Source organism: Natrinema hispanicum, assembly GCF_900111485.1.
In the GTDB taxonomy this organism is placed as follows: Archaea; Halobacteriota; Halobacteria; order Halobacteriales; family Natrialbaceae; genus Natrinema; species Natrinema hispanicum_A.
In genome coordinates, this window is record NZ_FOIC01000011.1 from 56,752 (window position 1) to 104,932 (window position 48,181).

General features: G+C 63.6%; 58 protein-coding genes and 1 tRNA gene (1 of these 59 cut by a window edge). 23 read left to right on the forward strand and 36 right to left on the reverse strand.

Annotated elements, in window-relative coordinates; all coding sequences use genetic code 11:
- The 10 genes from argF to BSG09_RS11670 all read right to left on the reverse strand — a co-directional run.
- On the reverse strand, window positions 1-109 hold the 5' portion of the coding sequence (gene argF, locus BSG09_RS11625) for an ornithine carbamoyltransferase (RefSeq protein ID WP_092933278.1). It extends 821 nt beyond the left edge of the window; only the first 109 of its 930 coding nucleotides appear in the window; its start codon is at window positions 107-109; its stop codon lies beyond the left edge, outside the window.
- Window positions 110-141: 32 nt separating this feature from the next.
- Window positions 142-1,212: a [LysW]-lysine hydrolase gene (locus BSG09_RS11630; RefSeq protein WP_092933280.1), complete on the reverse strand. Its 1,071-nt coding sequence runs from the start codon at window positions 1,210-1,212 to the stop codon at window positions 142-144.
- On the reverse strand, window positions 1,209-2,357 hold the full coding sequence (locus tag BSG09_RS11635) for an aspartate aminotransferase family protein (protein ID WP_092933282.1): 1,149 nt from the start codon (window positions 2,355-2,357) through the stop codon (window positions 1,209-1,211). The genes BSG09_RS11630 and BSG09_RS11635 overlap by 4 nt, the downstream gene beginning before the upstream one ends.
- Window positions 2,354-3,220, reverse strand: a complete 867-nt coding sequence (locus BSG09_RS11640) for an acetylglutamate/acetylaminoadipate kinase (protein ID WP_092933284.1) — start codon at window positions 3,218-3,220, stop codon at window positions 2,354-2,356. The genes BSG09_RS11635 and BSG09_RS11640 overlap by 4 nt, the downstream gene beginning before the upstream one ends.
- Window positions 3,221-4,267, reverse strand: a complete 1,047-nt coding sequence (argC, locus tag BSG09_RS11645) for an N-acetyl-gamma-glutamyl-phosphate reductase (RefSeq protein ID WP_092933286.1) — start codon at window positions 4,265-4,267, stop codon at window positions 3,221-3,223. It lies immediately after the preceding gene.
- Window positions 4,267-5,142, reverse strand: coding sequence for a lysine biosynthesis protein LysX (gene lysX, locus BSG09_RS11650; RefSeq protein WP_092933288.1), 876 nt, complete (start codon window positions 5,140-5,142; stop codon window positions 4,267-4,269). Before lysX ends, argC begins: the two co-directional genes overlap by 1 nt.
- Before the next feature lie 91 nt (window positions 5,143-5,233).
- On the reverse strand, window positions 5,234-5,398 hold the full coding sequence (lysW, locus tag BSG09_RS11655; RefSeq protein WP_008013846.1) for a lysine biosynthesis protein LysW: 165 nt from the start codon (window positions 5,396-5,398) through the stop codon (window positions 5,234-5,236).
- A gap of 210 nt (window positions 5,399-5,608) precedes the next feature.
- On the reverse strand, window positions 5,609-7,159 hold the full coding sequence (gene argH, locus BSG09_RS11660; RefSeq protein WP_092933290.1) for an argininosuccinate lyase: 1,551 nt from the start codon (window positions 7,157-7,159) through the stop codon (window positions 5,609-5,611).
- A 2-nt stretch (window positions 7,160-7,161) separates the two neighbouring features.
- A complete protein-coding gene (locus BSG09_RS11665; RefSeq protein ID WP_092933292.1) occupies window positions 7,162-8,364 on the reverse strand; it encodes an argininosuccinate synthase in 1,203 nt (400 codons plus the stop codon).
- Between the two features lie 300 nt (window positions 8,365-8,664).
- Window positions 8,665-9,792: a helix-turn-helix transcriptional regulator gene (locus BSG09_RS11670; protein WP_092933294.1), complete on the reverse strand. Its 1,128-nt coding sequence runs from the start codon at window positions 9,790-9,792 to the stop codon at window positions 8,665-8,667.
- A gap of 87 nt (window positions 9,793-9,879) precedes the next feature.
- Here BSG09_RS11670 and BSG09_RS11675 point away from each other — a divergent pair, with 87 nt between their 5' ends.
- The 5 genes from BSG09_RS11675 to BSG09_RS11695 all read left to right on the forward strand — a co-directional run bounded on the left by BSG09_RS11675 (window position 9,880) and on the right by BSG09_RS11695 (window position 12,696).
- Window positions 9,880-10,074: a DUF7554 family protein gene (locus tag BSG09_RS11675; protein ID WP_092933296.1), complete on the forward strand. Its 195-nt coding sequence runs from the start codon at window positions 9,880-9,882 to the stop codon at window positions 10,072-10,074.
- Window positions 10,075-10,147: 73 nt separating this feature from the next.
- Window positions 10,148-10,648 carry a 2'-5' RNA ligase family protein gene (locus tag BSG09_RS11680; protein WP_092933298.1) on the forward strand — a complete coding sequence of 167 codons (501 nt, stop codon included), beginning with the start codon at window positions 10,148-10,150 and terminating at the stop codon, window positions 10,646-10,648.
- A gap of 222 nt (window positions 10,649-10,870) precedes the next feature.
- Complete coding sequence (locus BSG09_RS11685) at window positions 10,871-12,043, forward strand: YeeE/YedE family protein (protein ID WP_092933300.1); 1,173 nt, start codon at window positions 10,871-10,873, stop codon at window positions 12,041-12,043.
- A gap of 42 nt (window positions 12,044-12,085) precedes the next feature.
- On the forward strand, window positions 12,086-12,382 hold the full coding sequence (locus tag BSG09_RS11690; RefSeq protein ID WP_092933302.1) for a sulfurtransferase TusA family protein: 297 nt from the start codon (window positions 12,086-12,088) through the stop codon (window positions 12,380-12,382).
- The gene (locus BSG09_RS11695) at window positions 12,379-12,696 is read left to right on the forward strand and encodes a rhodanese-like domain-containing protein (protein WP_092933304.1); all 318 of its coding nucleotides are present in this window, start codon (window positions 12,379-12,381) and stop codon (window positions 12,694-12,696) included. The genes BSG09_RS11690 and BSG09_RS11695 overlap by 4 nt, the downstream gene beginning before the upstream one ends.
- 38 nt (window positions 12,697-12,734) lie before the next feature.
- Here the strand turns inward: BSG09_RS11695 and BSG09_RS11700 are convergent, their stop codons facing one another.
- Window positions 12,735-14,903, reverse strand: a complete 2,169-nt coding sequence (locus tag BSG09_RS11700) for an ATP-dependent DNA helicase (RefSeq protein ID WP_223174712.1) — start codon at window positions 14,901-14,903, stop codon at window positions 12,735-12,737.
- A gap of 144 nt (window positions 14,904-15,047) precedes the next feature.
- Here BSG09_RS11700 and BSG09_RS11705 point away from each other — a divergent pair, with 144 nt between their 5' ends.
- On the forward strand, window positions 15,048-15,458 hold the full coding sequence (locus tag BSG09_RS11705) for a hypothetical protein (RefSeq protein WP_092933306.1): 411 nt from the start codon (window positions 15,048-15,050) through the stop codon (window positions 15,456-15,458).
- A 15-nt stretch (window positions 15,459-15,473) separates the two neighbouring features.
- Here the strand turns inward: BSG09_RS11705 and BSG09_RS11710 are convergent, their stop codons facing one another.
- Complete coding sequence (locus BSG09_RS11710; RefSeq protein WP_092933308.1) at window positions 15,474-16,418, reverse strand: cation diffusion facilitator family transporter; 945 nt, start codon at window positions 16,416-16,418, stop codon at window positions 15,474-15,476.
- A 151-nt stretch (window positions 16,419-16,569) separates the two neighbouring features.
- Here BSG09_RS11710 and BSG09_RS11715 point away from each other — a divergent pair, with 151 nt between their 5' ends.
- The 4 genes from BSG09_RS11715 (at window position 16,570) to BSG09_RS11725 (ending at window position 19,338) form a co-directional block, all read left to right on the forward strand.
- Window positions 16,570-17,085, forward strand: a complete 516-nt coding sequence (locus BSG09_RS11715; protein ID WP_092933310.1) for a metallophosphoesterase — start codon at window positions 16,570-16,572, stop codon at window positions 17,083-17,085.
- A gap of 357 nt (window positions 17,086-17,442) precedes the next feature.
- Entirely contained in the window at window positions 17,443-17,589 is a 147-nt protein-coding gene (locus BSG09_RS20835) for a DUF7859 family protein (protein WP_008013832.1), read from the forward strand.
- Between the two features lie 79 nt (window positions 17,590-17,668).
- Window positions 17,669-18,763: an aminopeptidase gene (locus tag BSG09_RS11720; protein ID WP_092933312.1), complete on the forward strand. Its 1,095-nt coding sequence runs from the start codon at window positions 17,669-17,671 to the stop codon at window positions 18,761-18,763.
- A gap of 158 nt (window positions 18,764-18,921) precedes the next feature.
- Window positions 18,922-19,338: a universal stress protein gene (locus BSG09_RS11725; protein WP_092933314.1), complete on the forward strand. Its 417-nt coding sequence runs from the start codon at window positions 18,922-18,924 to the stop codon at window positions 19,336-19,338.
- A 26-nt stretch (window positions 19,339-19,364) separates the two neighbouring features.
- On the opposite strand, the gene BSG09_RS11730 is transcribed toward BSG09_RS11725, so the two are convergent.
- From BSG09_RS11730 to BSG09_RS11745, 4 genes are all read right to left on the reverse strand, one after another.
- A complete protein-coding gene (locus BSG09_RS11730) occupies window positions 19,365-20,021 on the reverse strand; it encodes an alpha/beta hydrolase (protein WP_092933316.1) in 657 nt (218 codons plus the stop codon).
- A complete protein-coding gene (locus BSG09_RS11735) occupies window positions 20,018-20,638 on the reverse strand; it encodes a VOC family protein (protein ID WP_092933383.1) in 621 nt (206 codons plus the stop codon). The genes BSG09_RS11730 and BSG09_RS11735 overlap by 4 nt, the downstream gene beginning before the upstream one ends.
- A 53-nt stretch (window positions 20,639-20,691) precedes the next feature.
- On the reverse strand, window positions 20,692-21,300 hold the full coding sequence (locus tag BSG09_RS11740; RefSeq protein WP_092933318.1) for an NAD(P)/FAD-dependent oxidoreductase: 609 nt from the start codon (window positions 21,298-21,300) through the stop codon (window positions 20,692-20,694).
- Between the two features lie 80 nt (window positions 21,301-21,380).
- Window positions 21,381-22,046: a YIP1 family protein gene (locus BSG09_RS11745; RefSeq protein WP_092933320.1), complete on the reverse strand. Its 666-nt coding sequence runs from the start codon at window positions 22,044-22,046 to the stop codon at window positions 21,381-21,383.
- Window positions 22,047-22,262: 216 nt separating this feature from the next.
- Here BSG09_RS11745 and BSG09_RS11750 point away from each other — a divergent pair, with 216 nt between their 5' ends.
- Window positions 22,263-23,162 carry a ZIP family metal transporter gene (locus BSG09_RS11750; RefSeq protein ID WP_092933322.1) on the forward strand — a complete coding sequence of 300 codons (900 nt, stop codon included), beginning with the start codon at window positions 22,263-22,265 and terminating at the stop codon, window positions 23,160-23,162.
- Window positions 23,163-23,571: 409 nt separating this feature from the next.
- Here the strand turns inward: BSG09_RS11750 and BSG09_RS11755 are convergent, their stop codons facing one another.
- The 3 genes from BSG09_RS11755 to BSG09_RS11765 form a co-directional block, all read right to left on the reverse strand.
- The gene (locus BSG09_RS11755) at window positions 23,572-24,306 is read right to left on the reverse strand and encodes a DUF2321 domain-containing protein (RefSeq protein ID WP_175542194.1); all 735 of its coding nucleotides are present in this window, start codon (window positions 24,304-24,306) and stop codon (window positions 23,572-23,574) included.
- Between the two features lie 399 nt (window positions 24,307-24,705).
- Window positions 24,706-24,780 (reverse strand) — tRNA-Arg (locus BSG09_RS11760).
- Window positions 24,781-24,900: 120 nt separating this feature from the next.
- Window positions 24,901-25,221 (reverse strand): hypothetical protein, encoded by a 321-nt coding sequence (locus BSG09_RS11765; protein ID WP_223174711.1) that lies wholly within the window; start codon window positions 25,219-25,221, stop codon window positions 24,901-24,903.
- Window positions 25,222-25,567: 346 nt separating this feature from the next.
- On the opposite strand from BSG09_RS11765, the gene BSG09_RS11770 reads away from it, so the two are divergent.
- From BSG09_RS11770 to BSG09_RS11780, 3 genes are all read left to right on the forward strand, one after another.
- Window positions 25,568-26,149, forward strand: a complete 582-nt coding sequence (locus BSG09_RS11770) for an AAA family ATPase (RefSeq protein WP_092933326.1) — start codon at window positions 25,568-25,570, stop codon at window positions 26,147-26,149.
- Window positions 26,146-26,559, forward strand: a complete 414-nt coding sequence (locus BSG09_RS11775; RefSeq protein ID WP_092933328.1) for an RNA-binding domain-containing protein — start codon at window positions 26,146-26,148, stop codon at window positions 26,557-26,559. Before BSG09_RS11770 ends, BSG09_RS11775 begins: the two co-directional genes overlap by 4 nt.
- A gap of 266 nt (window positions 26,560-26,825) precedes the next feature.
- Window positions 26,826-27,770 carry a CBS domain-containing protein gene (locus BSG09_RS11780; RefSeq protein WP_092933330.1) on the forward strand — a complete coding sequence of 315 codons (945 nt, stop codon included), beginning with the start codon at window positions 26,826-26,828 and terminating at the stop codon, window positions 27,768-27,770.
- On the opposite strand, the gene BSG09_RS11785 is transcribed toward BSG09_RS11780, so the two are convergent.
- Both BSG09_RS11785 and BSG09_RS11790 read right to left on the reverse strand, forming a co-directional pair.
- Window positions 27,767-28,759: a hypothetical protein gene (locus tag BSG09_RS11785; protein ID WP_092933332.1), complete on the reverse strand. Its 993-nt coding sequence runs from the start codon at window positions 28,757-28,759 to the stop codon at window positions 27,767-27,769. The two genes, BSG09_RS11780 and BSG09_RS11785, sit on opposite strands and share 4 nt — an antisense overlap.
- Before the next feature lie 107 nt (window positions 28,760-28,866).
- Window positions 28,867-30,258, reverse strand: a complete 1,392-nt coding sequence (locus BSG09_RS11790; protein WP_092933334.1) for a signal recognition particle protein Srp54 — start codon at window positions 30,256-30,258, stop codon at window positions 28,867-28,869.
- 127 nt (window positions 30,259-30,385) lie between these two features.
- On the opposite strand from BSG09_RS11790, the gene BSG09_RS11795 reads away from it, so the two are divergent.
- On the forward strand, window positions 30,386-30,607 hold the full coding sequence (locus BSG09_RS11795) for a type II toxin-antitoxin system HicB family antitoxin (protein WP_092933336.1): 222 nt from the start codon (window positions 30,386-30,388) through the stop codon (window positions 30,605-30,607).
- A gap of 54 nt (window positions 30,608-30,661) precedes the next feature.
- Here BSG09_RS11795 and BSG09_RS11800 read toward each other — a convergent pair whose 3' ends face one another.
- Window positions 30,662-31,462 (reverse strand): sulfurtransferase, encoded by an 801-nt coding sequence (locus BSG09_RS11800; RefSeq protein ID WP_092933338.1) that lies wholly within the window; start codon window positions 31,460-31,462, stop codon window positions 30,662-30,664.
- Between the two features lie 280 nt (window positions 31,463-31,742).
- Between BSG09_RS11800 and BSG09_RS11805 the strand changes: the two genes are divergently transcribed.
- Window positions 31,743-32,600 (forward strand): sulfurtransferase, encoded by an 858-nt coding sequence (locus BSG09_RS11805; RefSeq protein WP_092933340.1) that lies wholly within the window; start codon window positions 31,743-31,745, stop codon window positions 32,598-32,600.
- Window positions 32,601-32,795: 195 nt separating this feature from the next.
- The gene (locus BSG09_RS11810) at window positions 32,796-33,431 is read left to right on the forward strand and encodes a rubrerythrin family protein (protein ID WP_092933342.1); all 636 of its coding nucleotides are present in this window, start codon (window positions 32,796-32,798) and stop codon (window positions 33,429-33,431) included.
- A 79-nt stretch (window positions 33,432-33,510) separates the two neighbouring features.
- Here the strand turns inward: BSG09_RS11810 and BSG09_RS11815 are convergent, their stop codons facing one another.
- The 3 genes from BSG09_RS11815 to thiE form a co-directional block, all read right to left on the reverse strand.
- Window positions 33,511-33,783 carry a DUF7553 family protein gene (locus tag BSG09_RS11815; RefSeq protein ID WP_092933344.1) on the reverse strand — a complete coding sequence of 91 codons (273 nt, stop codon included), beginning with the start codon at window positions 33,781-33,783 and terminating at the stop codon, window positions 33,511-33,513.
- 92 nt (window positions 33,784-33,875) lie between these two features.
- Entirely contained in the window at window positions 33,876-34,706 is an 831-nt protein-coding gene (thiM, locus tag BSG09_RS11820) for a hydroxyethylthiazole kinase (RefSeq protein ID WP_092933346.1), read from the reverse strand.
- Window positions 34,703-35,368, reverse strand: coding sequence for a thiamine phosphate synthase (gene thiE, locus BSG09_RS11825; protein WP_092933348.1), 666 nt, complete (start codon window positions 35,366-35,368; stop codon window positions 34,703-34,705). Before thiE ends, thiM begins: the two co-directional genes overlap by 4 nt.
- A 125-nt stretch (window positions 35,369-35,493) precedes the next feature.
- On the opposite strand from thiE, the gene BSG09_RS11830 reads away from it, so the two are divergent.
- The gene (locus BSG09_RS11830) at window positions 35,494-36,180 is read left to right on the forward strand and encodes a haloacid dehalogenase type II (RefSeq protein WP_092933350.1); all 687 of its coding nucleotides are present in this window, start codon (window positions 35,494-35,496) and stop codon (window positions 36,178-36,180) included.
- A 285-nt stretch (window positions 36,181-36,465) separates the two neighbouring features.
- Here BSG09_RS11830 and BSG09_RS11835 read toward each other — a convergent pair whose 3' ends face one another.
- Window positions 36,466-36,993: a hypothetical protein gene (locus BSG09_RS11835; protein WP_092933352.1), complete on the reverse strand. Its 528-nt coding sequence runs from the start codon at window positions 36,991-36,993 to the stop codon at window positions 36,466-36,468.
- A gap of 276 nt (window positions 36,994-37,269) precedes the next feature.
- Here BSG09_RS11835 and BSG09_RS11840 point away from each other — a divergent pair, with 276 nt between their 5' ends.
- The gene (locus BSG09_RS11840; RefSeq protein ID WP_092933354.1) at window positions 37,270-38,229 is read left to right on the forward strand and encodes an AEC family transporter; all 960 of its coding nucleotides are present in this window, start codon (window positions 37,270-37,272) and stop codon (window positions 38,227-38,229) included.
- Window positions 38,230-38,243: 14 nt separating this feature from the next.
- Here BSG09_RS11840 and BSG09_RS11845 read toward each other — a convergent pair whose 3' ends face one another.
- From BSG09_RS11845 to rpl18a, 4 genes are all read right to left on the reverse strand, one after another.
- Window positions 38,244-38,870 (reverse strand): hypothetical protein, encoded by a 627-nt coding sequence (locus tag BSG09_RS11845; RefSeq protein ID WP_092933356.1) that lies wholly within the window; start codon window positions 38,868-38,870, stop codon window positions 38,244-38,246.
- An 80-nt stretch (window positions 38,871-38,950) separates the two neighbouring features.
- Window positions 38,951-40,537 carry a signal recognition particle-docking protein FtsY gene (gene ftsY, locus BSG09_RS11850; protein WP_092933358.1) on the reverse strand — a complete coding sequence of 529 codons (1,587 nt, stop codon included), beginning with the start codon at window positions 40,535-40,537 and terminating at the stop codon, window positions 38,951-38,953.
- A 24-nt stretch (window positions 40,538-40,561) separates the two neighbouring features.
- Window positions 40,562-41,011, reverse strand: coding sequence for a prefoldin subunit alpha (gene pfdA, locus BSG09_RS11855; protein WP_092933360.1), 450 nt, complete (start codon window positions 41,009-41,011; stop codon window positions 40,562-40,564).
- Window positions 41,008-41,184, reverse strand: coding sequence for a 50S ribosomal protein L18Ae (rpl18a, locus tag BSG09_RS11860; RefSeq protein ID WP_092933362.1), 177 nt, complete (start codon window positions 41,182-41,184; stop codon window positions 41,008-41,010). Before rpl18a ends, pfdA begins: the two co-directional genes overlap by 4 nt.
- Before the next feature lie 150 nt (window positions 41,185-41,334).
- Here rpl18a and BSG09_RS11865 point away from each other — a divergent pair, with 150 nt between their 5' ends.
- A complete protein-coding gene (locus tag BSG09_RS11865) occupies window positions 41,335-41,646 on the forward strand; it encodes an ASCH domain-containing protein (protein ID WP_092933364.1) in 312 nt (103 codons plus the stop codon).
- A gap of 52 nt (window positions 41,647-41,698) precedes the next feature.
- Here the strand turns inward: BSG09_RS11865 and BSG09_RS11870 are convergent, their stop codons facing one another.
- The 5 genes from BSG09_RS11870 to thpR all read right to left on the reverse strand — a co-directional run bounded on the left by BSG09_RS11870 (window position 41,699) and on the right by thpR (window position 44,611).
- Window positions 41,699-42,364, reverse strand: a complete 666-nt coding sequence (locus tag BSG09_RS11870; protein ID WP_092933366.1) for a translation initiation factor IF-6 — start codon at window positions 42,362-42,364, stop codon at window positions 41,699-41,701.
- Window positions 42,365-42,366: 2 nt separating this feature from the next.
- Complete coding sequence (locus BSG09_RS11875) at window positions 42,367-42,645, reverse strand: 50S ribosomal protein L31e (protein ID WP_092933368.1); 279 nt, start codon at window positions 42,643-42,645, stop codon at window positions 42,367-42,369.
- 2 nt (window positions 42,646-42,647) lie between these two features.
- Entirely contained in the window at window positions 42,648-42,800 is a 153-nt protein-coding gene (locus BSG09_RS11880; RefSeq protein WP_008013763.1) for a 50S ribosomal protein L39e, read from the reverse strand.
- A 148-nt stretch (window positions 42,801-42,948) separates the two neighbouring features.
- Window positions 42,949-43,920: a hypothetical protein gene (locus tag BSG09_RS11885; RefSeq protein ID WP_092933370.1), complete on the reverse strand. Its 972-nt coding sequence runs from the start codon at window positions 43,918-43,920 to the stop codon at window positions 42,949-42,951.
- Between the two features lie 133 nt (window positions 43,921-44,053).
- Complete coding sequence (gene thpR / locus BSG09_RS11890) at window positions 44,054-44,611, reverse strand: RNA 2',3'-cyclic phosphodiesterase (protein ID WP_092933372.1); 558 nt, start codon at window positions 44,609-44,611, stop codon at window positions 44,054-44,056.
- Between the two features lie 97 nt (window positions 44,612-44,708).
- Between thpR and BSG09_RS11895 the strand changes: the two genes are divergently transcribed.
- Genes BSG09_RS11895 through BSG09_RS11905 form a run of 3 tightly spaced genes read left to right on the forward strand, consistent with a single transcriptional unit; the run spans window position 44,709 to window position 47,694 of the window.
- On the forward strand, window positions 44,709-46,412 hold the full coding sequence (locus tag BSG09_RS11895) for a hydroxysqualene dehydroxylase (protein ID WP_092933374.1): 1,704 nt from the start codon (window positions 44,709-44,711) through the stop codon (window positions 46,410-46,412).
- A gap of 43 nt (window positions 46,413-46,455) precedes the next feature.
- Complete coding sequence (locus tag BSG09_RS11900; protein ID WP_092933376.1) at window positions 46,456-47,400, forward strand: tetratricopeptide repeat protein; 945 nt, start codon at window positions 46,456-46,458, stop codon at window positions 47,398-47,400.
- A gap of 3 nt (window positions 47,401-47,403) precedes the next feature.
- Complete coding sequence (locus BSG09_RS11905; RefSeq protein ID WP_092933377.1) at window positions 47,404-47,694, forward strand: DUF424 domain-containing protein; 291 nt, start codon at window positions 47,404-47,406, stop codon at window positions 47,692-47,694.
- Window positions 47,695-47,751: 57 nt separating this feature from the next.
- Here the strand turns inward: BSG09_RS11905 and BSG09_RS20200 are convergent, their stop codons facing one another.
- Window positions 47,752-47,856 (reverse strand): ABC transporter permease subunit, encoded by a 105-nt coding sequence (locus BSG09_RS20200; RefSeq protein WP_394328123.1) that lies wholly within the window; start codon window positions 47,854-47,856, stop codon window positions 47,752-47,754.
- Window positions 47,857-48,181 lie beyond the last annotated feature (325 nt).

A 48,181-nucleotide genomic window follows, 5' to 3' on the forward strand; every position in this document is an offset into this window, starting at 1 on the left:
CGCGTTTGTATTCATCGGCTCTGTCGAGAACTGCGAACAGTTCCGCCTCGGAGAGGTCATCAACGTCGAGGAAATGTCTCGGCTGTGTATCGTCCGTATTTGTCGTCATGATATGATAGCTCGTCTGCGAATACTTATTGGTCAGTCTTCACTGAGCGTCCGCGCGACGCGCTCTAAGATCGCGACCGACTGATCGAACTCCGACAGCGGGAGCCGTTCGTCGGGTGCGTGATCGAGATCGGAGTTGCCGGGACCGTAGGTGACCATCGGACAGTCCCAGGCTCCAGCGTAGATGTTCATGTCGCTGGTGCCGGTCTTTCGCACCAGACGCGGATCAGCGCCTTCCTTGCGGATAGCGACGCGGAACGCCCGAGCGACCTCCGTTCGCGGGCTCATCATCACCGGCGGCACCTTGTCCTTCCAGGTGACGGTCCCGACCTCGAGTTCGGCTTCCGCTGCTTCGCGGACGGTCTCGACGTCGAGTGCCGGCGGCACGCGCAACTGGACGTCCATCGTCGCCTCGACGGAGAGGCCGTCCTCGCTGACGCCGCCTTCGATGTCGACCGGCTTGGTCGTTACCTGCTCGAAGATCGGTTCGTACTCGTCGCCCTCGAAGCGCTCCTCGACGGCCGACCACCAGCGAACGGCGTGTTGGATCGCGTTCGGGTCCGGCCGTGAGGTATGGCCGGACTCGCTTGTCGCGACGTACGTGCCGGCGATCAGGCCGCGATAGCCGAGCGTGATCCCGTCGGCCCCGGAGGGCTCGCCGTTGACGACGGCGTCCGGAGACTCGTCTCGGTCGTCGACCAGATAGCGCGACCCCTTCGAGTCGACTTCTTCGCCGACGACACCAACGAAGGAAACGCCGGTGCGGACGGCCGCAGCCGCCATCGCGGCGAGCGGGCCGGTCGCGTCAACGCTGCCACGACCCCAGAGGATCTCGTCGTCGCCAGTATCTTCGACCTCGACGGGGATGTCTCCCGGTACGGTGTCGATGTGTGAGGTCAACAACACGGCGTCGTCCGCTGGCGCGCGAACGTTCCCGACCGCGTCGATCCAGACCTCGCGATCGTGGGCCTCGAAGAAGTCCACGAGGCGTTTGGCCGCCTCGCGTTCCTCGCGGGTCGGGGAAGGGATCGAGACGAGATCGACCAGCAGGTCTCGAGCCTCCTCGAGCGAGACGTCCGTCGGGTCGCCCGTGCTCGCGTTCATGATTCGGAGTCGGGTGCAATGACCGCGCCCAGCGCGTCCACGAGTTGGTCCGCCCCGTCTTTGTCGATCACCAGCGGCGGCAGCAGACGCAGGACGGTTCGACCCGCCGGCAGCGCCAGCACCTGGTGGTTCATCGCGAGGTCACGGGCGACGCGGTTCGCCCCCCGCTTCAACTCGATGCCGACGAGCAGTCCCTCACCGCGGACCTCACGCACCTCGTCACCGAGCGTTGCCTCGAGTTCCGTTGTGAGATAGTCGCCCATCGCAGCGGCGTGGGCAGGCCACTCCTCTTCGACCAGCGTCGAGATCGTCGCGTGGACCGCTGCGGTGACGACGGGGCCACCGCTGAAGGTCGAATTGTGCGAGGCCGCGCCGTCGGCGATCCAGTCCCGAACCGCGACGCCGCCGATCGGGAGGCCGTTGCCGAGGCCTTTTGCGGTCGTGAGGATATCGGGGGTGACGCCCGCGTTCTGGCAGGCCCACATCGACCCCGTCCGTCCCATTCCGGTCTGGACCTCGTCGAAGACGAGCGCCGCGCCGGCCTCGTCGGTACATTCGCGGGCGGTCTCGAGGTAGCCCGCAGGCGGAACGTTGATTCCACCTTCGCCCTGGATCGGTTCCAAGATGACGGCCGCGGTCTCGTCGTCGACAGCGGCCGCGAGCTCCTCGCCGTCACCGTAGGGGACGAACTCCACGTCGCCGGCAAGGGGCTCGAACGGCTTCTTATACTTGTCCTTCCAGGTCGCCGCGAGCGACCCCATCGTCCGGCCGTGGAACGAGCGGGTCGCAGCGACGATCTTCGATTCGCCGGTTGCCGACCGGGCAAACTTCAGTGCGGCCTCGTTGGCCTCAGTGCCGGAGTTACAGAACCAGGCTTGATCGAGGCCGTCCGGTGTCGACGCGACGAGGGCCGCGTAGGCGTCCTCGCGCGACTGGACGGGATAGGACGAGTCGACGAACGTCAGGTCGGCGACCTGTTCGGTGACCGCGTCGACGACTGCGGGGTGAGAGTGGCCGAGCGGCGTACAGGCGTAGCTCGCGCCGGCGTCGATGTACTCCGTCCCGTCGGAGGTGTAGAGGTATGGCCCCTCACCGCGCTCGATGCCGATCGGCTTACTGCCGGAGACGAAATCGAGGTCGCTCATTCTGCGGCCTCCGTTTCAGCGTCGTCTTCGTCCGCGAGCACGCCGGGCTCGAGCGTTGTCCCCTCGCCCGCGAGCGCGCTCGAGATTGGTTCGTCCGCGTTCGCGTCCGCAACGACGACCGAGGACGCGCCGCCTGCGAGTGCCTCCTCGGCGGCCATGACCTTCTTCGTCATGAAGCCCTCGGCAGCGTCTTTGACACCCTCGAATTCTGCGGGTGTGGTGGCCGACTCGATCTTGGTCGCCTCGTCGTCGGGGTCCTCGTAGACGCCCGAGACGTCGGTGAGCAAGACGAGATCGGCCTCGAGTGCGCCGGCGATCGCCGCTGCAGCGCGGTCGGCATCGGCGTTGACCGCGGTGTAGCCGCCCGACTTCTCCTTGCCCAGGATCGGGACCGAGACGACGGGCGTGTAGCCACCCGCAAGAGTCGTCTCGAGCAAGTCGGCGTTGACCGACTCGATTTTCCCCGAGTGGTCGCCGCGTTTGATCTTCTTTTTGCCGTCTTCTTTGACGCGGACGGCTGACTTGCGTTTGCCAGAAAGCAGTTTGCCGTCGGTACCCGAGAGACCGACTGCGTCGACGCCCTCGTTGTGCAGGCTCTCGACCAGATCGGTGTTGAGCTTGCCGGGCATCACCATCTTGAAGACGTCCATGGTGCGCTCGTCGGTAAAGCGCCCAACCACTCCGCCTGGCGTCTCGACGTAGGTGGGCTCCTCGCCGAGTTCTTCTAAGGTCTCGTCGACGGCGGTCGAGCCGCCGTGTGTGAGGACGACGTCTTCGCCGTCCTCGACGAGACTCGCAACGTCGGCGAGTGCGCCTTCGGGATCGACAGCACGTGCGCCGCCGATCTTGACAACAGTTGTCATCTACGGTGCCCCCACGGGGTGGAGTCCCGTAAACTCGAGTCCAGCCGTCTCCTCGAAGCCCAGCGCGATGTTGGCGGCATGAACCGCCTGGCCCGCGGAGCCTTTCATCATGTTGTCGATGGCAGAGAAGACGACGATGCGTTTGTTCGACGGGTCGAGTTCGAAGCCGACCTCGGCGACGTTGGTCCCCGCAACCGACTTCGGTTCGGGGTAGCGGTAGACGCCGGAGCCGCCGGCGGCCATGCGGACGAACGGCTCGTCCTCGTAGCAGCCGCGATACGCTTGCCAGAGGTCGCCCTTCGAGACGGGGCCCGACGGGAAGACGTGACTCGTCGCACTCGCACCGCGGATCATGTCCACGGCGTGGCAGGTAAAGGACACCGAGGTGCCGAGGAACTGCTCGATCTCGGCCTCGTGGCGGTGGCCCGTCGGCGCGTACGGGCGAACGACGCCCGAGCGCTCGGGGTGGCTCGAGGCCTCGCCGCCGCCGGCTCCCCCTTCCGAGGAACCGACTTTCACGTCGACGACGACCTGTTCGCCGCCCTCTAAGATGCCGTGTTCGAACAGCGGATAGAGCCCGAGGATCGTCGCGGTGGCGTTACAGCCGCCACCCGCGATGAGGTCTGCACCCGCGAGGTTGTCGCGGTTGATCTCGGGAAGCGCGTACTCGGCCTTTTCCAAGTACTCGGGGGCTTCGTGGCCATCGTACCACTCGTCGTACTGATCCTCGGTCTCGAGGCGGAAGTCAGCCGAGAGGTCGACGACCGTATCCGCGATCTCGAAGAACTCGTCGATCTGGCCCATGGAGACGCCGTGTGGCGTCGCCGCAAAGAGCACGTCGACGGACTCGAGATCGTCGGGTTCGGTAAAGCGCAGGTCCGTGCTGCGAAGCGGTGGGTGGACGGAGCCGACGCTCTTGCCGGCTTTCGACCGGCTCGTGACCTCCGCGAGTTCGACGTTCGGGTGGCCCTCGAGCAGGCGTAGGAGTTCGCCGCCGGTAAAGCCGGAGCCACCGATGACGGTCGCGGTGACGGTATCGGCTGCCATCAGGCGCTCACCTCGAGTTCCGGATCGGCCGCTTTGGCCTTTTCCTCGAGCCAGTCGACGACGGTGCCGGCGACGTCGGTCTCGACGGCCTCGTCGAGCGCTTTGAACTCGACGGTGTGGTTGACCTCGTGGACGGTGTAGGAATTACCGGTCTCCATGAGGTCGACGCCGAGTAAGCCGCCGCCGACGGCGTCGCTGGCCTTCTGGACGAGGTCCAGCGCTTCGTCGTCGAGGTCGAAGACGTCCGTCTCCGCACCCTTGGCGGCGTTGGTAATCCAGTGGTCCGACGAGCGAACCATCGCGGCGATCGGCTCGCCGTCGACCGCGAGCACGCGAATGTCGCGACCCGGTTTCTCGACGAACTCCTGGACGTAGAACACCTTATGCTCGTAGTGGCCCAGCGTCGCCTTGTGCTCCAAGATGGCTTCGGCGGCCGACTTGGAGTCGATCTTGGCCATTAGACGGCCCCACGAACCCACGACGGGTTTGAGGACGCATGGATAGCCAAAGTCTTCGATGGCCTCCATCGCGGTCTCTTTCGTGAATGCGACTTTCGTCGCTGGCGTGGGCACGCCCGCTTGCTCGAGCGCGAGGCTGTTTTTCACCTTATCGGCGCAGATATCCGCCGTCTCGTGGCTGTTGACCACGGGAATCCCGTACGCCTCGAAGAACTGCGTGGCGTACAGGCTGCGACTCGTGGCGAGACAGCGGTCGACGACGATATCGAGGTCGGCGAACGCCTCGGGAGCCTCCGAAATGTCGAAGGTCTGCTTGCGAACGTCGATCTTCGTGACCTCGTGGTCACGCTCGCGAAGCTCGTTCAGCAGGAGCTTCTCGTCTTTTCGAATCCGTGAATAGAGTATGCCTACGTTCACGCGAGCCACCTCTGAATGGCTGTGAGGAACTCGCTACGAGCCCCTCGAGTCGTGTGCGCAGCGCGGGCCGGTATCGCGCCCGTCTGCAAGGTCACTCACCCCAGTCCTCTTCGAGCTCGGGGGCTCGCTCGAGGACTGGCGGCTCGGTGTCGACGACTTCCAGCTCGGCACCACAGGTCGTACAGTCAACGATCTCTCCGACTTCCAGATCGTCGTGCAGGGACAGTTCAGCCCCACACTCGACGCATTCGGTCATTGTACTCGCACGTGGGGGCCGCGATCCCTTAAAGCCTTCGAACCTAACAGCAAAATTATACTAACTGCACCCGTCTCTAACGGACCGTAGACGCCATCACACCGCAAGTTTACTTTGACATATCATGAAGCGAGTAATTCATCCCCGGACGGGGATCGTCGTCGGAGTGGTCGGTCACCACTCCGAGTCCTCGGCTGTCGACCCCTGCCCTCAGACATAGCCGTTCACCTCCGACCGGAGCGTCTCGTGGGCCGTCTCGAGGGCTGCAGTCAACTCGGCATGTGCGTCGTCGTCAGTTGCAAGCGCCTCGCGAGCCGTCTCGAGCTGGGCGTCGACCGCCTCGGGAGCGGGGCCGCCCTGTGAGTCGCGGCTTGCGACGCTTTCGGCCGGGTCGAGTGCATCCTCGACGGCATCGGGATCGACGTGGGCCTCGAGCGACTCGCCGAGAACCTCTTGGGATGCAGCCTCGAGTGCGTCGTAGTCCGCACCGGTTTCCGCGGCGATCGCGACCAGTTCGTGTGCCGTCCGGAACGGCAACCCGTTCGCAGCCAGCAGGTCTGCGACGCCGGTCGCCGTCGAGAAGCCCTCGCCGGCTTCCGCGGCGAGCGTCTCCTCGTTCCAGTCGGCCGTTGCGACCGCACCTGCAGCGACTTCGCTTGCCTCCGTTACGGCGTCGACGGTCTCCCAGGCGTGGGTTGTCGCCCGCTGGAGGTCGCGGTTGTACGCACGTGGCAGGCCCTTGAGCGTCGTCGTCAGCCCCTGGACGCTGCCGGCCGCATCGCCTGCAACCGCGCGGACGAGTTCCAGCGTGTCCGGGTTCTTCTTCTGGGGCATGATCGACGACGTCGAGGAGTAGTCGTCCGACAACTCGACGAAGCCGCGGTTCGCGAAGATGATCACGTCCTCTGCGAGTCCCGACAGCGTCGTCGCGTGCGTCGACAGCGCCTGAACCGTCTCGAGCAGGAAATCCCGGCTCGAGGAGGCGTCCATCGAATTTTCGACGACGCCGTCGAAGCCAAGCAGATCGGCAGTACGCTCGCGGTCGATGTCGAACGTCGTGCCCGCGAATGCCGCGCCACCCAGTGGCGACTCGTTGATCCGTTCGTAGGCAGCACACAGGCGTTCGGTGTCGCGGCGAACGGCCCCCTCGTAGGCCAGCGCCCAGTGAGCCACCGTGGTGGGTTGGGCAGGCTGGAGATGCGTGTAGCCGGGCATGATCGTCTCCCGGTGTTCGTCGGCCACGTCGACGAGCGACTCGCGCAGCGCGAGCGTCGTCTCGATCGCCTCGAGAACGTCCTCGCGTAAGCGATAGCGGATGCAGGCCGCGACCTCGTCGTTGCGCGAGCGTGCGGTGTGCATCTTCCCGCCGTCCGCGCCGATGCGTTCGATGACGGCCGTCTCGATGGCTTCGTGGACGTCCTCGCCGTCGGGCAGCGAGTCGTGGCCGTCGACTTCGATCGCGTCGAGGGCGGTCAGAATCTCGCCGGCGACGTCGTCGGCAATGATCCCTTGCTCGGCGAGCATGACCGTGTGCGCGCGGTCGACCGCGAGATCAGCCTCGAAAATGCGTTCGTCTGCTGCGAGCGAGGAGAGGAAGCTCCGGGCGGGGCCGCCACTGAAGCGGTCCCGACGGACGACCCCCTCGTCGTCGGTGCCCCCATCAGTGATGACGGGACAGGACTCGCCACCAGCGGCTCGGCGATCCGACGAGGACTGCGGTCCAGTGAACCACTCGTCGCCGTGAGCGCTCTCCTCGGTCATGGTTACTCGTCGTCCTCGTCGTCGGCGTTCGCAGCGATCGCCTCGTTTGCGAGACGACGCTGGAAGCCGTGATACTTCGCGACGCCGGTGGCGTCTTCCTGCGTGATCTTGCCGACCGTCTCGGTGTCGAACGACGCATGTTCAGCCGAATAGGCCGCGAAGTCGCTCTCGCGAGCGACCGGACGGGCCTGGCCACCCTCGAAGCGGATCGTCACCGTGCCCGTGACGCGCTTTTGGGTTTCGGCGATGAAGCCCTCGAGTGCGCTCACGAGCGGTGCGTCGATCAGGCCTTCGTAGGCTTTCTGGGACCACTGCTGGTCGATCTGGGTTTTGAACTGGCGCTCTTCCTGCGTGAGGACGAAGCCCTCGAGTGCCTCGTGGGCGGCGAGCAGCGTCGTCGCGCCGGGGTGTTCGTAGTTCTCGCGGACCTTCAGCCCGAGAATGCGGTCTTCCATCATGTCGGTGCGGCCAACACCGTAGCTGCCAGCGAGGTCGTTGAGATACTCGATGAGTTCGACCGGTTCGTACTCCTCGCCGTCGACGGCGACGGGGTAGCCGTTCTCGAACGTGATGTCGATTTCCTCGGTCTCGCTGCCGGGCTCGTCGGTCCACGCGTAGATGTCACGCGGCGGGACATAGCTCGGATCCTCTAAGTCGTCGCCCTCGACCGAGCGGCTCCAGATGTTGGTGTCGATCGACCAGTCACCGCCGCTGCCACCCTCGACGGGGAGGTCTTTCTCGGCGGCGTACTCCTGTTCCCACTCGCGGGTGAGTCCGAGTTCGCGCACGGGGGCGATGACCTCGAGATCGGAGTCACGCCAGACAGCCTCGAAACGAAGTTGGTCGTTGCCCTTGCCCGTACAGCCGTGAGCGATGCCGGTACAGCCCTCTTCCTCTGCGACCTCGAGGATCGCCTCTGCGATCACCGGGCGAGCCAGCGCCGTTCCCAGCGGGTAGCCCTGGTAAGTCGCGTTCGCGCGAACGCTGTCAAGACAGAGATCGGCGAACTCCTCTCGGGCGTCGACGACGTAGTGGTCGAGGCCGAGCGCTTCGGCGGTTTCCTCGGCCTCGTCGAACTCGGAGGCCGGCTGGCCGACGTCGACGGTGACGCCGATGACGTCGTCGTATCCGTATTCTTCCTCGAGCAGCGGGACACAGACAGTCGTGTCCAGGCCGCCCGAAAACGCAAGTGCCACGCGGGTCATATCGTACTCGAGTGAACTCACAGGACGGACTTAAGCTCATTGGTTTCAATCCCGCAAAATATCGGTAGAGCGACTGCTAACCGAAAATACTGCAGTTTCGGGAACGTTGAAACGAACCGGATCGGGGAAGGAGTAGAGTACGGGCTCAAAGGCCCGGTCGGAATCGCCGCGGTCGTCGCCGAGCGACGGTCCCGTCGGTACCGGAAAGGGCGAGTGTGGTGCCGACGGTCTGGCTCATTGTCTGAGTACTGCGAACCCACAGTATTAAAACCTGCTACATCGCCGTCACAGGGCGGGAACTTACTCGTTGTCGGGCAGTGACAAGACGTTCTCCCGACCGATGCGGAAGACCTCGATTTCGTCGTCCTCGCGGAGGTCGCCGACGACTTGACTCGTTTTCGCCTCGGTCCAGTCCAGTTCCGAGACGACATCCTGCTGTTTGACCCGCCCGCCGCGTTGCTCGAGCAGCCGTAATACCCGTTCTTCGTTGCTCAACAGTTCCGGCGGCGTCTCAGTCATGCTCGAGTCGGCTGCACTCGAGCCGTCTGCTCGCCATGCGACGTCGGTCTCGCCGTCGGTTTCACCACTACGGGGTCGATTGCGACTCCGGAACCAGCCTGCGATGCCAACGGTCGCCAACAGGGCCAGCGCGAGAAAGACGATCACCCACGGCATTGGCGGGCCACCGTCGGTCGGCGTCTGCGCCGTCGTTGAGTCGCCGTTTTTGATCAGAACGACTCGTGGCTGATCGTCGGGGAAGGTTTTCTCACCGGTCCACTTTACCAGTCCCTCGGATCGTTCGTCCGGCGCTGGGTCGACGTACGGTTCGCCTTCGTTCTCATAGATCGTGTATGCCTCCGGCCAGCGAAACTGCAGCGTCGTCTCGTTGCTGAGCGTAAACCCGGACAGGGCAGCACCCGCCTCGATCCGGTTTAGCTCGACGTGGGCAAAATCCGACCACTGAAAGGTGACTTTGGCATGCCCGATCTCCTCGGGCTGGGAGTCTTCTTCCGTCGTAACTGATAGGTTTGAAATGTTCATTTCCCGCTCGGTCGTGTTTTCACCCTTCGCAACCGTCTCGTTCCACTGGCGTCGTTCCGTCGCGACGTACGAGTCGGTGTTCGCCGAGATATTGGACCGCAGCGACTCCCACCGCGCCATCGACCCGTTTTCGTCGGGGTAGAACTGATAGTCCGTGGTTACCTGCGCAGAACCGTTCTCGGCGATGAAGACGTCGATGTGGATTCGATCGGCATCCTCGAGTTGCACAGAGTCGTTCATCGCCGCACCACCATTGTCCGCTTGGACCTGTCGCAGCACTGTCTGCGTCCCAGCATCCGCTGTCACAGGCACCGCCGGGGCGTACGCACCCGAACATGCAACCACCACGAGCAGGCAGACCAGGGCTCGCAGCCCCCTCACCTCCATTACGGACATATGCCGTGGCCATCTAAATAGGTCTTTCCGACACAGTAACGGTATATTTTTCATACATTCGCAATGATATGAGCATATATGTCTGACATTCGCGGCGAACTTGAGGTCGAGACGCTGCTCAAACTCGTCCTCGGACTGATCGCCATCTTGCTCGTCCTCGAGGTCCTCGAGGCGGTCATCAGCGGGCTCGCCTGGCTGCTCGGCCCCTTCTTCGTGATCGTCCAGCTCGCGATCGCCGTCCTGATCGTGCTCTGGTTGCTCGACCGCATCTGAACTGGCCGTTGACAGCGGCGTCGAGCCCCGAAACCACCAGACTGATACCCGCCTCGACCCAATATCGGCCGAAGTGTACAGCGTCAACGTCCCAGTCCCCGGTCGCGTTCGCCAGCTCGCGGATCGCCTCTATCCCGAGCTGGTCGGCTTCGAGACCGTCCGCGAGGACCACTCGTGTCTGCTCAAGCGACTCGGCGAGGCCGACCACGTCGCACAACTCCAACACCGCGCCCACCGCGCGCTCGAGGGCGCACCCGCCGTCGAAGCCGAAATTACAGGCATCGACTACTTCGCGGACCCGCCGCTGGGATCAGCTCCCGTCGTCTACCTAGCCGTCGAGAGTCCCGGCCTCGAGGCTATTCACGCTGACCTCACCGAGGCCTTCGACGTCGTCGAGGGCCTCGAGGGGACAGACTACGTCCCCCATGTGACGCTGGCCCGTGGGGGCGACATCGAGACCGCAAAGCGGCTGGCCGACCGCGAGATCGAGCCCGTCCGCTGGACGGTCAGCGAACTCGAGTTCTGGGACGGGACGTACAAGTTACCGGTGAGTCGCGTCTCCTTGCCGTCGTAGGGCCCCTCACGCGCGCTGTCGGCCAAAACGCGTGATATAGCGCGTCCGAGGTCCCCGCAAATATCGCTGCTACCGCCGTCATCGACCACGGCGGCCCGTCACCGGCCGCGACCGGTCTGAACGGGAGAGATTCCGGAATTCGACACAGAGAGAGGCGTCAAGAGTCGGGGTAGCGTCAGCCGGCTCGCTGCGGATTAAGTCCATCTGGCTACTGGTTCCGGTGTGGTCGCAACGCTACTCGTCGCAGCGGTCGTCGGACTCGCCCTCGGAGCCTTCCTCCAGAAGGGGCGATTCTGCTTCGTCAACGCCTTCCGGGACTTCTTCGCATACAAGGACTCGCGGGTCACGAAAGGCGTCCTCGCAGCGACGTTTCTGACGATGATCTTCTGGGGTATCGCGTACCAATTCGGGTATTATCAAGGGTTCTGGACGCCCAACTGGGGGCTGACAGGGCTCGTCGGCGGCTTCATCTTCGGGGTCGGAATGACCTACGCCGGTGGCTGTGCCAGTGGCACACTCTACCGCGCCGGTGAGGGCTATCTGCAGTTCTGGCTCACGTTGCTGTTCATGGGCGTCGGCTACGCCGGCTTCACTGTCGCCTTCCCGACGCTCGAGCGCACGTACTTCGAGCCGCTGACGGTCGGTGAAGGCGCGAGCCTGTTTACCGTTACGTCCGTTCCGGCAGGTCTGGTCGGCCTCGCAGTCGCACTCGCTGGACTTCTCGTCTACGCGACGCTGACCGGTCGTGCGTCGACTGCCACCGACTTCGGCGAACGCGCCGACGTGGCCCAGCTCACCCCGGCTGCGTTCCTCGCGCCGGTCGCGGGCCTGCGCGGGTTCGCACGCGGAACGAACGCCTATTTCCGCGGGCTCGTTCGCGCGTGGCGACACCCAATCGCCGCGAGCAAGCAACCGTGGGACCCACGCACTGCGGCGCTCGGAATCACCGCCGCCGCCGTGCTCTGGTTCACCCAGGTCTCGATCGTCGGCGTCACCGGCCCCGAGGCCCGCTGGACGGGCTATCTCCTCTCGCAGGTCGGCGTCGACGCCGGCTCGTTCGAGTACTGGGGGTCAATCCTCTTTCAGGGCCAGGGCGTCGGCGTGACCGTCGACATGGTGATGATCGCGTTCGTCATCGTCGGCGCGTTCCTCGCCGCCCTCTGGAGCGGCGACTTCGCCCTCCGGGTCCCGAAGCGCCGACGGCTCCCCAACGCCGTCGTTGGCGGCCTCATGATGGGCGCGGGCTCGCGGCTCGCCCCTGGCTGCAACATCGGGAACATCTACTCCGGCATCGCGGAGCTGTCGATCCACTCGTTTATCGCAGCCGTCGGCATCGTCGCCGGCGTCTACGTGATGACCCACTGGATCTACCGCGAAGTCGGCTGTGCGATCTGAATCGCTCGCTCACTGCCACTCACAACACGATACACGATTACAATGCCATCCATCGACGACGTCACGAACACGCCAGACGAATTGACCGACGACGACGCCGAAGCGCTGCTCGAGGAGGCCGACCTCGTCCAAGATATGACCGGCGAGGTCTGTCCCTATCCGCAGGTCGAGGCCAAGAAAGGCCTGCAGGAACTCGAGGCGGGCGAGTTGCTCGTCCAAGAGACCGATCACGTCCCCTGTACGGAAAACGTGCCCCGCGCCGTCGGCGACGACGCCGAGGCACAGGTCTGGCGCAGCGGCGACGCGACCTACCGCATCTACCTCCGAAAGCGAGCATGATCGAGGAAGTCTCCACCGAGACGGTTCGCGAACGCCTCGAGCGCGGCGACGAGTTCGACCTGATCGACATCCGTGAGGACGAAGACTACGCCGACGGCCACCTCCCCGAGGCTGACCACGTCACTATCGAGGAACTCGAGGAGACCGTCGTCGACCGCGACTGGGCTGACGAGGTCGTCGTCTACTGTTACCGGGGCAACTCGTCGATTCAAGCCGCCCGGCTTATCACGGAGTACGGCGACGCCGAGCGCGTCGTGAGTATGGCCGGTGGCTACCAGGACTGGGAGCCGCTCGAGGCAGTGGCTGCTGACTGAGTCAGCGCACAGCAGCCAGCGGCTTACCGCGAGCAAGCCTACGGTGCCGGCGGCTCGCCGTCGTACGCGTCGTGGTCGCCGTAGAAGTTGCGCATCGCGAACTTGAGTTTTCCCGGGTCGATATCGATCAGTTCCTCGCGTTCTGCGTGGGGAAACGTGCCGTTGACGCTGTACTTTCCCAGCTCCGACTTGGCCGACCGCGAATAGCGCCGGTCGAGCAGCGCGCGGACACCGACCTCGTCGGGCGACCGGAGGACCCGACCCAGCGCCTGTCTGGTCTTACGGACCGTCGGAATTTCGACTGCATAGCGCCAGCCGGTGTCGGTGCCGTCGAAGGCGGCGTCGTAGGCCTCCTGGACGGCCTCGGCTCGGTCATCTAGATGCGGGTAAGGTACGCCGACGACCAACACAGTGTGCGCGTCGTCGCCGTCGAAACTCACTCCTTCCGCGAGGGTGCCCCACAGCGAGGTACATAACACTGCATCGTCGTCCGCGACGAACTCCTGACGAAGGTCTTCGACGGCCTCACCCGGCTCGTCCAGATAGACCGGCCGGTCGCTTCTGTTCTCGAGGCGCTTTGCGTACCGGCTGGCCTCGCCGTAGTTGGGGAAGAAAGCGAGCGTGTTACCGGGCGTCATCCGGACGGCGTCGTGGATCGTTTCGGTCACCTCGTTCTGGACCACGGGATCATCACGATCCGATGAGAACAGCGGCGGCGTCTCGACGGCGTACGTCCGGCGGTTTTCCTCGGGGAAGCCGAGTCCGTAGGCCATCGTCACAGCGTTCTCGAGTCCCAGCACGTCTTCGGTGACCTCGAACGGCTGGATGGTCGCGCTCATCAGGACTGTGGCATGAACCTCCTCGAAGAGCCGCCCGGTCACCTGCCGCGGGAGGCAGGTGTAGAGTTCCGCGCGCCCATAGACCTCGTCGGTGCCGGCGTCGCGTGTAACGGAGACGACCGGGTAGAGCCCGTCGTTGGACCCTTCGTTCATCCACGCGCTGACAAAGGCCGCGGCCTGTAGGGTCTGACACTCCGTGCGCGTGGCCGTCTCGCCCTCGCGATACGCTTCTTCGTACTCCTCGTCTAACTCCTGGCCGAGTTGCATCGCAGCCTCGAGGTCCTCACCGATCCCCTGCCCGGAGTAGCGCTGGAGAAACTCGAGGGTCAGATCGTCCTTGCGGTCGTCGTTTTCGATCGGGACGTCCTCCCAATTTTCGCTGATCTGCTCGCGTTCGCCGAAGCCAAAGGAGTCCTCGTAGGTTTCGACCAGTGCGCGGTGAAAGGCCGAGAGGACGTTCGCGGCGTCGTCCGCGCGTGGATCGTCCGTGTCGGCGAGTTCGTCCAGCGCCGAGTCGAACGTCCGCTCCGAACAGGTCCGGGTGGCGTGCTCTCGAGCGGCGTCTTCGACGTTGTGAGCCTCGTCGAAGACGGCGATGACGTCCTCGGGGTCGCGGCCGAGCCAGCGAAAAAACTGTTCGCGGATCGTCGAATCGAGCAGGTGGTGGTAGTTGCAGACGACGAGATCGACGCCTTCGATGCCTTCCTTTAAGAGTTCGTACCCGCACAACTGCTGTCGGTCGGCGTACTCGTAGATCTCGTCGGGCGTGCGAACGTCCTCGAAGAGCCACGCGAAGAAGTCATCCGTGTCTCCAGTCAGGTTGTTCCGATAGTAGTCACAGACGTTTTGCTCCTCGAGATCCTCGAGTCGCTCTTCGATTGTCTCGAGTTCGTCCATCACCGCCGACCGGGCGTCAGCGGCCGCACCGTCGCCGTCTTGACTTTCGGCCAGCAGTTCGCGCTGGCGGCGCTCGAGTTGCGTCTGATCACGTTCGGCGTCGACGAGGGCGCGAGTGTTGTCCCGCAGGGCCTGACACTCCTCGTAGCCGACATCGATATGACACATCGAGGACTTGCCTTTGAAGACGACCGCACGAATCTGTTCTTCGCGTGTGATCGCGCGGGCCTCGGCGACGAACTGCCGCATCTGCTGGTGGACGTTCGTCGTGATGACGACCGTTTTGTCCTGCTCGCGGGCGACTTCAAGCGCCGGCACCAGCGACGAGAGGGTCTTGCCGGTCCCACAGGCACCCTCGAAGAGGACGTTCTGGCCCCGCGTGAGGGCGTTGTGGATGCGGTCCATCGCCTCGCGCTGATTCTCGTACGGCCGGTCGTACGGGAAAAAGCGCAGATACCCGGTCTCGGACACAGTCCGTGAGTGGTTCGCGCTGCGATAAAAACGTTCGTCTCGATTCGATCGTCGTTCCCCGATCGGCCGGGAGTGTCGCCGTCCAGCCGACCGGCCGGCAACCGCGCGGTCTAGGTCCATATATCTCGAGACGCTGCCTCCGGTATGGCAATCCCTGGATACGATGCCAGTACCGTCGCGGAATACAGCCTCGAGCAGGTGGGTGCCCGGGTCGCCGTCGTGGCGAACGTGGTCCCGGCGGCGTTCGGGCTCGCCGGAAGCGACACCGAGGTGCCGACGGCTGCGCTGAGTGCGCCCGTCGACTGCATCGCGTGCGACGAGCTTCGAGCGGTCGAGGCGATCCGGATCACACTCGATTACGATCCGACAGCGCTGCCACCCGGTGCGAGTCCGACAGACGTCGCGGTCGCCGTCGAAACCGGAGCGGGGTGGCAGCGATTTCACTCGACAGTTGATCTCGAGGAAACGACGGTCACGGCAGTGCTGAACGACCAGCCGCCGGGATCGACGGTGGTCGCCGTCTACGACGATCGAAACGAGGAAACCGGCGAGTAGGTAGTGCGGGCGTCGCTACGCTTCGGGTTCGATGTAGACGCGCTGGACCTGGTCGTTGTGGGCTTTCAGGGCACGCTCGAGATCAGTAATGCGGTCGTCGATCGTCTCGGCGTCGAGGGCGGGCTCAAAGGCGACATCGGCGGTGACGAGCAGTTCTTCGGCCCCGAAGTAGACCGTCCGGAAGTCGACGAGGTCGGTGACGCCGTCCCACTCCCTGACGATATCCCGGAGATCATCCTCGGCGGCTTTCGGGAGGCTTTCGCCGAGGATGAGCCGCTTGTTCTCCCAGGCGAGTGCGACGGCAAAGCCCATGAGCATAATCCCGATAATGAGCGCCGCGCCGGCGTCGTACATCGGATTTTCAGTGACTCGCGTGAGATAGATCCCGAAGAGGGCGATCCCCGCGCCGGCGAGTGCAATAGTGTCCTCAGTCAGCGCGGTCAGCGTCGTCACGTCGCTGGTCTTGTGAAACGCTTCGCGGAAGGTCGTCCAGCCGTACTCGTCCATCTGCCGGCTGATCCCTTGGTAGGCCTTCCAGAACGCATAGGATTCGAAGACGATCGCACCGAGCAACACGGCATAGTTGACGTAGACCGGATCGAACGTCTGTCCGAGTAGCGTGACGTCCTCACTGGCGCGGTGGACGCCACCCGCTCGCAACGCGCTGATCCCGTGGCGGGCGCTCTCCCAGCCGGCGATGCCAAAGAGCATAACGCTGACGAGTAAGCTATAGAAGAACTGGGCCTTGCCGTGGCCGAACGGGTGGCTGCGGGTGGCTTCCTGTGCGCCGTACTTGATTCCGATCAGCAGGAAGACCTGATTGCCCGTGTCCGAAATCGAGTGATACGTCTCCGACAACATGGCGGGACTCCCCGTGAGCAGAAAGCCGCCGAACTTCAGCGCCGCGATCGCGCCGTTTGCGAACAGCGCGGCGAGGACAACGGAGGTACTACTGGCCATCAGCGACGACTACGAACGGCCCTCCCAAAAGTGTAAGCCGGTCTAGAGCCAACTGGCTCGAGTTCGATCCAACTAGCACGCCTCCAGCCCCGCGCCGACGGGCAGCAATCGCATCCGAAAGGAACCTGTCACTGCCGGGGCAACTGCGACCATGATCGCGATTTTCTCGGATACACACAGTCGCCACGGCAACGAACTCGAGGGCGAAGCGCTGACCGCCGCCCGCGAGGCTGACATCGTCGTTCACGCAGGCGATTTCACAAGCGAAGCAGCACTCGAGGCCTTCCAGGCGGAGTGTGACCGTTTCTTTGCGGTCCACGGAAACGCCGACAGCGCCGCAGTTCGAGAGCGCCTGCCGGCGGCCCGTGTTGTCGAGGGGGATGGCGTCCGAATCGCCGTTACCCACCGGCAGGACGGCGGCGAGACCGGACTCGCGATGTTCGGCCGCTCGCGCGGTGCCGACCTCGTCGTCTTCGGACACAGCCACCGGCCGACAGTCGTCGAGACTGACGATGTCACTCTTCTGAATCCCGGCAGTCACGCCGATCCGCGCGGGAACCGGCCTGGATTTGCCGTCCTCGAAAAACGCGACGACGGCGGGTTCGACGGAACGATCCGGCAACCAGATGAGATGCCTATCGAGTCGTTCGAGGTTCGGCCGGCGTGACGCGAGGCACAGAAACGGACGTCGAACGCAGACATGACGGCACGCGATTCGGACTGGGGGACGACGCCAGCGGGGAGCGACGCGAGGGCGATGTCAGAGGGTGCCGGCCGTCACGACGAACCTGGGGGGCAGGCAGCCGTCGCACGGCCGGTGTGTCGCAGGGAGGGCGACAGGCCTCGAGCACGAGGTCGCTACGGAGGGCGTGCCAGCCGACTCGAGGCCTACGTGGACGAACGGGACGCGCCACGTTATAGTCGGCGCAAGCTGAAATTCCGATTTTAGTTACAGCGGTACTGAGACGGATACAACCGACCGAGGTCGAAACGGTTAACCACAGTGACAGTGTAGCGGCCGCGTATGCTGGATACCATCATCGGCCTCCTCCCCGACGACCCCGTCATCATCGCGGTCGTCGCCATTTTGCTGTCGCTGGTCTTTTTCGCGTATCTCCTCTTGCGACGAACCGTCCTCGAGTTCCGCGATGGGATGCGCGGTGAGCGCTGACGACAGCAGGGCAGACGCCTCGTGTCGGCGACGCTCCGCATCACGAACCGTTTTTTCCCTCCCCTTCTAATACCGGGACATGGATCCACGCATTCGGGAACACGCCGAGATCATTGCCAACCACTCGGTCGATCTGGAGGAGGGTGACAACGTTATCATCGACGCCCATCCGGTCGCCGAGGACCTGGTCGTCGCGCTCCACGAAGTGATCGGCGATCAGGGGGCAAACCCCGTCACCACGAGCCAGCGAACCGGCAAGCGAAGTCAGCGGGCCTTCCTGCGGGCGTCCGACGGCGAGTTCGAGACGCCCGAGCACGAACGCGCGCTCGTCGAGCACAGCGACGTCTACATCGCGATCCGGGCCAGCGACAACGTCACCCAGACAAGCGACGTCGACCCCGAGATCAGCGCCGCCTACCAGCAGGCCCACCGGCCCATCTTGAACGAACGGCTCTCCAAACGCTGGTGTCTCACGCAGTTCCCCGCACCCGCCAACGCCCAGCTCGCGGAGATGAGTACCGAAGGCTACGAGAACTTCGTCTGGGACGCGGTCAACAAAGACTGGGAAGCCCAGCGCGAACATCAGGAACACATGGTCGAGATCATGGACCCCGCCGACGAGGTCCGCATCAAAAGCGGCGACACGACCGACGTGACCATGTCCGTCGCAGGCAATCCGACGCTGAATGACCACGGCGAACACAACCTCCCCGGCGGCGAGGTCTTCACTGCACCCCAGCCCGACAGCGTCGAGGGTGAGGTCCTGTTCGACATGCCACTGTACCACCAGGGTCGCGAGATTACGGACGTCTACCTCGAGTTCGAGGGCGGCGAGGTCGTCGACCATTCGGCGGCGAAAAACGAGGACGTCCTGACGGAAGTCCTCAATACCGACGACGGTGCGCGCCGACTCGGAGAACTTGGCATCGGGATGAATCGCGACATCGACCAGTTCACCTACAACATGCTGTTCGACGAGAAAATGGGCGACACCGTCCACATGGCCGTCGGTCGGGCCTACGACGACACCGTCGGCGAGGACAACGAACAGAACGAGTCGGCGGTCCACGTCGACATGATCGTCGACATGAGCGACGACTCGTTCATCGAAGTCGACGGCGAGGTCGTCCAGCGTGACGGGACGTTCCGATTCGAAGACGGGTTCGAGGAGTAGCGCGGTTCGGAGCGAACGAAGTGGGAAAGAATCGCGAGACGCGGCGCGCTCCATTCTCGAGGCAGTTTTATCGAAGCGTTTTCACGAGAGCAGCGAGGTGCGAAGCCGATCGGTCGGGCACCAATCGGGTTTATACGTCGGAAACCGAGATTACAGGTATGGCAATACTCGTCGCGTACGACGGCTCCGAACCCGCACAGAAGGCAGTCGAACACGCGTTTACCACGTATCCCGACGAGGAAATCGTGCTGTTGCGCGTCATCGAAGCGGCGGACGGCTCCACGGGAGCCGGGATCATGGCCGCACAGGAGATGTTCCGGGACCGCGAGGAGAAAGTCTCCAAGGAGCTCCCCGAGGAGATCAAAGCGATCGTCAGCGATCCTGACATCGACTTTCAGACCGAAACAGCCGTTGGCAAGCCCGCACGCGAGGTCGTCCGCTTTGCGGAGGACAACGACATCGATCACATCATCATCGGCAGCCACGGCCGATCCGGCCTCTCGCGGGTCCTACTCGGCAGCGTCGCAGAGAAGATCGTCCGTCGTGCACCTGTTCCGGTGACCGTCTTCCGCTAACTCGGGGACCTCGAGCGCGACCGCAATCAGACGTCGATAAGGGCCGTGACCATTTCTGAGACGACCGCGAGTTCGTCCTCGTTGATGCCGTGACCCATCCCCTCGTAGAGCCGTTTCGTCACGTCGGCGTCCATCGACTCGAGAACGGCAGCCGTCTCGTGGACCCGTTCTTTGGGAATATATGGGTCAGTGTCACTACAGCCCAGAAAGACCGGCGTCCCCTCGAGATCGCCGGGATACTCGTCGTCCAGTGTTTCGCCGATGAGCCCCCCACTGAGCGCGGCGAGTCCGCCGTAGCGGCGTGGGTTGCGCGCGAGATACTCGCTGGCGAGACAGGCACCCTGCGAGAAACCGATCAGCATGACCCGTTCGGTCGGAATGCCCGCATCGGCAGCCTCGTTGATCGCGTCGCTGATCGCCTGCAGGCCCGACCTGCGGCCGGGCTCGTTTTGCTCGACAGGCGCGAGAAACGAGCTCGGATACCAGGTCTGGCGGGCTGCCTGTGGCGCGAGGACGGCGACCCCCTCCTGAATGACGTCGGCGGCCAACTGGAGCATCCCTCGTGCGGTCGCCCCGCGGCCGTGGGTGCAGACGAGCGCCGCCTCGGCGTCTTCGAGGTCGGTCCCGGCGGTGGCGAGTTGCTGGCCCTGATGGGGGCCGTCGACGTGCTCGCCGGCGCTCATTCGAGCCCACCGACGCCGGCGCTGGCGTCGGGCAGGTCGTGTTCGACGACCTCGAGCCCGATGGCCTCGATTGCGCCGCGGAGGTGCTCGTCTTTGGCGTAGTCGGCCCCGTCTTCCTCGCGGAGTTCCTGAGCTTTGGCCAGCACTTCGCCGCGACGGTCGTCGGGGATTTCGTATTTGTCCGTCGAGAGTTCGATCACGAGCCCGTTGTTGTCGCGGGTGTAGATCGAGTGGAAAATGCCCCGGTCGAAGACGTTGTAGCCGTGGCCGGCGTCCTCGAGTGCCTGCATCGTCACCTCGTACTCGTCGGGGTCGATACTGAAACAGAGGTGATGCACTGCGCCGACACCGGCGCGCTGGCCGCGGGCAGACGGGCGGTCGTCGCTGACGAAGAAGGTCAGGATGCGGCCGTCACCTGTATCGAAGAACAGGTGGGTCTGTGAGGGATCGTCGAGATTCGGCTGGCGCAACACCAGCGGCATGCCGAGTAAGTCCTGGTAGAACTCGATCGTGTCTTCCTCGTTGGATCCCCAGATGGTGATGTGGTCGGTCCCCGAAGTGTGGACGGGGCTGTCGGGTAGTTCGTGCGTGACTGGCGTGGGTTCGTCGTGAGCCATCGTAGTGGGGTTGTGTGAGTCGGTTCGGTCGAATGAGTCGGCTATCGTCGCGTTCACTCCGCGACGTGTTCGCCGAAGACGCGCTCGGCGTCGGCAGGGACATCGAAGTCGTGGTAGTGTTCGCCTTTTACCGTCGAGAGGATGTTGAGTGCGGCGGCGGCACCGTCGCCCACGGAGATAGCGGCCTGCCACTCCTCGGGGCGGACCATCGCGCCGGTTGCATAGACGCCCTCAACGCTCGTCTCCATGTCGACGCCGACGTCGACGGTGTCGTCATCGGCGAACGCACAGCCAAGGTCGTCGGCGAGGTCGCGGTTCGCACCGGTCGCGAGCACGACGAAGTCGGCCTCGTATTCGCTGTCCTCGGTTTCGACGACGAAGCCGTCGTCGGCTTCGCTGACCGCGGTCACTTCCTCGTCCTGTCGGCGGTCGACGCCGAAGTCGTCGACCTGCTGGCGGGCCGTCGCCATGAACTCGCTGCCGCCGACCGAGCCGACCCCGAGGTAGTTGAACAGGTGGGCCTTGTGCATCCACGTCTCGTCGGTGTCGAACACCGTCGTCTCGAGGCCGTTTTTCGCCGTAAAGAGGGCTGCACTCAGTCCGGCGGGGCCGCCGCCGACAACGATCACCGATACGTCGTCCGAAGTCGTCTCGTCGCTCATCTGTAGTTACACAATGTTACTGCAGACGTATCAATCTAGCAGCGACCCCAACGCAACCACGTAACACCGATGTTAGTGGCTCAAATCGGGCCAGCGACGAGTATCGTCGGCACGGCAACGACGGCAAGCCCCTGTCGAAGCGTCAGGCCACGCGCGGCGGCGATAGCGTGGGCCCACAGATAGCCCGACCAGAGCGTACAGCCCACGCCGACGACGGTCGCCACAGCGAACAGCGGCTCGAACGCGGGCGGCGACGCGTAGATCCGTGCCGGAACTGTGACCCCGATCCGCCAGCTCTCGGTCGGTGTCGCCGGAAACGCAGCCAACAGCGCCGCGAGTGTGATGCCGTTCGCGAGAAGCTGGGGAACGAACCCCCAGGCGACGAGACTCACTGTTCGGTCGACGCCGGATTCACTCGCGATCGGCCACGACAGCAGGTAAAACAGCGCCGCAAACGCAATCCAAGCGACCAGCGGCACTGCAAGCACAGCCGCGAGCAGAACGCCCACGATCCCGGGAACGGACACCGCCCAGCCGGCTGTGACATACCGGAGCGGCGGGAACGCATCGAAGACCACCTCGTCGGGAATCACTGGCGACTCGAGCAACGAAAGCACCGGTGGGAGCACTCCCAGACACACTGCCCCGGTCGCGATGAGCACGCCGACCGACTGCGAGAGCGGCGGCACGTCGGCGTCGAAAAACGCCGCCGGATCCACGAGGAGTTGCCACAGGCGACCGTCCATACGTTCATGTTGGTGGCTTGAATATTGAGCGTTTGTGCTCGAGCGGACGGGACGCAGACGCAGGATTTGCGATTCGATAGTAAGCTGCTATACCAGCGTAGTTCTAGGCGTGCAAAAACTATCCTTCCCTAGCGGGCAGGATTTTTAGGGCGACAAAAACATTATTTTCGCAATCGAAAGACTTCTTTGTCACGGTACGCTACGAATGGCATACGCATGGAAACCATCATACTGGTGTTCGTCGCGGGACTGATCACCGCGATAGCCACGGGGATCGGTGCGCTGCCGTTCTTCTTTATCGATGACTTTAGCGACCGATGGAACGTCGGCCTCTGGGGGATCGCATCGGGCATCATGGTCACGGTGTCGGTGTTCGGCCTCATCGACGAGGGGCTGGCGTCCGCTTCGGGTGGCTTCCCCACGATGATGGTGGGTGGCCTGCTCGCCGGCGTTGTGCTGGTTGAAGTCGGCGACCGGGTGCTTGACCGCGTCGACATTGGCGACGACGCCGAACACGACCACGACGAGCCGACCGTCAGCGACGACACAAAGGCGGTACAGACCGACGGTGGGAGTCACGCACACGACGACCACGCACTGGAGGCAAAAGCGGTTGCCCAAGGGAACCCGAAAACCCTCCTGCTCATCCTCGGCATCCTCACGATACACAGTTTCCCGGAAGGTGTCGCCGTCGGCGTCTCGTTCGCCGAACTCGGCATGGACGGCGGGCTGCCGGTCCTCGGGTTCTCGATCCCGATCCTCGCCGTCTTCATGACGATCGCAATCTCGATTCACAACATCCCAGAAGGGACCGCCATTGCCATCCCGATGCGAGCAATGGGGCTCTCGAACTGGCGGATGGTCGGCGCAGCGATCTTCTCGAGCCTCCCACAGCCGATCGGTGCCGTCATCGCCTACGCGTTCGTCTCGTGGGCCCACTCGTTCCTCCCGTTCGGCTTTGGCTTCGCCGCCGGCGCGATGGTCTATCTCGTCGCCACCGAGTTCATCCCCGAAGCGATAGAGACCGGTTCGGACCTGCCGAATCACGGATACCGAGAGCTGGCCGTCGGCTTCGGCGTCGGGGTCCTCGCGATGCTGCCACTGGTAACGCTGTAACTCGTCTGCGCTGAGTCGGGCGTTTGCGACTGTCTTGTGCGCGTTCATGGGTTTCTCGGAACTTATTCAGCGCCATGCAGCGGGCGGCAACCCGCCTTGGGATGAACGTTTCTGAGCCCTGTTGTTCCAATTGAAACGGTGAGAGTCCGCTGGGTGAATCGCTTGACCACTCCCACACCGAGACTCGCACGACAGCGCGGCGGTGTTCAATTGTAAACGTTCAGCTACACCTCTTTGATATAGTGAACACTGGCCCACCGCACACTGCTCGCTCCCGATTGGGAACGTCGCGACCGATGGGCGCGCAATCTGGTGCCACACTTTTAATGGCGCGCGCGAGTGAGCCGCTTGAAGCAAGCCAGCTGACACGGAACCAGGTTCGCTAACGGAGCGCTGGATTAGTCTGGACTTAGCTTGTAGTATATATGTTCTCTCGTAGCTGGAATAGAACTTTAGCGACGTATGTCGCGTCTTTAGACTTCTCACTGATCTCCTCATCCTTTACAAGGTTCTCAACAGTATGGGCAGAAGAATTACCTTTATCTTGGAACTCTCTGATTTTGTAGATTAAATCTGAATCAACAGCGCTAGAAAATCGCTTAAGTTCATCTTTGCTCTTCTTTAGAGAATTAACGAGTTCATCGAAATTCTGTCTTCTTCCATTTTCTTTATCAAAATATAGTCCAATATCTTCTGGCGAATCATGATATGCTCTCAGCGAATCATAAATGAGATTTTCAATTAACTTTCGATAAAGAACATATGTGGCATTATTGGAATTTACTCTGTAGCACTGATTTATTTCATGGACTAATTGGAGGTAGAATCTCCCAGACACATCCTTATCGGAGATAGCAATGAAAGACCCATCGCGAGTCTCGTGATTTTTGACCGGATCAACCCACGGGAAATCAGATCCGCAACCAGAGCAATAGTTTGGTAGATCTCTTTTATCAAAAGGTCGAGGAACCTCCGAGGGTTTATTAACTGGTATGTGAGTATCCAGACAATTGGGACAGGTCTTGAAGGCCTCAGTGCCACATTCCGGACAAAAATCGGGACTATCAAGTCGATGGTCAGCATCCGGATTTGGATCTGTATCTAATACATGACCATTCTGACAAACCCTTGAATATAGCTTCATCAATAGCCAATATAGTATTTGATAAGACAATAAGGATTGTTGTCTTATCAGGCAGTAGTACATCACCGTTTCGAGTGTTTCAACTGGATTTCTGCTGTGCGGAGGTGGGGGTGGGGCGCTGTGATTTTTTGGCGCTGTCGCCGTGGCGACACCCGCCAGGGAGGGTTTCGTGCGAAGCGTAAACCGACCCCGCCGGCGTTGCGGTGCGATCGCCGTGCCGACCCCGGCCTTCGAGGGCCTCCGCGGCAACCGTCGAGCGATTCTCGAAGCTGTCGGACTGCAGCCGTAACAGGATCGATGGGATTTGAACCACGCCGGCGGCTCGCTATCGCTCGCCGCCGTCTACTTCAAACCCATCTCAGTGTACTACTGTCGCTCACGAAGTGTTCGCGACAGAAGCGGGCACGATGGGATTTGAACCCACGACCGTCGGATTAGAAGTCCGACGCTCTTTCCGGACTGAGCTACGTGCCCTCGAGTCAAAATCCACGACGGAACAGTATAAGCAGTTGGGATTCCGTCAGCCAGTATCCGACGAACCGCCCGAAAAAGAAAACCGGATGTCAATCGCATCGCCGTTACCGCTGCCCGGCGTCAGAACGCGACCTCGGACTCGTTGTCGCTCTCGGCTTCGGTGGTGTCGTCGGTCGACTCGTTGCTCGAGTTCGCGTCGGCGTCAGTGGACTCGTTGCCCAGTCCGCCGTCGGATTCGTTCCCGAGTCCACCGTCGTCGGACTCGTTCCCGCCGGTGCCGAAGTCACTGGATTCCGTAGATCCGTCGCTCGGTTCGCCCGACTCGTCGCCTGCCGTCTCGTTACTGGATTCACCGCTGTCCATACAACCTGCCACTGCAGCGATCAGTCCGGTGCCGACTCCGGCCGTGAAGTGACGCCTGTCGATGATCTTGTCTGTCATGATACGGCACCTGTCTCTGTCCCTGAGAGCCACATAACAGCGTATCTCCGTTTCATCGATCAATCTGAGTTTGCTCGAATGATGCAGCATTCGGACGATTGAGCGAGATACGACCGTCGAACGCGTCGGTTTCGCGTGAGAAATCGATCGATAGCGGACGCATAAGTCACCTCGACTCGAGGAGGGCAAATCCGACCAGACACACCTCGAGAGACACACCGAACCGGATTGCAACGTGACGAAATCGAGGGTAAAACCGTTGCAGCGAACCGGCACCACGAGAGCACACGGTCAGTGCGAGCGACGAACACAGCGTTTATGCACGTCTCGCCGGTACGGTTTCTCGATGCACGTCATCGGAACGGTGGGACTGCCCGGGAGCGGCAAGGGCGAGGCAGCCACCGTCGCACGCGAGGACGGAATCCCGGTGGTGACGATGGGCGACGTCGTCCGCCAGGAGACGGCCGACCGCGGGCTCGATCCCGCGAAAGACCACGGGACGGTCGCACAGGCGCTGCGCGAGGAAAACGGCCCGACGGCGATCGCCGAGCGATCGCTGCCGATGATCGAGGACCGCCTCGAGCAACACGAGACGGTGCTGGTCGACGGCATCCGCTCGGGTGTCGAGGTCGATGTCTTCGAGGCGGCCTTCGGCGATGCGTTCACGCTGGTCAGCATCGAGGCCCCCTTCGAGGTTCGGGCCGAACGGATCGACGACCGCGGCCGGGACGCAAGCGCCGCCGAAGGTGGCGAGGACCTGGCTGCCCGCGACGAGCGCGAGCGCGGCTTCGGGATGGACGACGCGATGGATCGGGCCGACATCGTCATCGAGAACACCGACTCGCTCGAGGCGTTTCACGACCGGATCCGCTCGATCATCCGCGGGACCGACGACGAGAAACGTACGGAGGCCGAAGCAGACCCATGAGTGAGATTTACCGCGTCGACGTCGAGGTGACGGCACCGGTCTACGACACCGAGGTCACGAGTCGCGTGATCGATGCCGTCGCGAATATCTTTCCGAACGCCGACATCGAAGAGGAGTTCGGCGAGGTTCGTGGCGAGGCCCACGCGATGGACCACTTCTCGGAGTTGCTCCACCGTCAGGAGATCCTCGATACTGCCCGCGGCGAATTCTTCTCTAATCGTGACGGCGAGAGTTTCTCCTTCGCACTGAAAAAGCAGGCTGCCTTCGAGGACCACGTCAACTTCTCGGTCGGCGAACCCGACGAACTCGGCGAGATCGCCGTCCGTGTCCGGGTCGACGAGCCGAGCATCGAGGAGTATATCGACCATATCGCGCCGCCGACCGAAGACGGTCGGCCGGTCGACGCCTGAGCCGGCTGCTGTACCGCGTTCTCGGCAACTCACACGGCTGTTTGGGCGGCTCCGGCGCTGACCTGCTCGAGCCCGTCTGAGACGGACGCCTGTCAGTTAGTGCCGGCCGGCCGCGACCCGCACTGCGGCCGGGCCGGGACAGCGGGACAGCAGACCGTCTGAATCGATGTTGCGACACCACACAGAGTGTCGTGACCGTCAGCCTGCACGATACGACAGAACGGGGCCACAATGACTGATAGGGGTCGGTGCCGTACGGTCGTCAAATGCACGACACGATACCGGTCGCCGAGATCATGGTCGAAGATGTCGTCACCGCGCCGCCGGATGCGACCGCGACCGATGCAGCGACGCTGTTACGCGACGAGAGCGTCAGTTCGGTGATCGTGGCTCGAGCCGGTGAGCCCGTGGGGATCGTCACGGAAGGCGACTTCGCGACACAGCTCTGCGAACGGCAGGACCTCGGTCATGTTGATCTGTCGGCAGTCATGTCGACACCGCTGACGACGGTCGAGTCGACTGCATCCATCGTCGACGCCGTCGAGTTGTTGCAGTCGTCGCACATCGAACACCTGCCGGTTGTCGACGCTGCCGATGCCAACGGCGCGCTCGAGGGAATCATCACGACGACGGAACTCTCCTACTACGTGCCACACCTGGCCCATAGGCCGAGTCGACTCGAGGCTGCGCCGACGCGCCGACAGGTCAGGACGGACACGAAATACGAGCGCGACGACTGGGCGTTCGAGTTCCGCAGTGCAGACGAGTCGACCGTCTCGGTCGGCGACGTCGCACAGTTCTCGAAGTCGATCACTGACGACGATGTCGAGGCGTTCGCGGACGTAACCGGCGACACCAATCGGCTCCATCTCGAGGCAGCCTACGCCGCCGAGACTCGATTTGGCGAACGGATCGTCCATGGCGTCCTTGCAAACGGGCTGATCAGCGCGGCGCTCGCCCGGCTCCCGGGACTGACGATCTATCTCTCACAGGAGAGTAGCTTCCGCGCACCGCTTTCGATCGGGGACCGTGCCACCGCGGTCTGCGAGGTCGTCGAGGATCTCGGACGGTCGAAATATCGGATCGAGACCACCGTGTTAGACGGCAACGAGACGACGGTGCTGGACGGGAGCGCCGTCGTCCTGATCGACGAGCTGCCGCCGATGGCGACTCACGAACGCGACGCGCCAGCGACCGACTCATCCGACTAGTCGGAACAGTTCTGGACTGCCTCGAGTTCGGCTTCGCCCGTCGATTGGTGGGTTCTGGCGGTCGGGTCGCCGTCTGCCGCGGCGGCCGCCCCATCCGCGAACGACGTTGCCGCGTCGGTAAGATGTCGGTTCTGACAGATGGCCGTCTCGAAATAGTCGTCGAGTCCGTCGGGAGCGTCGGTCCGGCCGGACTCGAGCCGGTCGAGGGCTGTCGCAAACGTCGCTGCAGCGGTCTCAAACTCGCCCTGTGCGGCCTCGTACTCGCCGCTGTCTACGTGCGATTGCCCGCGCTCGAGCGCGCCATACCCATCATCGGCATCCAGCGTCGCGTCGTAAGAGCCGGCGAGCGTCTCCAGTGCCGTCACCACCTCACCGAGCGTGGCCGCGCCGTCTTCGAGGTCGGCGAGATCGATCCCCGCCAATTCGTCGAGCCGGTCGCCGTCGATAGCCGCGATCGTCGCGGTCGCCTCAGCGTGACGGTCACGCGCACCGCCGATCTTCTCGTAGCGGGCGTCGACGATCTCGTTTGCCGCCTCGAGATCGCCCGATCCCGCGAGTGCCGCGTTGACGGCGTCGATGTCGTCGGCGAGCGCGTCATCGGTGACGGTGACGGTCACGGCAACGAGCCCCTCGAGGACGTCCGCATACGAGCGAAGCGTTGCCACGTCGGCGGCCCGGTCGTCGCCCAGTTCGGCCGCGGCCGTCTCGAGGTGGCCGCGGGCCGTCTCAATGTGCGCTCGCGGCTCGGTCGGATCGAAGTCGACCGCCTCGGGGTTCTCGAGATCCTGGAGGTCGGTCAATGACTGTGCGGCCGTGTTCAGACTGCCCGCGGCGCGGTCGAGCGCGCGCTGACCCGTCCGATCGCTGACCGTCACATCGCTGTTGTCCGACGAGCCGGGAAGGCCACCGAGACAGCCTGCGACCGACGCAAAGAGCCCTGTACTCAGACTGGCCGCGCCGGTGCGGGCGAGATACTGCCGACGGTTCATTTCTACGGAACGGTTCGTCTAGAGCGATATTAACGTGGTGACACCGGACTCGAGCCGTATCGGTATTGATCTCGAGTTGGCTATTCGATGGCGAAAAAAGAGACGGCTTAGAACGGCCCCATACCGCCCATTCCGCCACCGCCACCGCCGCCTTGCTGTTGCATCTGTTGCATCATGCGCTGCATCTCCTTGTCGGAGCCCATGCCCTGGAACTGCTTGATCGTCTTCTCCATCATCTTGTACTGCTGGAGTAGTTCCCGGACCTGCTCCTCGCTGGTGCCCGACCCGCGGGCGATGCGTTCAATCTGGCTCGCGCCGATGGCCTTGGGATACTCCTTTTCGGCCTCGGTCATCGAGTCCATGATGACGCTGAACGTACGCATCCGCTGTTGCGTGACGTCCATCGCGTCGTCGGGCAGCTGATCTTTGATCCCGCCGCCGAAGCCGGGGATCATGTCCATCACCTGATCGAGCGGCCCCATGTTGTTCATCGCCTCCATCTGCTTTTGCATATCGTTCAGGGTGAACTGGCCCTGCAACATGTCTTCGGGGTCCCAGTCGTCTTCCTCGATCTCGGTCTGCTCCATCGCGCGCTCGACGCGCTCGGCGAGCTGGCTGAGATCGCCCATCCCGAGCAGCCGCGAGATGAAGCCGTCGGGCTCGAAGCGCTCGATGTCCTGGACCTCCTCACCAGTCCCGAGGAAGGCGATCGAGGAGTCGGTCTGATCGACCGCCGTCAGCGCACCGCCACCTTTCGCCGTCCCGTCGAGTTTCGTGATGACGACGCCGTCGATGCCGATCGACTCGTCGAACTGCTGGGCCTGATCCTTCGCACCCTGCCCGATTGCAGCGTCCAAGACGAGCAAGGAGGTGTCCGGTTGAACGACACCCTCGATGTCTTCGATCTCGTCGATCAGGTCATCCTCGAGCGCGTGGCGACCCGCCGTGTCCACGATATGGACGTCGGCCTCGCTGGTCGCCTCGAGCCCGTTGCGGGCGATCTCGACGGGATCATCGTTGTCCGGGTTGCCGTAGAAGTCGACCTCCGCGCGGGCACACATCTCTTTGGCCTGCTGGTAGGCACCGGGCCGGAAGGTGTCCGTCTGGATGACGGCCGGGCGCAGTCCCTTCGTCGAGAACCACCAGGCCATCTTCGCGGAGGACGTCGTTTTACCGGACCCCTGCAGCCCCGCCAGCAGGATCGTCTGTTCCTCGAGGGGCAGTTCGGTCGACTCGCCGATGAGGTCGACCAGCTCCTCGTAGACGATACGGAGGACGAAATCCCGCGCCGGGGTGCCGGCAGGGGGTTCTTCCTCAAGGGCGCGTTCTTTGATGTTGTCCGACAGCTCCATCACGAGCGAGACGTCGACGTCGGCGGAGAGCAGCGATCGCTGGATCTCCTTGACGATCTCCTCGATGTCTTCTTCGCTGAGTCGCGACTTCCCGCGGAGCTTGTCCAAGGTGCCCCGTAGAGAACTCCCGAGATCGTCGAGTACCATTTGCTCGGTCTACGGGGCGATGGCGTTAAAGGCTTTTTCTACAGCCGATCCGAACTGCTGGATCGGTCACCGAGACAAGTCGGACGGCGTCGGTGAGTATTTCACCCGACCGCGACAACGCCCGCATATGAGTTCCGACGCAGACGTCGACCCCTCCGAGTACGAAGCGCTCGCGGACGCGGACGTGACCATGCGCCAAAACGAGCACGGCCTCCACATCGCCGACGACGAGGTAACCGGCGTCTCGAGTCAGGGACAGACCCCCGAGGAAGCCATCGAAAACCTCGCGGCAGCGGTCGAGTCATATAAAGAAGCGACTGCTGACGATCCGGGCGACGACTGGCTCTAGATCCGGCTTGCAGTCTCGAGACGATCGTCGCGATCCATATGCGTCTGCGAACGCTTACGCGTCCGCAGGCCCGCTCTCGACCGCGCCGTCGTGCTCGCGCCATTCCGTGAGACTACCTTCGTAGAAGTGGATGTCTTCGTATCCGAGGGCGTTGAGGACCACGTAGGTGTGGCTGATCCGGCGGGCGGTGTTACAGTAGAGGACGATCTCGCGGTCGGGCGTGATCCCGCGGGCGGAAAGCAAGTCCTCGAGGGCGGCCTCGGGTTTCAGCCGCCGCGACTCCTCGTCGACGACCTCGCGCCAGTCGAATCGTACAGCACCCGGCAGACGCGCCTCCTCGAACTCGTCTTGCTCGCGCGTATCGACAAAGAGGGCGTCGCGCTCGAGAGCCGCTTCGACGGCGTCGTAGCCGACCAGCGGGCTCGCTTCGGGCTCGAGCGGCTCGGGCTCGTAGTCAGTCGGTTCGACATCGGGTGTCTCACTCGTGGTTTCGTACTCGCGGTTCCAAGCACTGAAGTCGCCGTCGAGCAGCCGGACGTCGTCGTGGCCGTACTCGATGGCGGTGAGCACGAAACGGGCGGCGAAGACGCCGTGGGTGTCGTCGTAGGCGACAATCGTATCATCCTCGCTGATGCCCGCGTCGCCGAGCAGATCGGCGAAGGCCTCGGCACCGGGTAACGTGCCCCGGTCGACATCACTGTCGTTGCGGTAGCTGTCGAATGGGATGTTCACTGCGCCGGGCAGGTGTCCGATGCCGTCGTATTCCCAGGCGTCTCTGACGTCGACGACGTGCACGGTCGGATCGTCCAAGTGCGCTGCGAGCCAGTCGGGGGACACGATGACGGAGTCGTCCATTAGCCGGCCATACGTGGCGCAGACCCGAGTACGCACCGGTATTACGACGAACAGTGGCTACCGAGACGGAGGCAAGACTTGCTTGTTCTCGAGGGCGGCCTCGGTCGCGGTCACGCACGGTGCGCTCGCGTGCGTCTTGACGCTGCCGAATACGGGCCCCGTCCGACCGATCCGCAGAATCGGTGTGGAAAGCATCGGCAAGTGTTTCCGACACGGTCGACCGGTGTCCGAATTGACCGGTTAGGCAGTTCCTTTGTGTATCACAGTTGTACGGCTGTGTATGGCAAACGACTACGCTACCGACGCACTCGTCACGGCTGACTGGGTCGAGGAGCACCTCGACGACGTCCAGGACGGCGATTCCGACCTCCGACTCGTCGAAGTCGACGTCGACACGGAAGCCTACGACGAAGTACACGCCCCCGGCGCGATCGGCTTCAACTGGGAAACCCAGCTGCAAGACCAGACCACCCGCGACATCCTCACGAAAGACGACTTCGAGGACCTGCTTGGCAGCCACGGCATCAGCGAGGACGACACGGTCGTCCTCTACGGCGACAACGCAAACTGGTTCGCCGCCTATGCCTACTGGCAGTTCAAGTACTACAGCCACGAGAACGTCTATCTGCTCGACGGTGGCCGTGAATACTGGCTCGAGAACGACTATCCGACCACCGACGAGGTACCTGACTTCGACGACGTCGACTACGACGCCGCCGGCCCGCGTGAGAACATCCGCGCCTATCGTGACGATGTCGAGAAAGCGATCGAGCGCGACGTGCCGCTCGTCGACGTGCGCTCGCCCGAGGAGTACTCCGGCGAAGTGCTGGCCCCGCCAGGACTGCAGGAAACCGCCCAGCGTGGCGGCCACATCCCCGGCGCGAAGAACATCTCGTGGGCCGCCGTCACCGACGACGATGGCACCTTCAAATCTCGCGACGAACTCGAGGAACTCTACGCCGAGGAAGGCATTACGGGCAACGAGACGACCGTCGCCTACTGCCGCATCGGCGAACGCTCGTCGGTCGCGTGGTTTGCCCTGCACGAGCTGCTCGGTTACGAAGACGCCGTCAATTACGACGGCTCCTGGACCGAGTGGGGCAACCTCGTCAGCGCACCGATCGAGAAAGGCAACTGAGACGGTCTGCTGTCGCTGTGGCCCGGCACACCCAATCCGTCATGCGAGTGCGCCGGTACTGATTGACAGGAATTCGTATGAGCCGCTGCTGCCATCCGTTTTCCGGCCCGCTGAGCGACCGCTCTCGCTATCACGCGAGGGAACATCACGCATGATCTCGACAGACATAACTCGAGCCCACCCGAAGCACTCGCCATGACTGATCCGGACACGTTCGTCGAGACCATCACCGAGGACAACCAGACCGCACTCTCGCGACTTGGCTCCTCGAAGTCACTGTACGCCGACACTGGGGGCGACATCGACACCGAGCCGGTTCTCGAGGCGACCGCCGACGCCGAGTACGCCGCCTGGCAGACGTTTAGCGCGTGGGCCGACGACGAGAGCAACGACGAGGTACAGGCAGCCTTCGAGACCACGGCCGAAGAAGAACGGGACCACTACGAGACCGTCGATGAGAAACTCGCTGCCGACGACTACGAACCACGGGCGACGCCACAGCTCCACGAGTACCTGCGCGAGCGCGACGATACTGTCGAGCGCGTCGGCGCGTTCGTCGGCCGCATCCTCGCGAGCCAGCGGTCGAAAAACCAGGTCGTCGGCTACTTCGTCGGCGACGCCGACCCACAGACCGCCAGCCTGTTCCGCGAGTTCGGGGCAGACTTAGACGACCAACTCGAGCGCGCGAAATCACTGCTCGAGACGGTCTGTGAGACCGACGACGACCGGGACCGGGCCGAGGACGCCGCGGCAGGTGCGATCGAGGCCGCCTACGACGAGTACGCCGAGTCACTCGAGGCGATGGGCGCGAACCCGAAGCCGGTCTGCTGACCCTCTCGGATGCCGACTTCCGGTTTCGAGCCGTCGTCTCGACCGTCGCAGTGGACGATCACGAACCGCCTCGAGCGCCCTACACGCCCTCGACCGTTTCCCGAAACGCGCCGATCGACGCGAGCGCGTCCTCGAGATTCGATGCGACGGCACCGCCCTCGTCGTCCGCGATGTCGTTCAGAATATGTTCGTGGCGTGCGAGTTGACCGTGGTCCGGACCACGGTCGGCATGAGCGTAGTCGTCGAACGTCGCTGCCTGATTCTGGAGTCGGTCCTGCGCCTCGTCGTCGGACGCGGCGTCGGCTGCCTGTCGGATCGATTCGGCCGCGTGCTCGAGTTCGTCTCGACTCATACGGGTTGCTTCGCCGGAGAGTAGCAAAACGGTTTCAACACCTGTCAGCTCGAGGAAACGGCACCTGCGGAGATGAGGCTAGTCGCTCGCACTCAAAGGACCTGCTCGAGTTGGTCCTCGAGGTCGAACTCGGCGACGCTTGCGACCGTCATATCGGCGACAGCGTCGCGGAAGTTCGTCCGGTAGCTGCCCGGCCCCGTATGGTCCATCTCACCTGCCCGCTCGCCAGCGAGACCGAATGCGAGCGTGCCGTGGACGGCGGCTTCGTGGGGATTCTCGAGGGCGGCACAGAAGGTCGCGACGGTTGCACCGAGCATGCAGCCGGTGCCGACGACCTCGCCGAGCATCTCGTGGCCGGCAGTGAGTCGGACCGCGCCGTCGGCGTCCGCGACGACGTCATCGACGCCGGAGGCAACGACGAGCGCGTCGGTCGATTCGGCGAGCGAACTGGCCGTCCGCTCGATGTCCTCGTAGTCGCCGACGGATTCGACGCCCTTGACCTCGGCTTCGACGCCCGTGAGCGCGGCGATCTCGCCGTAATTGCCCTTGATGGCGGTAAACTCGATCTCCGAGAGCAGACTCTCGGCGACCGCCTCGCGCGAGGGTGTCGACCCGACGCCGACCGGGTCGAGGATGACCGGGATGCCACGCTCGTTGGCGTTCCGGCCGGCTTCGTGCATCGCCTCGACGCGGTCATCCGGTATCTGGCCGGTATTGATCAAGAGGGCACTCGAGAGATCGGCCATTTCGCCAGCGTCACCGGGCGAATCGGCCATCACCGGCAGCCCACCCCAGTGGAGGATCACGTTCGCGACGTCGTTGATCGTCACCGTGTTGGTCAACGACTGAACGAGCGGTTCGGTCCCGCGAACCGTCCGGATCGAGTCCGTGAGGGCAGCGGCGGCGACATCGGTTACACTCATCGTCCGTGTTCTCCGGTAGCAACCGACTTTGTAGTTTCGATGACATCAGTAAGCGCCTCGGTCGCGATACGGGGCTGTGAGGCCGCCGTGATCTCGCTGACGACGGCAACGCCGGACGCACCCGCCTCGACGACGTCCCCCGCATTGTCGGCCGTGATCCCGCCGATGCCGACGATCGGGATCGAGACCGCATCGGCGATCGCGGCGATCCGCTCCGGGCCGACGCCGTCTTTCGCGTCGTCGACGTCCTTCGAGGAAGTGCCGTAGACGGCTCCGACGCCGAGGTAGTCCGCCCCGTCGGCTTCAGCTTCTCGAGCGGCGGCAACTGTCGACGCCGAACAGCCGACGATCGCGTCCGGTCCGAGCAGGTCACGAGCGACTGCGACCGGCAGGTCCAACTGGCCGACGTGGACGCCGTCGGCGTCGATCGCCTGTGCGATGTCGATCCGGTCGTTGACGATCAAATCGACGCCCGCCGCGGCCGTGAGCTCGCGTAGTTCGTGACCGAGTTCGTACCGCGAGTGGGCGCTCATCTCCTTTTCGCGCAACTGGACGGCGTCGATCCCGCCGTCGATGGCCGCACGAACGATCTCCGGCGTCGTCCGATCGCCTGACAGCGACGCCTGCGTCACGAGGTAGGTCCGCCAATTCGAGGGATTCACGGACGATACCAGTCGGTGGTCGTACTAAGCGGCTTCGGTCGATCCGGTGATCAAACTCTCGGTCGACTGGTTTGACGGCGAAACGAACGACCCACGTTCTTGGCACTCCTCACCATACTGCCGCCATGGCATTTGATCCCGACCGTATCACGACGGTCACGTTCGACTCCTACAGCACGCTCGTCGACGTCGATGCAACCGCAGCCGCGCTCACGGAACACACCGACATCGACGACCCAACACCGATCTCGCAGACGTGGCGGGAGCGCTCGATGCAGTATACGCTCGTCGCGACCCACCTCGAGGACTACGAGACGTTCTACGAGATCAACCGGGACGCGCTCACCTACGCGCTTGCGGCCCACGGGCTCGACGTGTCCCCCGCCGACCGCGAGGCAATCCTCGAAGTGTACCACGAACTCGAGGTCTTCGACGACGTGCGAACGAGCATCGAGCGGTTGCACGAAGCCGGCTACGACACGTACGTCCTCTCGAACGGCAATCCCGAGATGCTCGAATCGATGGTCGACCACGCCGGCATCGAGGATCTCGTCGTCGAGACGATCAGCGCCGACGAACTCGAGACGTTCAAACCCGATCCCGATCTCTACCGCCACGCTGCCGGCCGGACGGGGACGCCGATCGACGAACTCGCCCACGTCTCGGCGCTGTGGTTCGACGTACAGGGGGCGATCCACGCCGGGATGCAAGGCGTCTGGCTCGACCGAAAGGCGACGCCATGGGACCCCTTCGGCGCAGAACCCGATCTGATCGCCGACGGACTCGATGACCTGGCGGATCGGCTATCGTAGCCACTGATAGTCACTGTCCCCTGACCACACGAGGAAAGCGCGGTTTAGAACGACCTCGCCGAGAAGCAATGCTCTGCGGTCGAAGCTGTCCGAGAAGGATCCGTTCTCCCGTCGTATCTTCACCTTATGACCAGAGGCACTTAAAGAACGACGGCAGGTCACACGCAGTGAGGGGTCTATCCGACAACACAATATCGTTGCTACTGGCTTTCGCATCTCGAGGAGGGCGCGCTGGGTCCGTCGCGTCACCGCGAGAACTGCCACGAGGTGCGAAAGTCGCAGTTGTTAGCCGGTCATGTTTCCGTCGGTCTCGTTTCCAGTTTCGTTTCCGGTTTCGTTTCCGGTTTCATTCCCGCCACCACCGCCGCCACCGCCGTCTTCAACCCACCCGATATCGCCGATCATCGTCGTCGGATGGACTTGACAGATGTACGTCGTCATCTCCCTGCTGGCCTCGAACTCGAGCCACTGGTCTTGGGGTTCAGTGACGACCTCAGTCGCGAGGTCGTCGATGACCTCGTCGCTTTCATCACGGATTTCGATATTGTGCTCGGCACCGTCACCAGTCGTCCAGCCGATCTCGTACGTTTCTCCTTCCTGGAGGATCAGCGTCGGGTTCACCTCGCCCTCGATCGCCGAGGGTGCGATCCCTTCCCACCCGGACGTCTGCCCATCAAATTCGATCGCCGTACCGGGCTCGATCTCTATGCCACCACCGCCACCGCCGTTACCGCCATTTCCGCCATTCCCACCACCACCACCGCAACCGGCGACAAGCGCTGTCGACGCCGCGACACCTGTCAGCTGAAGCATCCGCCGCCGGGAGATGTGCTCATCTTGTGCCATCGTACGACGCTCAACGCCAGTACAAATAGCCCAATTCCCGTCCAATGCATGGTGGTCAAATCGGATTTGATAGAGTCGCACTGTCAGAAGAAAGCACGGGACGGTGCACCCAGACGAAAACGCGATCGGAACCCCCATATCGGCCGCAACCAGTATATCGCTCCGTTATGCAAGGTGCGATCGTCTCACGGCCGCTGAGTCCCCTCAATCGAACGTTACGATGTGACCGCCGGACCCCGATCGATGGCTGATCTGCTCGGTATCTTCGGCTCTGCAATCGGGCCGATCATCGCCATTGCGGGTGTCGGCTACGTACTCGCAACCGTCAAGGAGATCGATCCGGAGCCGCTGAACACGGCTGTCGTCTACGTACTGGCACCCGCGCTGGTCTTTCACAGCCTCGCCACTACGCAACTCGAGGCGGCGACGCTCCTGCGGGTCACGATCGGCATCGTCGCGTTCACCGCGGTGATGTGGGGGATCGCCGAACTCGTCGGACGCGCCGTCGGCGAGGAAGAGCCGGCGCTGAGCGCGCTGGTGCTGGTCGCGATCTTCTGTAACTCGGGGAACCTCGGGATTCCCGTCTCCGATTTCGCGTTCGGCGACCTCGGGCGCGGGACGGCCGTCCTCTTTCTCTCGGTCCAGTCGGTGTTGATGTACACCGTCGGCGTCTACCTCGCCTCCCGAAGTAGCGGGTCGGCCGGGCTTGCGGGCGTCCGTCGAGTGTTCTACATTCCGCTGGTCTATGCCGTCGGCGCGGCGCTGCTCGCGCGGGCACTGAATCTGGTCCCGCCCGAGGAGACGGCAGCGATGGAGACGCTCCAACTCGTCGGCGACGCCGCGATCCCGCTCATGTTGCTTATCCTCGGAATTCAACTCGCACGCACCGACACCGCCGCGGCGGTCTCGCGGGCTTGGCCCGCAACGGCGCTCAAGATGGGCGTCGCACCCATCGTCGGCCTTGGAATCGCGCTTGTGCTTGGCTTTGAGCAACCGACCGTCGCGCGCGTGTTCGTCCTCGAGACCGCGATGCCCGCCGCTGTGACGCCGCTGATTCTCGTCATCGAGTTCGCCGGCAGCGCCCGCACCGAGGGGGTACTCGTCTCCGAATACGTCTCGACGTGTGTCTTTCTCACGACCCTGCTTTCGATCCCGGCGCTGACACTCCTCATTGCAATCTTGCAATCCGGCGTCGTTATCTGACCGAGTCGGCGTTTTCAGCCGAAACAGGCGACGAGTTCGCCGTGTGTTCGCGGATCGGGTTCGAACGACAGTTCACCAGCGACACCGTGGTATCGTGCCCGGAGAACGACGTGCTCGTCGACGTAGTAGACGGTGTGGATGTCCCATTGGTCGCGTGGGCCGGTGGCTGACTGCTGGGTCCCCAGCCGGAGATCGTAGCGGATCGCCACCATGATCGCTGGGTTCGACGATGAGCCGAGCGTCCGCGTTCGATAGCCCGTCCGTCGGAGTTCGAACGTTCGTGTTGTCGCGCCATACCGGGCGAGAAATCCGTTCTGCCGATACGACCGCTCGAACTCGGTGACGTATGCGACTGTCTCGTCTCTCAGTGACGAGTCGGCCGATCGGTCGCGAACTGCGGCGGGGCTGAGCGCCGACGGCGGTGCCGGATACGGGTTGGGCGCGAGTGCATCGTCGTCGGCCGGTGCAGGAGGTTCGGGACGCACAACCGCGTTGCACTCATACCAGTCGGGGGAAACGGTGCCGGACTCGAGTGACGGTGTCTCCGTGGCGTTCGATCCGCGCTCGAAACCGCCCGCTGTAACCGCCACCGTGGCCGTCACTGATGCGAGGAGGGTACGCCGGGAGGGAGGGCGGCTCATACATGGACGTTTCTGACAGATAATAAGTGTCTTCTGAAATGGTCGACAATTGATATGATCGGCGATCGCCGGGCGGTGGCCTACTCCTCGTCTTCGCCCAGGAGCCGGTCGACCATCTGTTCGGGGTCGAACCGTTCGAGGTCGTCGTAGCCCTGCCCGACGCCGAGGAACAGAATCGGCTTCCCGGTGACGTGTGCGATCGAAATCGCTGCCCCGCCGTTGGAGTCGGCGTCCGCTTTCGTCAGGATTGCCCCGTCGATTTCGGCGGCGTCGTTGAACTCGCGGGCGCGGTTGACCGCGTCCTGTCCGGCGACGGCCTCGTCGACGAACAGCGTCATGTCCGGGCCGACGACGCGGTCGATCTTCTCGAGTTGGTCCATCAGCCCCTCGTCGGTATGGAGTCGACCCGCCGTATCACCGAGGACGATATCGATATCGTTGGCCTCGGCGTACTCGACGGCGTCGTACAGCACCGCCGCGGGGTCGCCACCCTGTTCGTGGCTGATACACTTCGTGTCCAGCGCGTCGGCGTGTTCCTGAATCTGCTCGTTGGCCCCGGCACGGTAGGTGTCACCGTTGGCCATCACCGTCGAGTAGCCGCGTTCCTCGAAGTAGCGGCTCAGCTTCGCGATCGTCGTCGTCTTGCCGACGCCGTTGACGCCGGTGAAGACGATCGTCACGGGCTTGTCCTCGATAGCGATCCGCTCGTTGAAATCGAACTGCCCGACGCTGATCACGTCGTATATCGCATCGTGTAAGGCTTCCTCGACGACCTCGCCGGTCGAGGTCGTAAACGTCCGTGTCTCGCCGATCAACTCGTCACGGAGATTGTCGAGGATTTCCTCGGCGACGCCCATCTCCACGTCGCTCGAGAGCAACGCCAGCTCGAGTTCGTGCAAGGGCCCCTCGAGGTCTTCCGCTTCGATGACGAACTTCCCTTTGACGAGAGATTTGGCCTTCGCGCCGAAGCCGGTGCCGCCGTTAGCGTCGGTGTCGGCGTCAGCATCGGCGTCGGTATCGGTATCGCCGGTCGCCTCGTCTGTATCGCCCGTCGACTCCCGAGCATCGCTTGTCTCGGCCGGGTCCGCGGGCGATGGTGAAGGCTCGTCCTCGGTGGGCGTCTCCACGTCCGACTCCGCGTCGGTATCAGCGTCAACGTCTGTGTCGGCGTCCGCGTCCGCGTCGCCGCTAGAGCCGCCGAAGAGCGATCGCGCCTTAGCACCGATCCCGAGCCCGCCACCGCTGTCGTCGTCGCCCTCGTCCGCCGGTTCCTCGTCGGACGTCGCCGTCTCTGCGGGCTCGTCAGCAGCCGTCTCCGAAACCGAAGCGGCGTCGTCGGCCTCGAGACGGTCGGGAGCGGCATCGGTCGCCGACTCCTGCCCTGCAGACCCAGCCGCGTCCCCAGATGCGGACTCGGTCGTCTCTGGCTCTGGCTCCGGTTCCGGTTCCGTCTCGGCCGTGGCTGTCGCCGGTGCAGCTGGCTCATCGGCCCCCGGGTCGGGGGTAGTATCGGTGGCTTCCGCAGCGTCGGGTTCCGCCTCCGATTCGACGGTCTCGAGTTCTTCTTCCTCGAGGTCGGCCTCGTCGACGTCCTCGACGTTCTCTTCAGCGGCTTCTTCAGCGCTGTCGCGGAAGCTTCCGAGCTTCTCTTTCAGGTTATCGAACATAGGTATCGAGTGGGGACCGCCGCGTTACTCGTCGGGGCCCTGGCCCTGTCCCATCTGCTGCATCTGCTGTTGCATCGCCTGCTGTTGGAGCTGCTGGGCCTGCTGTTCGAGCTCGCTGCTCTCGGTCTCGAGTTCGGCGATCTCCTCGTTGAGCTCGTCGATCTGCTCGTCGAGGCGCTCTTTCTTGTTCTCGAGGGCGTCGACGGCGTCGGCTTCCTCGAACTCCGCGGCGTAGTCAGCGCCGAGTTCGACGATCACTTCGTCGATGTTCTCGATGGTCGTACGGAGGTACGCACCGCCGCCAAGCGGCATCTGGACGGTCGAGCCGGTCTCGAGCGTCTCGACGGCGTCGATGGCCTCGTCGACCTCGGTTTTTTCCTGCTGGATTGCCTCGACGTTCGTCTGGAGGCTTTCGATCTGTTCTTCGAGTTCCTGAAGCTGCTGGGAGAGCTGCTGAAGTTGCTGTTGGCTCATTGTTCGGATACCTCGTCGAGTTTGATTTCGGTTCGCTTGAGTCCGTGCTGGCTCCCGAGCTGGGAGAGCGTGTGTTCGCGGGCGACGTTCTCGTTTTCGGCCTCGATGCTCGTCTCGAACGGCGCGTAGCCGTCGCGGCTCTTGAACTGACCACTGACCGTAAATTGACTCATGGCTACCCCTCCGGCAGGCAGTCGGAAGAATCTTCCCTTCCGGTTCGGCCGTTCGGAGCCGACACGAAGAGATGCCGAACCGACGGCGACCGCGGAGCGCCCACCGATGGAGGGTCAACGATTTTACCGCGTCGGGCCGAATCCGCGGGCATGAGTGAACTCGATCCCAGCGAGTTGTTGCCCAGCGAGCGAATGCAGACGCAGGCCCTCGAGGGCGACGTGACACAGATTCACCGCGGGAACCAGTACGCCGACGAAGGTGATACGTTCACGATCGACGGGACGACCTTCGAAGTGACCGACATCCGCGAGCGCACGCTCGGCGATCTGACCGACGAAGACGCACAGGCCGAAGGGATGGACGACCTCGAGGCGTACAAGCACGTCCTCGATCGTGCCCACGAGAACTTCGAGTGGGACGACGACAGCGAGGTCGTGTTACACCGGTTCGAACGCCAGTAACAGAACGACGGCGGCCGAGACAGTACTCGAGTCCAGAACCGGTCGGTTCAGTTCAGTCGAGATAGCCCAGCGCGTCTTCGATCCGGCCCAGTTCGGGTCCGGTCGTGTCCTCGCCGACGACATAGCCGGTGTCGTTGGCGAGCAGGCCGGAGCCGACCAGCGGCGCGCCGTAGTTGACCGTGCCGACGTCGGCTCGCACGTCGAGGGCGTCCTCGAGCGCGTCGAGTTCCGCGTCGGTGGCCTTCGGATGACAAAGCACGCCGGTGTTGTTGGCGACGGCGGCGGTACCGACGGTGCGGACGCCGGCGAGATCGCCGCGTTCGACGGGCACGTCGAGCGTGTCCGTGACGATCTGGACCGCCTCGCGGGGCAGGTCCGGATGGACGTAGGCCCCATAGTCGTTCGCGAGGACGACGTTCCCGGCAGCGTTGATCGTCCCCGGCAGCTCGGCGACGGGCACGTCGACTGCCTCCTCGATCGTCTCGCGTTCGTACTCGAGGACGCGGGAACTGACGAGCAGGCCGTTTTCGTTACCCGTCGCTAGTGCGCCGACCGTCGAGGAGCCGCCGACGGTCGTCGGCACTGCTGACACCTCGAGTTCGTCTGTCAGGTCGGCGATGACGTCGTCGTCGATGTCGGGGCGAACGAGCACGCACGAGTCGGTCGCGCGGGCGAAGACGCCGACGTAGGCCGACCCGGCGAAGGCGAGGCGTTGCAAGTTTAGTCGGCGACCTCGGCTTCGACGACGGTTTCACCCTCTTCGTCGAAGCGGGCTGCGCGGACGCGCAGCTTTCGCGGCGGGTTGGAGCGGCCGTTCGCCCAGACTGCCTCGTTGATCGAGGGGTCCAGTCGAATGGCTTCCTCGTCGACCGCGAAGTGTTTCGCGAGGTGTTCACGGACCAGCCGCATCGCGTAGTCGGCGGCCGCGTGGTTGGCTCCCTTCTTGACGTCACGCAGTGGAACGGTTACGACGCGTTCCTCGAAATCACTTGCACTCATCGTTATTCGTCAGTGTCGTTTCGCCGCCAGTGGCGTCGCTTCGGGTTGCGCTGGACGTCCATGTCAGTCTTCATCATGACCCAGGCCGGCACCCGGCTGTTCTGGTTCTCGAGTTTGGCAAGCCGCTTCTTCTTGCCCTTCGATTTTTTACCCATAGTGGCCGGACGTAGCCCATGCTGGCTTAAAATCTTGTCCATCTCGCAGGGCACCCCGCCAGTCGCTCACGACGGCGATGAGCTACGAGTGATCACGGTCATCTCGGCGTCCTCGTCGACACGAGACGCCCGAACGCCATGCGGGGTATCAGGCCTCGAAGCGGCGCTCGAGGGTGCGGGTGATCGCCTCACAGGTGGCGTCGCTGAGGGCGGTCGTGTACGTCCAGGTGTCGATACCGTCGGTCCCGTCATGGCGAGAGAACTGATCGTGGTCGTAACAGCCGGTGCCATGAAAGCGAGTGCCGGAACCGATCCGGTCCCGACCGGCGTAGGCGGTAGCGATCGGCGAGATCTCGAGCGTGGTCGGGTCCGTCCGGATTGCCGTTCCGAGAGCGTGCTCACAGCGTGTCCCGACGACCTCCTCGGTGATCGGCTCTGAGAGGAAGGTGTGGATCGTCTCGTGGATCGCCATGTTCCGCGTCACGGCTCGCGAGTCCCAGCGTTCCGTCGCGCCGACGTTCACGACTGTCTGTGCGTCGCCGGTATCGCCTGCTCCGACCAGCGAGTTCGGCGACAGCGTGCCGCCGTAGCCGACCCGATAGTTCAGCGGTGACCAGTGTAACAGCACATGACAAGTGTTGCCGGCGAGCACATCGTGAGTGCGCAATCGCTCACGAAATCGGTCGAGGAGACGCTCGAGCGACGGGAGCACGGCGCCGGGGGACAGCGACCGCATGGACGGCGGAAACCGAATCGGACGCCCGCGCTCGATGGCGATCTCGAGGGACTCGAGCCGGGATTGCTCGCGGGCGTATGCAAGCACCTGATCGAACGCCGCCTCGATGGCCGCCAGCGCGTCACGGAACGGTGCCGGCCAGCTGCGACGCAATGCATCGAGCCCGTCTCCTAATCGCGCCTGGAGCGGCACGGAACCGGGGTGGACCCGAACGCGAACGGCTGCGTCGCCGCCGTGGCCGACGGCGGTCGTCTCCGACGCACCGACCGGCGAGACGAGGGCTGCGCCGCCGACGGCGGCGCAGATATCGCGGAGGGCTTCACGGCGTGAGACGTGCCACCAGCTGCGTTCGTTCGACGGGGACTCGTCGGAGCCGGGTGCCATCGTCGCACCGCAGATACATGACACCGGACCATTATTCCTCGTTCTGTATTTCGTGATTATATTCCGTATAGACGGGCTACAGTGAGCGTTCAGGGACCAGTCGGCGTTCGAACTTCTGGTCTGACGGCGGCAGCTACTCGAGGGGGAACGACGCGACCGTCGAGTAGACCGGCCCGTCCTCGGTGAGGGTGCTTTCGGTCAGGCGAACCTCGTCGACGCGCGTCTCGCCGATCGTCGGATCGCGCTCTTCGACGAGTTCCTGAACCAGTTCCTTCCCGCCGGCGTGTTCCATCCGCGCGAGCGTGACGTGGGGTGTAAAGTCGTGGTCTTCGGGGTCGAACCCCAGGTCGGTCGTCCGCGCTTCGATCGGTTCGTGGAGCGCGGTGAGTTGCTCGCCGCCCTGTTTGACACCGAGCCAGAGGACGCTGATGTACTCGAGGGTCGGGAAGACGCCTAGACCGCCGTAGCGGACGGTAAAGGGATCGACGCCGGCGTCGTCGACGGCTGCCTCGAGTGCCCGCTCGAGATCGGTGAGGCGATCCGCATCGACATCGCCGAGGAACTTCATCGTGATGTGGGCCTGCTCGGGATCGGTAAACGAGAGGCCACTGGCGTCTTCGAACTCGGCTTGCAAGTCGGCAACCGGCTGTGCGAAGTCGTCGGGAAGGTCGACGCTGACGAACAGTCGCATACTCGAGTCCTCGTGGGCAGCCTACTCAAGCGTGACGGGCAGGGGGCCGTGTAGTTAGGGACGCCCGTTATGTAGATCGGTACCACAGAAGAGTACAATGACAGACGTTGCCGTGATCGGCGGTGGAATCGGCGGCCTGACCGCGGCCCACGAACTCGCCGAACGCGGGTTCGACGTGACCGTCCTCGAGGCCAACGACCGCTTCGGCGGGAAGGCCCGATCGATGCCGATCAGCGACACACCGGACGCGCTGCAGGGCGAACACGGGTTTCGGTTCTTCCCGGCGTTCTACCGCCACGTCATCGACACGATGGAACGGATCCCCGACGGTGACGGCACTGTCGCGGACAACCTCGTCGAGACCGAGGCGACCCTGATCGCGACCACGACGGGCCCGGGCCGGATCGCCGAAACGCGCACGCCCGACTCGGTGCGAGGGTGGCTCGAGGCGTTTCGCCCGGCGTTCGCCGAGGACTTGCCCCGCGAGGACGTCCGCTTCTTGCTCGAGCGACTGCTGTACCTGCTGACCGCCTGCGAAGATCGCCGCGAGGGTGAACTCGACGACATCTCCTGGTGGGAGTTCATCGACGCCGAGAACCGTTCGCAGGCGTTTCGCGATCGGCTCGCCTACACCACCCAGGCGCTGGTCGCTCTCCGACCGCAGGTCGGGAGCGCCCGAACCATCGGCACCATCTATCTGCAACTGTTGTTCGGCCAGCTCGACCCGACGCGGCCGACCGAACGCATCCTGAACGCGCCGACGAACGAGGCCTGGATCGATCCTTGGGTCCGTCATCTCGAGTCGCTTGGCGTCGAATGCCGGCTGAACACGCCCGTCGAGCGACTCGAGTCCGATAGGACCCACGTCACCGGCGTCGTACTGGCTGACGGCGACACAGTCAGCGCCGACGAGTACGTCCTGGCCGTGCCGGTCGAGGTCGCCCCCAAGTTCGTCACGCCAGCGCTGCAACGGCTCGCGCCGGAACTGGGGCGCATCAAACGGCTGGACACGGCCTGGATGAGCGGCATCCAGTTTTACCTCTCCGAGCCCGTCGATCTGCCGCGTGGCCATCAGGTCTACGCCGACGCGCCGTGGGCGCTGACCTCGATCGCCCAGCGCGAGTTCTGGACCGGCTACGACCTCGACGAACACGGCCCCGACGACGTCGCGGGCGTCCTCTCGGTGATCGCCTCCGACTGGGATACGCCGGGAATCCTATACGAAAAGCCGGCGCGAGCGTGTACGCGCGAGGAGATCGCCGACGAGATCTGGGCGCAACTGAAAGCCCACCTCACTGCGTCCGAGGTGGGCCTGACCGACGACATACTCGTCGACTGGTTTCTCGATCCGGCAGTCGTCGAGACCGACGATGGGGCAGCGACGCAACGAACGGACAGTGACACCAGCATCGACCGCGTCGAGAACCGCTCGCCGCTGTTGATCAACACTGTCGGATCGCTGCGAAACCGGCCGCCGGCCGATGTCGGGGTCCGGAACCTCACGCTCGCGAGTGACTACGTTCGAACGAACTCGGATCTGGCCTCGATGGAGTCGGCGAACGAAGCCGGTCGCCGGGCAGCCAACGCGATCTGTGACCGACACGGAGCGCGCGGCCGAGCGCGGATCTGGGACCTCGAGGAACCCGCGGTGCTCGACCCGCCCAAACGACAGGACCGGGTTCGGTACCGCCTCGGATTGCCCCATCCAGCGGCGGTGACGCAGTCGCTTCGGGACGTCACTAGACGCCTCGGCGGCCGTGTGCAAGCGCCAGGGACGGTGCAGACGGAACGCCGTTGGTAGCCGGGTCGCAGCCCTTAACAGTCGTCGCTGCCACATACAACCAATGACTGACCGAGACGAGCGCGACCATCGCTTCTCCGAGGGAGAGGGCTTTGGCGATCCGTACGAGGAGTTCGATCTGGATCCGCCGGAGCTGGGCGTCGACCCGGCGAAGGTCGACCCGGTCGACTCCCGCGTCGTCACCGACACGTTAGACGAGCACAACATCGCCAAAGACGACGTCGACGCAAAGGAGCTGCTCGATGTCGGCCTGAACTACATGCAGATCAACCGCTACGAGCAGGCCACCGAAGCCTTCGAGCGGACTGCCCGCTTCGCCGACGACGACAAACTCGCACAGGAGGCCTGGGTGAACAAAGGCGTCGCCCACGGCGAACTCGAGGAGTGGGACGAGGCGATCGGGGCCCACCGCGAGGCGCTGCGGATCGACGACGCGAGCGAACACGCCGCGACCGCCGAAACGAATCTCGCCTATGCCCTCTGGGAGTTCGGCGAGACCTCCGAAGCACTCGAGCACGCCGAACGCGCCGTCGAGATCGACGAGCGATTCGCCGCCGGCTGGTTCAACCGTGCCTTTTTCCTCTCCGAGCGCGGGCTGGCCGAGGAGGCGCTCAACTGCATCGACAACGCGATCCGGCTCGGGCTGCGCAACGCCAAGGTGATCGAAGAAAAGGCCGAGATCCTCGAGGAACTCGGCGAGTACGATCAGGCCGAAGAACTCGCAGAGGAGGCAAACCAAATGCGCGAGCAGGCCGAACAGGAGATGATCGACGACCACGAGCAACAGTACGGGCAAGGACCGGGCGGCACCGGCGGTGGTGCCGGTCGCGGAGCCGCTGCTGGCACTGGACGCGGCGGTCGCGGTGCAGGCCGTCAGCCACCACAACGGCAAGGAGACATCGATCTCGACGACCTCGGACTCGGCGGGCTCGGCGGTGGCGACGCCGACGAGCGCGAGGACGATGACCGCGAGTGGGAACTCGAGTAACGAATGATCGTCAACGAACGACAGACCCAGGAAGGGCTCCTGGTCGCCGTCTGCGACGAGGAGGTCCTCGGCGAGACCTTCGAGGAAGGCGAGCTCTCGCTGACCGTCACCGAAGAGTTCTACGGCGGCGACGCGGTCGAGGAAGGCGCAGTCGTCGAGAGCCTCGCGCAGGCAGACGTCGCCAACATCGTCGGCACCCGGGCCGTCGAACTCGCCGTCGAGGAGGGCTTCGTCGACGAGGCGAACGTCCTCGAGGTCGGCTCGACGCTACACGCGCAGTTGTTGTGGATGTAGGTGCGATTGACGGAGGAAACGCCAGCGGAAGCTGTATTTGTGGGTGGCTCGAGAGGACTACAGGTCCGTTCGCTTGAACCGGAAGTAGCCGATCGCGACGGGGACGATAAGCCAACATAGCATGACGACGACGCCGAACCAGTCTTGCATAGCCTGTTGCACGTTCAAGATCAATTCGTCAGACATGGCAGCGTGAGACTGATCCAGTTCGAATCTGCCGACTGATAATCAATTCGGTGAGAGAAGTCTCAGAAACGCTCGCTGAATCAGGTGTTTGAGTCAGTTTTCGATCACGAATAGAGCCGCCTGAGAGCGATGCCTCTCAGGCGGCGCGTGCTTCGACTCCGGGCTGGGGCCGTCAGATGAGGCGACTGGGAGAACGTATCAGTCCTGGTTTTCCCTGTTGTTTTGCGGTGAGTGACGTCGCGACCAGAGCGACTGCCGAAAGCACGACGTGAGTTTCCACGTTGTTCTCCTTGCGTGCGCG

What these genes read in the sequence shown, in the direction of transcription:
- BSG09_RS11635 (WP_092933282.1), bottom strand. Translation starts at nt 2,357, where the DNA reads ATGAGCGACCTCGATTTCGTCTCCGGCAGTAAGCCGATCGGCATCGAG.
- BSG09_RS11690 (WP_092933302.1), top strand. Translation starts at nt 12,086, where the DNA reads ATGCCATCCATCGACGACGTCACGAACACGCCAGACGAATTGACCGAC.
- BSG09_RS11765 (WP_223174711.1), bottom strand. Translation starts at nt 25,221, where the DNA reads ATGACAGACAAGATCATCGACAGGCGTCACTTCACGGCCGGAGTCGGC.
- BSG09_RS11710 (WP_092933308.1), bottom strand. Translation starts at nt 16,418, where the DNA reads ATGGCCAGTAGTACCTCCGTTGTCCTCGCCGCGCTGTTCGCAAACGGC.
- BSG09_RS11845 (WP_092933356.1), bottom strand. Translation starts at nt 38,870, where the DNA reads ATGAGCCGCCCTCCCTCCCGGCGTACCCTCCTCGCATCAGTGACGGCC.
- BSG09_RS11835 (WP_092933352.1), bottom strand. Translation starts at nt 36,993, where the DNA reads ATGCTTCAGCTGACAGGTGTCGCGGCGTCGACAGCGCTTGTCGCCGGT.
- BSG09_RS11735 (WP_092933383.1), bottom strand. Translation starts at nt 20,638, where the DNA reads ATGGCTCACGACGAACCCACGCCAGTCACGCACGAACTACCCGACAGC.
- BSG09_RS11900 (WP_092933376.1), top strand. Translation starts at nt 46,456, where the DNA reads ATGACTGACCGAGACGAGCGCGACCATCGCTTCTCCGAGGGAGAGGGC.
- argH (WP_092933290.1), bottom strand. Translation starts at nt 7,159, where the DNA reads ATGACCGAGGAGAGCGCTCACGGCGACGAGTGGTTCACTGGACCGCAG.
- BSG09_RS11755 (WP_175542194.1), bottom strand. Translation starts at nt 24,306, where the DNA reads ATGAAGCTATATTCAAGGGTTTGTCAGAATGGTCATGTATTAGATACA.
- BSG09_RS11795 (WP_092933336.1), top strand. Translation starts at nt 30,386, where the DNA reads ATGAGTTCCGACGCAGACGTCGACCCCTCCGAGTACGAAGCGCTCGCG.
- BSG09_RS11880 (WP_008013763.1), bottom strand. Translation starts at nt 42,800, where the DNA reads ATGGGTAAAAAATCGAAGGGCAAGAAGAAGCGGCTTGCCAAACTCGAG.
- BSG09_RS11815 (WP_092933344.1), bottom strand. Translation starts at nt 33,783, where the DNA reads ATGAGTCGAGACGAACTCGAGCACGCGGCCGAATCGATCCGACAGGCA.
- BSG09_RS11770 (WP_092933326.1), top strand. Translation starts at nt 25,568, where the DNA reads ATGCACGTCATCGGAACGGTGGGACTGCCCGGGAGCGGCAAGGGCGAG.
- BSG09_RS11885 (WP_092933370.1), bottom strand. Translation starts at nt 43,920, where the DNA reads ATGGCACCCGGCTCCGACGAGTCCCCGTCGAACGAACGCAGCTGGTGG.
- BSG09_RS11675 (WP_092933296.1), top strand. Translation starts at nt 9,880, where the DNA reads ATGTCTGACATTCGCGGCGAACTTGAGGTCGAGACGCTGCTCAAACTC.
- BSG09_RS11810 (WP_092933342.1), top strand. Translation starts at nt 32,796, where the DNA reads ATGACTGATCCGGACACGTTCGTCGAGACCATCACCGAGGACAACCAG.
- pfdA (WP_092933360.1), bottom strand. Translation starts at nt 41,011, where the DNA reads ATGAGCCAACAGCAACTTCAGCAGCTCTCCCAGCAGCTTCAGGAACTC.
- BSG09_RS11805 (WP_092933340.1), top strand. Translation starts at nt 31,743, where the DNA reads ATGGCAAACGACTACGCTACCGACGCACTCGTCACGGCTGACTGGGTC.
- BSG09_RS11905 (WP_092933377.1), top strand. Translation starts at nt 47,404, where the DNA reads ATGATCGTCAACGAACGACAGACCCAGGAAGGGCTCCTGGTCGCCGTC.
- BSG09_RS11745 (WP_092933320.1), bottom strand. Translation starts at nt 22,046, where the DNA reads ATGGACGGTCGCCTGTGGCAACTCCTCGTGGATCCGGCGGCGTTTTTC.
- BSG09_RS11775 (WP_092933328.1), top strand. Translation starts at nt 26,146, where the DNA reads ATGAGTGAGATTTACCGCGTCGACGTCGAGGTGACGGCACCGGTCTAC.
- BSG09_RS11895 (WP_092933374.1), top strand. Translation starts at nt 44,709, where the DNA reads ATGACAGACGTTGCCGTGATCGGCGGTGGAATCGGCGGCCTGACCGCG.
- BSG09_RS11830 (WP_092933350.1), top strand. Translation starts at nt 35,494, where the DNA reads ATGGCATTTGATCCCGACCGTATCACGACGGTCACGTTCGACTCCTAC.
- BSG09_RS20835 (WP_008013832.1), top strand. Translation starts at nt 17,443, where the DNA reads ATGCTGGATACCATCATCGGCCTCCTCCCCGACGACCCCGTCATCATC.
- BSG09_RS11840 (WP_092933354.1), top strand. Translation starts at nt 37,270, where the DNA reads ATGGCTGATCTGCTCGGTATCTTCGGCTCTGCAATCGGGCCGATCATC.
- BSG09_RS11875 (WP_092933368.1), bottom strand. Translation starts at nt 42,645, where the DNA reads ATGAGTGCAAGTGATTTCGAGGAACGCGTCGTAACCGTTCCACTGCGT.
- BSG09_RS11665 (WP_092933292.1), bottom strand. Translation starts at nt 8,364, where the DNA reads ATGACCCGCGTGGCACTTGCGTTTTCGGGCGGCCTGGACACGACTGTC.
- BSG09_RS11785 (WP_092933332.1), bottom strand. Translation starts at nt 28,759, where the DNA reads ATGAACCGTCGGCAGTATCTCGCCCGCACCGGCGCGGCCAGTCTGAGT.
- BSG09_RS11695 (WP_092933304.1), top strand. Translation starts at nt 12,379, where the DNA reads ATGATCGAGGAAGTCTCCACCGAGACGGTTCGCGAACGCCTCGAGCGC.
- BSG09_RS11740 (WP_092933318.1), bottom strand. Translation starts at nt 21,300, where the DNA reads ATGAGCGACGAGACGACTTCGGACGACGTATCGGTGATCGTTGTCGGC.
- lysW (WP_008013846.1), bottom strand. Translation starts at nt 5,398, where the DNA reads ATGACCGAATGCGTCGAGTGTGGGGCTGAACTGTCCCTGCACGACGAT.
- BSG09_RS11715 (WP_092933310.1), top strand. Translation starts at nt 16,570, where the DNA reads ATGATCGCGATTTTCTCGGATACACACAGTCGCCACGGCAACGAACTC.
- BSG09_RS11720 (WP_092933312.1), top strand. Translation starts at nt 17,669, where the DNA reads ATGGATCCACGCATTCGGGAACACGCCGAGATCATTGCCAACCACTCG.
- thiM (WP_092933346.1), bottom strand. Translation starts at nt 34,706, where the DNA reads ATGAGTGTAACCGATGTCGCCGCCGCTGCCCTCACGGACTCGATCCGG.
- rpl18a (WP_092933362.1), bottom strand. Translation starts at nt 41,184, where the DNA reads ATGAGTCAATTTACGGTCAGTGGTCAGTTCAAGAGCCGCGACGGCTAC.
- BSG09_RS11865 (WP_092933364.1), top strand. Translation starts at nt 41,335, where the DNA reads ATGAGTGAACTCGATCCCAGCGAGTTGTTGCCCAGCGAGCGAATGCAG.
- ftsY (WP_092933358.1), bottom strand. Translation starts at nt 40,537, where the DNA reads ATGTTCGATAACCTGAAAGAGAAGCTCGGAAGCTTCCGCGACAGCGCT.
- BSG09_RS11790 (WP_092933334.1), bottom strand. Translation starts at nt 30,258, where the DNA reads ATGGTACTCGACGATCTCGGGAGTTCTCTACGGGGCACCTTGGACAAG.
- BSG09_RS11630 (WP_092933280.1), bottom strand. Translation starts at nt 1,212, where the DNA reads ATGAACGCGAGCACGGGCGACCCGACGGACGTCTCGCTCGAGGAGGCT.
- BSG09_RS11730 (WP_092933316.1), bottom strand. Translation starts at nt 20,021, where the DNA reads ATGAGCGCCGGCGAGCACGTCGACGGCCCCCATCAGGGCCAGCAACTC.
- BSG09_RS11780 (WP_092933330.1), top strand. Translation starts at nt 26,826, where the DNA reads ATGCACGACACGATACCGGTCGCCGAGATCATGGTCGAAGATGTCGTC.
- thpR (WP_092933372.1), bottom strand. Translation starts at nt 44,611, where the DNA reads ATGCGACTGTTCGTCAGCGTCGACCTTCCCGACGACTTCGCACAGCCG.
- BSG09_RS11705 (WP_092933306.1), top strand. Translation starts at nt 15,048, where the DNA reads ATGGCAATCCCTGGATACGATGCCAGTACCGTCGCGGAATACAGCCTC.
- BSG09_RS11800 (WP_092933338.1), bottom strand. Translation starts at nt 31,462, where the DNA reads ATGGACGACTCCGTCATCGTGTCCCCCGACTGGCTCGCAGCGCACTTG.
- BSG09_RS11725 (WP_092933314.1), top strand. Translation starts at nt 18,922, where the DNA reads ATGGCAATACTCGTCGCGTACGACGGCTCCGAACCCGCACAGAAGGCA.
- BSG09_RS11750 (WP_092933322.1), top strand. Translation starts at nt 22,263, where the DNA reads ATGGAAACCATCATACTGGTGTTCGTCGCGGGACTGATCACCGCGATA.
- BSG09_RS11640 (WP_092933284.1), bottom strand. Translation starts at nt 3,220, where the DNA reads ATGACAACTGTTGTCAAGATCGGCGGCGCACGTGCTGTCGATCCCGAA.
- argC (WP_092933286.1), bottom strand. Translation starts at nt 4,267, where the DNA reads ATGGCAGCCGATACCGTCACCGCGACCGTCATCGGTGGCTCCGGCTTT.
- BSG09_RS11670 (WP_092933294.1), bottom strand. Translation starts at nt 9,792, where the DNA reads ATGGAGGTGAGGGGGCTGCGAGCCCTGGTCTGCCTGCTCGTGGTGGTT.